The 55,969-nt window shown below is 71.1% G+C and carries 50 protein-coding genes and 1 pseudogene (1 of these 51 running past the window's edge); 28 read left to right on the top strand and 23 right to left on the bottom strand.

What is annotated here, in order from left to right; all coding sequences use genetic code 11:
- The 3 genes from AC0HS0_RS13635 to AC0HS0_RS13625 form a co-directional block, all read left to right on the top strand.
- Positions 1–826, top strand: the 3' portion of a protein-coding gene (locus AC0HS0_RS13635; RefSeq protein ID WP_472964583.1) for a zinc-dependent alcohol dehydrogenase family protein. It extends 209 nt beyond the left edge of the window; the window shows 826 of its 1,035 coding nt (coding positions 210–1,035); its start codon lies off the left edge, out of view; it ends in the stop codon at positions 824–826.
- Between the two features lie 152 nt (positions 827–978).
- Positions 979–1,584 carry an HD domain-containing protein gene (locus tag AC0HS0_RS13630; RefSeq protein ID WP_472964582.1) on the top strand — a complete coding sequence of 202 codons (606 nt, stop codon included), beginning with the start codon at positions 979–981 and terminating at the stop codon, positions 1,582–1,584.
- Positions 1,585–1,604: 20 nt separating this feature from the next.
- Positions 1,605–2,528 carry a 3-methyladenine DNA glycosylase gene (locus AC0HS0_RS13625; RefSeq protein ID WP_472964581.1) on the top strand — a complete coding sequence of 308 codons (924 nt, stop codon included), beginning with the start codon at positions 1,605–1,607 and terminating at the stop codon, positions 2,526–2,528.
- On the opposite strand, the gene AC0HS0_RS13620 is transcribed toward AC0HS0_RS13625, so the two are convergent.
- Both AC0HS0_RS13620 and AC0HS0_RS13615 read right to left on the bottom strand, forming a co-directional pair.
- The gene (locus AC0HS0_RS13620) at positions 2,525–5,068 is read right to left on the bottom strand and encodes a penicillin-binding protein (RefSeq protein WP_472964580.1); all 2,544 of its coding nucleotides are present in this window, start codon (positions 5,066–5,068) and stop codon (positions 2,525–2,527) included. The genes AC0HS0_RS13625 and AC0HS0_RS13620 overlap by 4 nt on opposite strands.
- 220 nt (positions 5,069–5,288) lie before the next feature.
- Complete coding sequence (locus tag AC0HS0_RS13615) at positions 5,289–7,844, bottom strand: ATP-dependent Clp protease ATP-binding subunit (RefSeq protein WP_472964579.1); 2,556 nt, start codon at positions 7,842–7,844, stop codon at positions 5,289–5,291.
- Positions 7,845–7,960: 116 nt separating this feature from the next.
- Between AC0HS0_RS13615 and AC0HS0_RS13610 the strand changes: the two genes are divergently transcribed.
- From AC0HS0_RS13610 to AC0HS0_RS13595, 4 genes are all read left to right on the top strand, one after another.
- The gene (locus tag AC0HS0_RS13610; protein ID WP_472964578.1) at positions 7,961–9,022 is read left to right on the top strand and encodes an NAD(P)/FAD-dependent oxidoreductase; all 1,062 of its coding nucleotides are present in this window, start codon (positions 7,961–7,963) and stop codon (positions 9,020–9,022) included.
- Between the two features lie 132 nt (positions 9,023–9,154).
- On the top strand, positions 9,155–10,723 hold the full coding sequence (locus AC0HS0_RS13605; RefSeq protein WP_472964577.1) for a glycosyltransferase family 39 protein: 1,569 nt from the start codon (positions 9,155–9,157) through the stop codon (positions 10,721–10,723).
- Entirely contained in the window at positions 10,720–11,400 is a 681-nt protein-coding gene (locus AC0HS0_RS13600; protein WP_472964576.1) for a DedA family protein, read from the top strand. Before AC0HS0_RS13605 ends, AC0HS0_RS13600 begins: the two co-directional genes overlap by 4 nt.
- Positions 11,401–11,425: 25 nt before the next feature.
- On the top strand, positions 11,426–12,514 hold the full coding sequence (locus AC0HS0_RS13595; protein ID WP_472964575.1) for a DNA glycosylase AlkZ-like family protein: 1,089 nt from the start codon (positions 11,426–11,428) through the stop codon (positions 12,512–12,514).
- 10 nt (positions 12,515–12,524) lie between these two features.
- Here AC0HS0_RS13595 and AC0HS0_RS13590 read toward each other — a convergent pair whose 3' ends face one another.
- A complete protein-coding gene (locus tag AC0HS0_RS13590; RefSeq protein WP_472964574.1) occupies positions 12,525–13,301 on the bottom strand; it encodes an SDR family oxidoreductase in 777 nt (258 codons plus the stop codon).
- Between the two features lie 102 nt (positions 13,302–13,403).
- Between AC0HS0_RS13590 and AC0HS0_RS13585 the strand changes: the two genes are divergently transcribed.
- The 4 genes from AC0HS0_RS13585 to AC0HS0_RS13570 are packed head-to-tail and all read left to right on the top strand — an operon-like array spanning position 13,404 to position 16,720.
- Positions 13,404–14,240, top strand: coding sequence for a helix-turn-helix transcriptional regulator (locus AC0HS0_RS13585; RefSeq protein ID WP_472964573.1), 837 nt, complete (start codon positions 13,404–13,406; stop codon positions 14,238–14,240).
- Between the two features lie 35 nt (positions 14,241–14,275).
- The gene (locus AC0HS0_RS13580) at positions 14,276–15,175 is read left to right on the top strand and encodes a prenyltransferase/squalene oxidase repeat-containing protein (protein ID WP_472964599.1); all 900 of its coding nucleotides are present in this window, start codon (positions 14,276–14,278) and stop codon (positions 15,173–15,175) included.
- A complete protein-coding gene (locus AC0HS0_RS13575; protein WP_472964572.1) occupies positions 15,172–15,879 on the top strand; it encodes a histidine phosphatase family protein in 708 nt (235 codons plus the stop codon). Before AC0HS0_RS13580 ends, AC0HS0_RS13575 begins: the two co-directional genes overlap by 4 nt.
- The gene (locus tag AC0HS0_RS13570; RefSeq protein ID WP_472964571.1) at positions 15,866–16,720 is read left to right on the top strand and encodes an NAD(P)H-hydrate dehydratase; all 855 of its coding nucleotides are present in this window, start codon (positions 15,866–15,868) and stop codon (positions 16,718–16,720) included. The genes AC0HS0_RS13575 and AC0HS0_RS13570 overlap by 14 nt, the downstream gene beginning before the upstream one ends.
- Here AC0HS0_RS13570 and AC0HS0_RS13565 read toward each other — a convergent pair.
- From AC0HS0_RS13565 to AC0HS0_RS13550, 4 genes are all read right to left on the bottom strand, one after another.
- On the bottom strand, positions 16,717–17,067 hold the full coding sequence (locus AC0HS0_RS13565) for an ArsR/SmtB family transcription factor (protein WP_472964570.1): 351 nt from the start codon (positions 17,065–17,067) through the stop codon (positions 16,717–16,719). The genes AC0HS0_RS13570 and AC0HS0_RS13565 overlap by 4 nt on opposite strands.
- A complete protein-coding gene (locus tag AC0HS0_RS13560) occupies positions 17,064–17,537 on the bottom strand; it encodes an SRPBCC domain-containing protein (protein WP_472964569.1) in 474 nt (157 codons plus the stop codon). Before AC0HS0_RS13560 ends, AC0HS0_RS13565 begins: the two co-directional genes overlap by 4 nt.
- Before the next feature lie 78 nt (positions 17,538–17,615).
- A complete protein-coding gene (locus tag AC0HS0_RS13555; RefSeq protein ID WP_472964567.1) occupies positions 17,616–19,217 on the bottom strand; it encodes a SulP family inorganic anion transporter in 1,602 nt (533 codons plus the stop codon).
- Between the two features lie 4 nt (positions 19,218–19,221).
- Positions 19,222–21,567 carry an arylsulfatase gene (locus AC0HS0_RS13550; RefSeq protein ID WP_472964566.1) on the bottom strand — a complete coding sequence of 782 codons (2,346 nt, stop codon included), beginning with the start codon at positions 21,565–21,567 and terminating at the stop codon, positions 19,222–19,224.
- A 406-nt stretch (positions 21,568–21,973) separates the two neighbouring features.
- Between AC0HS0_RS13550 and AC0HS0_RS13545 the strand changes: the two genes are divergently transcribed.
- From AC0HS0_RS13545 to AC0HS0_RS13530, 4 genes are read left to right on the top strand one after another with little or no spacing between them, the layout of a single operon-like run.
- Positions 21,974–22,453 (top strand): SHOCT domain-containing protein, encoded by a 480-nt coding sequence (locus tag AC0HS0_RS13545; RefSeq protein WP_472964565.1) that lies wholly within the window; start codon positions 21,974–21,976, stop codon positions 22,451–22,453.
- Positions 22,454–22,475: 22 nt separating this feature from the next.
- Positions 22,476–24,197 (top strand): SulP family inorganic anion transporter, encoded by a 1,722-nt coding sequence (locus tag AC0HS0_RS13540; protein ID WP_472964564.1) that lies wholly within the window; start codon positions 22,476–22,478, stop codon positions 24,195–24,197.
- Positions 24,184–25,428, top strand: a complete 1,245-nt coding sequence (locus AC0HS0_RS13535) for an AI-2E family transporter (protein ID WP_472964563.1) — start codon at positions 24,184–24,186, stop codon at positions 25,426–25,428. Before AC0HS0_RS13540 ends, AC0HS0_RS13535 begins: the two co-directional genes overlap by 14 nt.
- Positions 25,429–26,100, top strand: coding sequence for a GAP family protein (locus tag AC0HS0_RS13530; protein WP_472964561.1), 672 nt, complete (start codon positions 25,429–25,431; stop codon positions 26,098–26,100).
- Between the two features lie 245 nt (positions 26,101–26,345).
- Here AC0HS0_RS13530 and AC0HS0_RS13525 read toward each other — a convergent pair whose 3' ends face one another.
- The 6 genes from AC0HS0_RS13525 to AC0HS0_RS13500 all read right to left on the bottom strand — a co-directional run bounded on the left by AC0HS0_RS13525 (position 26,346) and on the right by AC0HS0_RS13500 (position 33,206).
- Positions 26,346–26,909 (bottom strand): hypothetical protein, encoded by a 564-nt coding sequence (locus AC0HS0_RS13525; protein WP_472964559.1) that lies wholly within the window; start codon positions 26,907–26,909, stop codon positions 26,346–26,348.
- Positions 26,910–26,916: 7 nt separating this feature from the next.
- Positions 26,917–27,693 (bottom strand): glycoside hydrolase family 16 protein, encoded by a 777-nt coding sequence (locus AC0HS0_RS13520; protein ID WP_472964558.1) that lies wholly within the window; start codon positions 27,691–27,693, stop codon positions 26,917–26,919.
- A 2-nt stretch (positions 27,694–27,695) separates the two neighbouring features.
- Entirely contained in the window at positions 27,696–28,568 is an 873-nt protein-coding gene (locus tag AC0HS0_RS13515) for an MIP/aquaporin family protein (RefSeq protein WP_472964557.1), read from the bottom strand.
- 14 nt (positions 28,569–28,582) lie between these two features.
- Positions 28,583–29,680 (bottom strand): ATP-binding protein, encoded by a 1,098-nt coding sequence (locus AC0HS0_RS13510; protein ID WP_472964556.1) that lies wholly within the window; start codon positions 29,678–29,680, stop codon positions 28,583–28,585.
- Complete coding sequence (locus AC0HS0_RS13505; RefSeq protein ID WP_472964555.1) at positions 29,677–31,509, bottom strand: glycoside hydrolase family 15 protein; 1,833 nt, start codon at positions 31,507–31,509, stop codon at positions 29,677–29,679. The genes AC0HS0_RS13510 and AC0HS0_RS13505 overlap by 4 nt, the downstream gene beginning before the upstream one ends.
- Positions 31,510–31,595: 86 nt before the next feature.
- The gene (locus AC0HS0_RS13500) at positions 31,596–33,206 is read right to left on the bottom strand and encodes an MFS transporter (protein WP_472964554.1); all 1,611 of its coding nucleotides are present in this window, start codon (positions 33,204–33,206) and stop codon (positions 31,596–31,598) included.
- Between the two features lie 172 nt (positions 33,207–33,378).
- Here AC0HS0_RS13500 and AC0HS0_RS13495 point away from each other — a divergent pair, with 172 nt between their 5' ends.
- Complete coding sequence (locus AC0HS0_RS13495; RefSeq protein WP_472964553.1) at positions 33,379–34,737, top strand: DUF2252 domain-containing protein; 1,359 nt, start codon at positions 33,379–33,381, stop codon at positions 34,735–34,737.
- Positions 34,738–34,840: 103 nt separating this feature from the next.
- Here AC0HS0_RS13495 and AC0HS0_RS13490 read toward each other — a convergent pair whose 3' ends face one another.
- Positions 34,841–36,220: an FAD-binding oxidoreductase gene (locus AC0HS0_RS13490; protein ID WP_472964552.1), complete on the bottom strand. Its 1,380-nt coding sequence runs from the start codon at positions 36,218–36,220 to the stop codon at positions 34,841–34,843.
- Positions 36,221–36,398: 178 nt separating this feature from the next.
- Positions 36,399–37,175: an alpha/beta fold hydrolase gene (locus AC0HS0_RS13485; protein WP_472964551.1), complete on the bottom strand. Its 777-nt coding sequence runs from the start codon at positions 37,173–37,175 to the stop codon at positions 36,399–36,401.
- Positions 37,176–37,217: 42 nt separating this feature from the next.
- Between AC0HS0_RS13485 and AC0HS0_RS13480 the strand changes: the two genes are divergently transcribed.
- Positions 37,218–37,688 carry a GNAT family N-acetyltransferase gene (locus tag AC0HS0_RS13480; protein WP_472964550.1) on the top strand — a complete coding sequence of 157 codons (471 nt, stop codon included), beginning with the start codon at positions 37,218–37,220 and terminating at the stop codon, positions 37,686–37,688.
- A gap of 8 nt (positions 37,689–37,696) precedes the next feature.
- Here AC0HS0_RS13480 and AC0HS0_RS13475 read toward each other — a convergent pair whose 3' ends face one another.
- A complete protein-coding gene (locus tag AC0HS0_RS13475) occupies positions 37,697–38,497 on the bottom strand; it encodes an ABC transporter ATP-binding protein (RefSeq protein ID WP_472964549.1) in 801 nt (266 codons plus the stop codon).
- Positions 38,498–38,618: 121 nt separating this feature from the next.
- On the opposite strand from AC0HS0_RS13475, the gene AC0HS0_RS13470 reads away from it, so the two are divergent.
- The 5 genes from AC0HS0_RS13470 (at position 38,619) to AC0HS0_RS13450 (ending at position 44,662) form a co-directional block, all read left to right on the top strand.
- Entirely contained in the window at positions 38,619–39,332 is a 714-nt protein-coding gene (locus tag AC0HS0_RS13470; RefSeq protein WP_472964548.1) for a hypothetical protein, read from the top strand.
- Positions 39,319–39,672, top strand: a complete 354-nt coding sequence (locus AC0HS0_RS13465) for a hypothetical protein (RefSeq protein WP_472964547.1) — start codon at positions 39,319–39,321, stop codon at positions 39,670–39,672. The genes AC0HS0_RS13470 and AC0HS0_RS13465 overlap by 14 nt, the downstream gene beginning before the upstream one ends.
- A 10-nt stretch (positions 39,673–39,682) precedes the next feature.
- The gene (locus tag AC0HS0_RS13460) at positions 39,683–40,636 is read left to right on the top strand and encodes a hypothetical protein (protein ID WP_472964546.1); all 954 of its coding nucleotides are present in this window, start codon (positions 39,683–39,685) and stop codon (positions 40,634–40,636) included.
- Entirely contained in the window at positions 40,633–41,847 is a 1,215-nt protein-coding gene (locus AC0HS0_RS13455; RefSeq protein ID WP_472964545.1) for an OmpA family protein, read from the top strand. Before AC0HS0_RS13460 ends, AC0HS0_RS13455 begins: the two co-directional genes overlap by 4 nt.
- A gap of 148 nt (positions 41,848–41,995) precedes the next feature.
- Positions 41,996–44,662, top strand: a complete 2,667-nt coding sequence (locus AC0HS0_RS13450; RefSeq protein WP_472964544.1) for a DUF4062 domain-containing protein — start codon at positions 41,996–41,998, stop codon at positions 44,660–44,662.
- Positions 44,663–44,679: 17 nt separating this feature from the next.
- On the opposite strand, the gene AC0HS0_RS13445 is transcribed toward AC0HS0_RS13450, so the two are convergent.
- The 3 genes from AC0HS0_RS13445 to AC0HS0_RS13435 all read right to left on the bottom strand — a co-directional run bounded on the left by AC0HS0_RS13445 (position 44,680) and on the right by AC0HS0_RS13435 (position 48,165).
- A complete protein-coding gene (locus tag AC0HS0_RS13445) occupies positions 44,680–46,551 on the bottom strand; it encodes an alkyl/aryl-sulfatase (protein WP_472964543.1) in 1,872 nt (623 codons plus the stop codon).
- A gap of 90 nt (positions 46,552–46,641) precedes the next feature.
- Entirely contained in the window at positions 46,642–47,262 is a 621-nt protein-coding gene (locus tag AC0HS0_RS13440) for a GNAT family N-acetyltransferase (RefSeq protein ID WP_472964542.1), read from the bottom strand.
- Between the two features lie 45 nt (positions 47,263–47,307).
- Complete coding sequence (locus tag AC0HS0_RS13435) at positions 47,308–48,165, bottom strand: SDR family NAD(P)-dependent oxidoreductase (protein WP_472964541.1); 858 nt, start codon at positions 48,163–48,165, stop codon at positions 47,308–47,310.
- 59 nt (positions 48,166–48,224) lie between these two features.
- Between AC0HS0_RS13435 and AC0HS0_RS13430 the strand changes: the two genes are divergently transcribed.
- A complete protein-coding gene (locus tag AC0HS0_RS13430) occupies positions 48,225–48,896 on the top strand; it encodes a TetR/AcrR family transcriptional regulator (RefSeq protein WP_472964540.1) in 672 nt (223 codons plus the stop codon).
- Positions 48,897–48,914: 18 nt separating this feature from the next.
- Here the strand turns inward: AC0HS0_RS13430 and AC0HS0_RS13425 are convergent, their stop codons facing one another.
- The gene (locus AC0HS0_RS13425) at positions 48,915–49,496 is read right to left on the bottom strand and encodes a YdeI/OmpD-associated family protein (protein WP_472964539.1); all 582 of its coding nucleotides are present in this window, start codon (positions 49,494–49,496) and stop codon (positions 48,915–48,917) included.
- Positions 49,497–49,537: 41 nt separating this feature from the next.
- Complete coding sequence (locus AC0HS0_RS13420; RefSeq protein ID WP_472964538.1) at positions 49,538–49,738, bottom strand: hypothetical protein; 201 nt, start codon at positions 49,736–49,738, stop codon at positions 49,538–49,540.
- Between the two features lie 157 nt (positions 49,739–49,895).
- Between AC0HS0_RS13420 and AC0HS0_RS13415 the strand changes: the two genes are divergently transcribed.
- The 5 genes from AC0HS0_RS13415 (at position 49,896) to AC0HS0_RS13395 (ending at position 54,439) form a co-directional block, all read left to right on the top strand.
- Entirely contained in the window at positions 49,896–51,059 is a 1,164-nt protein-coding gene (locus AC0HS0_RS13415) for a hypothetical protein (protein WP_472964537.1), read from the top strand.
- Between the two features lie 88 nt (positions 51,060–51,147).
- On the top strand, positions 51,148–52,080 hold the full coding sequence (locus tag AC0HS0_RS13410) for an NAD-dependent epimerase/dehydratase family protein (RefSeq protein WP_472964536.1): 933 nt from the start codon (positions 51,148–51,150) through the stop codon (positions 52,078–52,080).
- Positions 52,077–53,054 carry an RNA polymerase sigma-70 factor gene (locus AC0HS0_RS13405; protein ID WP_472964535.1) on the top strand — a complete coding sequence of 326 codons (978 nt, stop codon included), beginning with the start codon at positions 52,077–52,079 and terminating at the stop codon, positions 53,052–53,054. The genes AC0HS0_RS13410 and AC0HS0_RS13405 overlap by 4 nt, the downstream gene beginning before the upstream one ends.
- A gap of 42 nt (positions 53,055–53,096) precedes the next feature.
- Positions 53,097–53,939, top strand: coding sequence for a hypothetical protein (locus AC0HS0_RS13400; protein WP_472964534.1), 843 nt, complete (start codon positions 53,097–53,099; stop codon positions 53,937–53,939).
- Positions 53,940–54,004: 65 nt separating this feature from the next.
- Positions 54,005–54,439 (top strand): Rho termination factor N-terminal domain-containing protein, encoded by a 435-nt coding sequence (locus AC0HS0_RS13395; protein WP_472964533.1) that lies wholly within the window; start codon positions 54,005–54,007, stop codon positions 54,437–54,439.
- A gap of 76 nt (positions 54,440–54,515) precedes the next feature.
- On the opposite strand, the gene AC0HS0_RS13390 is transcribed toward AC0HS0_RS13395, so the two are convergent.
- The gene (locus tag AC0HS0_RS13390) at positions 54,516–55,463 is read right to left on the bottom strand and encodes a PrsW family intramembrane metalloprotease (RefSeq protein ID WP_472964531.1); all 948 of its coding nucleotides are present in this window, start codon (positions 55,461–55,463) and stop codon (positions 54,516–54,518) included.
- Positions 55,464–55,472: 9 nt separating this feature from the next.
- A pseudogene (locus tag AC0HS0_RS13385) lies at positions 55,473–55,969 on the bottom strand (hypothetical protein); the annotation flags it as partial.

Here is a 55,969-nt window from a genome sequence, read left to right as displayed (position 1 = left end):
CGCCGGCGTCGAGCACTGGCGCCCGGGCGACCGCGTGACCGCGCCGTTCGTGAACGGGTGCGGGCGCTGCGAGTGGTGCCGCAGCGGTCAGGCCCAGGTGTGCCCGGACCAGACGCAGCCGGGCTTCACGCACTGGGGCTCGCACGCCGAGCTCGTCGCCGTGCGCGCCGCCGACCTCAATCTCGTGGCGCTGCCCGAGGGGCTCCCCGACGGCGCTGCGGCCGCGCTCGGCTGCCGGTTCGCCACCGCGTACCGTGCGCTGACGGCTCGCGCCCGCCTCCGGCCCGGCGAGTGGGTCGCGGTCTACGGCGCGGGCGGCGTCGGCCTGAGCGCCATCGCGATCGCGCGCGCTCTCGGCGCCCGGCCGATCGCGGTCGACCGCTCTCCTGCGGCTCTGAAGGCCGCGGCCCGGGTCGGGGCGGAGCACACCCTCCTGGCCGGGCCCGACGTCGCCGACGCCGTCGCCGAGCTGACGGCGGGCGGCGCCCAGGTCGCCGTCGACGCGGTCGGCTCGGCGTCGACCGCCGTGGCGGGGGTGCGATCGTTGCGCAGGCGCGGCCGCCACGTGCAGATCGGCTTGCTCGCCGGCGGGCTGCCCGTGCTGCCGCTCGACCGCGTGATCGCGTGGGAGCTCGACGTGCTCGGCAGCCACGGGATGGCCGCCGCCGACTACCCGGGGATGCTCGCGCTCGTCGCCTCAGGAGACCTGCGCCCCGACGAGCTCGTCGGCCGCACCGTCGGCCTGGCGGAGGCGGCGCGCCTCCTCCCGGCGACCGAGTCGGCGCCCTCCACCGGCATCACCGTGCTCGACCCGACCCTCCCGTAGCCGGCGAGATTTGCCGCAAATGTGGCGACAGTGCGCCTCTATCGCCGCATTTGCCGCAAATGCCGCTAATCCCGCGAGAGCGCGGGCCAAGTCGGCCGGAATTCGGCGGCGGGAGGCCGGATCTGCGCGGCGTGAGGCGTCAGGATGGTCGCATGCGCCTCGCCGACATCACCGCTCCCGACACCGCCGCCGCCCGCGCCGCGCTCGAGCTGGCCACCGAGTACCACACGCCGTCGCTCCTCAACCACGTGCTGCGGTCGTGGCTGTGGGCGGAGGGGTTCGCGACGCTCGAGGGCCTCCACGGCATCGACCGCGAGCTGCTGTACGTGTCCGCCGTGCTGCACGACATCGGCATCGTGCCCGCGTTCGACAACCACACCCTCGCCTACGAGGACGCCGGAGGTCACGTCGCCAAGGCGCTCACCGCCGGAGCAGGGTGGGGGCCCGAGCGGCGCACGCGAGCGCACGAGGTGATCGTGCGGCACAACTGGCCGGAGGTCGATCCCGCCCTCGACCCGGAGGGCCACCTCCTGGAGATCGCGACGGCGCTCGACATCTCCGGCGTGCGCCCCGACGCGCTGCCGCGGGAGTTCCTGCGAGAGGTCGTCACCGCCTTGCCACGACTCGACCTGGCCGCCGAGTTCACCGCCTGCGTCACCGACCAGGCGGAGCGCAAGCCCGACACGGCCGCGCAGCGCATCGTGGCGCGCGGCGTCGCCGGGAAGCTGCGCCGCAACCCGCTGGAGTCGCTCGGCTGACGGCCACGTATCGTCGACTGGTGACGATCTCCGCTCCCCGCGATCAGGCGCTGCCCGCCGAGGTGTGGCGCGCCCGCGCCGCGGCGCACGCCGAGCGCGCCGACGCACTCACGGCCGGGCACCGCGCCCGCGCGTCGCGTGGTGAGAAGCACCCGGTCGAGGACTTCCTCTTCACCTACTACTCGTACGCGCCCGCCGTGCTGCGGCGCTGGCACCCCGGTCCCGGCGTCGAGCTGCTGGAGGCGGCCGACGACCCACGCGCGTCCTGGCGCTGGTACACCGAAGGGTCGTCGCCCGGCTCCCTCGTCGTCGACCGCGCCGCGATGGAGGCCGAGAAAGCGCCCCTGCTGGCGACGATCGAACGCATCCTGCGATCGACCGCGGCGCGGCCGGGCCGGTTCGGGTGCTTCGGCCTCCACGAGTGGGCGATGGTGTACCGGCAGGGCGAGCACCGCCACGACGTGCCGCTGCGACTCGGCCAGGCGGCGACCGACGCCGTGGTGGAGGCCGGCGAGCTGCGCTGCACCCACATCGACGCGTTCCGGTTCTTCACGCCGGACGCCGTGCCGCTCAACCGGTTCGCGCCCACGCGCGAGACGCAGCCGGAACTGGAGCAGCCGGGCTGCCTCCACGCCGGCATGGACGTCTACAAGTGGGCGATGAAGCTCGGGCCGCTCGTTCCCGGCGAGCTGCTGCTCGATGCGTTCGTGCTCGCCCGCGACATCCGGCTGCTCGACATGCAGGCCTCCCCGTACGACATGCGTCCGTGGGGCGCGGAGCCGGTGCGCATCGAGACGGCAGAGGGCAAAGCCGAGTACGTGCGGCGCCAGCGCGCGTTCGCCGAGCGGTCGAACGCGCTGCGGGCGCAGGTGCTCGACGCCTGGCTGGGCGCGGCGGCCGAGGCTGCGCACGGCGGCACGGCCTCCAGGCGGGCTACTGCCTAGCCGCCGTTGCCCCCGCCGCCGGCACCGCCTCCGGTGCCGCCGCCTCCGGTGCCCCCACCTCCGGTTCCGCCCGTGCCGCCGCCCTTGCCGTTGCCGTTCGTCGGCTGCGGCGTCGGCGTGCTCGTCGACGGCCCCTGCGACGCTTGACCCGAGCTGACCTGAATGGTCACGCTCGATCCTCCGTCGACCGATGATCCGGCCGACGGGTCGGTGCCGGCGACGGTGCCCGCGGGCTGGTCGCTCGCGACCGGCGTCGGGTCGACGGTGACGGTGAGGCCGAGCGCCTGCAGCAGCTGGGTCGCCTGGTCCGGGGTCTTGCCCGAGACGTCAGGGACGGACACCTGGCTGCCGTACAGCACCGAGTCGTCCGGCTTCGGGAACGAGTCGCCGCCGTAGACGGCGTCGAGCGCCTTCAGGATCGGCTTGGCGATCGAGAACTTGACGTTGCCGCCGCCGATCCCGTCGAACTCGAGGCTGCGCAGGGGGGTCTGCCCGGACACGTTGCCCACCCAGGTCGCCTGCGCGACCTTCGTGGTGGAGGTGATCATCCAGTTCTGCAGCGAGTCGTCGGTCGTGCCGGTCTTGCCCATGATCGGGGTGCCGTCGTACGGGTTGGCGCTGGCCGCGGTGCCGCCTCCGCGCATGACGCCCTGGAGGGCGTAGGTGACGCCGGAGGCGATGTTCTTGGCCAGGCCCTGCGTGCAGGTCGAGGGGCTCACCTTGTGCGCGCTGCCGTCGGCGTTGATCACCTTGTCGATGGCGATCGGTGTGCAGACCGTGCCGCTGTCCGCGATGCCGGCGTACGCCGTGGCCATCGTCAGCGGCGCGATGTTGTTCGTGCCGAGGATCATCGACGGGTACGAGTTGAGCGTGCCTCCCGTCTTCGCCGTGTGGACGCCGAGGTTCTGCGCCGCCTTGAGGATCGAGCACAGGTCGGTCTTCGTCGCCATCATCGCGAACGCCGTGTTGACCGACTCCGCCGTCGCCGACATCACCGACAGCCTGCTTGCGGAGCCCTCGTCGTTGGACACCGGCCAGGGCGGCCCCGAGACGGGCCCGCAGCTGCTCGAGAAGTCCGACATCGGGAAGTTGTGCTGCGAGGCGTTGACGGTCTCGTAGAGACTGTGGCCGCCTTCGAGCCAACCGATCAGATCGAACGCCTTGAAGGTCGATCCGGTCTGGAAGCCCTCCGAGCCTCCGTACGCCTCGTCGGTGTTGTAGTTCACCGCCGTCGTGCCGTCCTGCGGCTGATCGGTGTTGTTGAAGGCGCGGTTCTGTACCATCGTGACGATCCGGCCGGTGCCGACCTCCACCGACACGTTGGAGGCGCCGAGGTCGATGTCGGTACGGGAGGCCGGGATGTACTTCGAGAGCGACTGCTGCGCCACGGTCTGGAGGTCGAGGTTGAGCGTCGTGTAGATCTTGAGCCCGCCGCGGTTCAGGGTGTCCCAGCGCTCGGTCGCGGTCTTGCCGTACGCGGCGTCGTTGAGGATGACGTCGCGGACGTAGTCGCAGAAGAACGCCGCGTTGTACTGGGAGGCGGAGGTGCACCCGGAGGTGGTCGGCGTGATCGCCGGCGTGATCGGGGTCTTCTTGGCGGCATCCCGGTCGGCCGCGGTGATCTTGTGGTTGACGTACATGCGGTCCAGCACGTAGTCGCGGCGAGCCTTGGTGAGCGCGTAGCCGTTGGCGGCGCCGTTGTCCTTGTTGTTCGGCTCGTCGATGCGCAGGTTGGACGGGTTGTTGACGATCGCGATGAGCGTCGCGGCCTGCGGCAGCGTGAGCTTGGCCGCGGTGTTGTTGAAGTAGTACTCGGAGGCGGCTTCGATGCCGTACACCTGGCCGCCGAAGCCGACGACGTTCAGGTAGCCGAGCAGGATGTCCTGCTTGCTGTACTTCTTCTCCAGCCCGACCGCGTAGCGCATCTCCTGCACCTTGCGCTGCAGCGTCACGCCCGCCGCGTCGTCGTAGCACGCCTGGATCTTCTTCTGGTCGGTCAGCACGGAGCACTTCTCGACCTCGACGTTCTTCACGTACTGCTGGGTGATCGACGATCCGCCCTGCACGTTGCCGCCGACCACGGTGGAGAGCGCGCCGCGCACGGTTCCGAAGACGTCGACCGCACCCTCCGAGTAGAAGCGCGGGTCCTCCGCGGAGGTGGTGGCGTCCTTGGCGACCTGTGCGACGTCGTTCCAGCCGACGTCGCGCCGGTTCTGCGCGTAGAACTGCGCGATCGGGATGTCGTTGCCGCCCTGCTTGGCGTACACCGTCGAGTTCTGCGCGAACTGCTGGATGTTCAGATCGGCGGGCAGCTTGTTGAAGTCGCTGACGCCTGCAGCCGCCGCGATGCCGGCTCCCAGGAAACCCGGAAGAAAGAACACGGCTGCGAGCACCGCGGCGACGACGGCGAGTGCGACGAACTGGAGGATCGCCCCGTTACGGGTGCGCGGAGTGCGCAGCTCGAAGCGCTTCAACGGCTCGAGACGCTCGTCGATCGCATGAAGGCGCGGGGAATTCTGGAATCTGTCCGGGATGGGCACGGGTCCACGCTTCCAGGGTCTGCTGTGCGGGCGGTTGGGACAAGGACAGTACCCCTTTGTGGATTTTCAGGAAGCGCGGCCGCCTTTCGATCGGTTGGTCCCGACGCGCCGTCTCGCGCGCGGCAGCGACGGCGTGTTGGGACGAACCGTTCCGCGGGTAAATGCTTGCTGAACAAGCAGGAAGGCGCCGGCCCTCACGGACCGGCGCCTTTCGTCGCGTTTACGCGGCGGCGGCGAAGACCGCGCGGGGGCGCACGGTGAGGGCGTCGGCTGTCGCGTCGACGACGACGGTGCCGCCGTCGGCGACGTCGCCGGCCACCAGGAGTTCGGCGATGCGGTCGTCGACCTCGCGCTGGATGACGCGGCGGAGCGGACGGGCTCCGTACTCCGGCTCGTAGCCGGCGTCGGCGATCCACTGCACGGCGGCGTCGGTGACCTCGAAGCCGATGCTCCGGTGGGCCAGTCGGCCCGCCGTCGCCTGTAGCAGGAGGCGGACGATGTCGCGCAGCTGCTCGGCGTCCAGCTTGCGGAACAGCACGATCTCGTCGATGCGGTTCAGGAACTCGGGACGCATGGCCTCCCGCAGCTTGCCCATCACCCGGTCGCGGATGTCCTTGTCGGACGCGAACCCGTCGGAGCCCATCGGGACGAAGCCGAGCGCTCCGCTGCGGGACGCCAGGAACTCCGAACCGAGGTTGGAGGTCATGATGACGACCGTATTGCGGAAGTCGACCGTGCGGCCCTGGCCGTCGGTCAGGCGCCCGTCGTCGAGCACCTGCAGCAGCAGGTTGAACACGTCCGGGTGCGCCTTCTCGATCTCGTCGAACAGCACCACCGAGTACGGGTTGCGACGAACGCGCTCGGTCAGCTGGCCGGCCTCGTCGTAGCCGACGTATCCGGGAGGGGCGCCGACCAGGCGGGCGACCGTGTGGCGCTCGCCGAACTCGCTCATGTCGAACCGGATCATCGCCTTGTCGTCACCGAACAGCGACGACGCCAGCGACTTGGCCAGCTCGGTCTTGCCGACACCGGTCGGGCCGAGGAACAGGAACGAGCCGACGGGCCGGCGCTCGTCGCCGAGGCCGGTGCGGTTGCGGCGCACCGCCTTCGCGACGGCTGTCACCGCGTCCTCCTGACCGATCACGCGCTCGTGCAGCTCCGACTCGAGCGCGGCGAGGCGCTCGCGGTCGGCGTCGCCGATGCGCGACACCGGGATGCCGGTCGCACGCGAGATGATCGCGGCGATCTCCGCCTCGTCGACGATCGCGTCCACCGCAGCAGCAGCGGAGTGCCGGGCCGAGCCGAGCTCGTCGATCGAGCGCTGCACGGCCTCCATCTCGTCGCGGAGGCGCGAAGCCTCCTCGTAGTGCTCGCTCGCGACGGCGGAGTTCTTCTCGGACTCCAGGTTCGCCAGCTTCTGCATCAGCTCGGACGCATCGACACGCTTGCCCAGCGACAGGCGCAGACGGGCGCCCGCCTGGTCGATCAGGTCGATCGCCTTGTCGGGCAGGAAGCGGTCGGAGACGTAGCGGTTCGACAGCTCCACGGCCGCGCGGATCGCGTCGGGCGTGTAGCTGACGCCGTGGTGCTCCTCGTAGGCGGCGCGCAGGCCGTCGAGGATGAGCACCGCGTCCTCCACGCTCGGCTCGCCGACCGTCACCGGCTGGAAGCGGCGCTCCAACGCCGGGTCCTTCTCGATGCGGCGGTACTCCTTGAGCGTGGTGGCCCCCACCAGGTGGAGGTCGCCGCGCGCCAGCCGGGGCTTCAGGATGTTCCCCGCGTCCATCCCGCCGGACTCGCCGGACCCTCCGGCGCCGACCACGGTGTGCAGCTCGTCGATGAACACGATCAGCTCGTCTTTGCCTGCGCTGATCTCGTCCATGAGCTTGGTGAGCCGCTCTTCGAAGTCGCCACGGTACCGGGTGCCGGCCACCATCCCTGCGAGGTCGAGCGCGACGACCTTCTTGTCGCGCAGCTGCTCGGGCACGTCGCCGGCGACGATCGCGCGGGCCAGGCCCTCCACGATCGCGGTCTTGCCGACGCCGGCCTCGCCGACCAGCACGGGGTTGTTCTTCGTCCGGCGGGAGAGGATCTCGACGGTCTGCTCGATCTCGTCGAGTCGGCCGATGACCGGGTCCAGCCCGCCGTCGCGCGCGAGCGCGGTGAGGTCGGTGCCGAACTGATCGAGCATCGGGGTGGTGGAGTCGCTCGCGGCATCAGCGGAGGCGGTCTCGCCGCCGCCGACCGTCGCGGCCTGACGCATCGCGTTGGTGAGCGAGTCGGGAGTGACGCCGGCGGCCTGCAGGACCTGCCCGGCGGGCGCGTCCTGACCGATCACGAGCGCGAAGAAGAGGTGCTCGGGGTCGATGTAGGTCGAGCCGGAGGCGCGGGCGACCTGGTAGGCGTGGAACAGCGCGCGCTGAGCGGAGGCGGTGATCGAAGCGCCGTCGGCGTCGATGGCCTCGCCGGAGGCCGGGAGGCGCTGCTCGGCGGCAGCGGCGACCCCCGTCGGGTCCACGCCGATACGGCGCATGGCGTCGGACGCCGGCTCCTGCGCCGCCATCACGCGGAGGATGTGCAGGGAGTCGAGCTCGCGGTGGCCGTGCTCGAGGGCGTAACGGCCCGCCTCGGCGAGGAGCTCCTGGGTGCGGCGGCTGAGGAAGCGGCTGATGTCGATGGAGCGCGCGGCGCGGGCGCGCTCGCCCGCGAGGTAGCGCGAGAGGAACTCGTCGAACGAGTTCTCGCCACTGCCGTCGGGGGTGAAGTTCTCGGGCACTTGATCTCCAGTTTCTCAAAGTTGAGCTATGTGCACTCAAGTTCAACGCTGGGGTGGAAAGGTTATTCCCGCGGGCCGGAATCGGTGCCGTGCCGCCCCGGTGTACGGTCGGCCGTATGGAGAAGCCCCGCATCGTCGTCGTCGGAGACGGCGTCGCCGGCGCCGCGACCGCGTTCGCGCTGGCACGCCGGGGCGCGGCCGTCACGATCGTCGACGCCGGGCTGGTCGGTCGCGCGACCGACGCCGGGGCCGGGATCGTCCAGCCGTGGAGCACGTCTTCGGGCGGGGCGTTCTACGAGCTGTACTCGGCAGCGGCCGACTTCTACCCCGAGCTGATCGAGCGGCTGGCGGAGGCCGGTGTGCGCGAGATCGGCTACCGGCGCTCCGGAGCCCTCGTCGTCAACCGTGACGCGGCGGTGATCGACGACGTCGAGCAGCGCGTACGCGAGCGTGCGGCGGCCTCCCGCACGGCCGGCGATGTGCGCCGGATCGGCCCGGTCGCCACGCGGGAGCTGTTTCCGCCGCTCGCAGACGGTCTGCACGGCCTCCACATCGCCGGCGGCGCCCGTATCGACGGACGCGCACTGCGCACCGGGCTGCTCGACGCCGCGGCGGCGCTCGGCGCGACGCACCTGGAGGCGAGGGCCGACCTGACCGACGACGGCGCCGTCACCGTCGATGGCACCCGGCAGGCCGCCGACGCGATCGTCGTCGCGGCCGGGGCGTGGACCGACCGGGTCCTCCGGCCGCTCGGCGTGCGCACACGGGTGGAGCCGCAACGCGGACAACTCGTGCATCTGCGCGTCGACGCCGACACCCGCTCATGGCCTTCTGTCCATCCCGTGGCGCCGCACTACCTGGTCGCGTTCGACGCCGGCCGCATCGTGGCGGGAGCGACCAGGGAGACCGGCTCCGGCTTCGACGCGCGGGTCACCGCCGCGGGCGAACGGCAGGTGCTGGACGACGCCCTCGCGATCGCGCCCGGGCTGGCCGGAGCGAGCGTGATCGAGACCAGGGTCGGCCTGCGCCCGCTGCCGGAGGGCGACCTCCCGACCGTCGGGCCGGTGACCGGCCGGCCGGGGCTCTACGTCAACGCCGGGTTCGGGGCGGGCGGGCTGACGATGGGTCCGCTGGTGGGCGACCTGCTCGCCGAGCGCGTGCTCGCAGAGCGCGGCTGAGCTCTCCCGCCGAGCAGGCGGCGCCGTGGACTACGAGAGTCCATCCCCTGTTCACCGGCGTCTTGGACCTTTCTGGGGATCGGTGGGCTTGACTGGCGGCACGACGCTGATTCGAGAGGACGGTGCCGACCCATGTCTGTCACGATGCTGCGGCCGGCCCCCACCCGCAGGGCCGTGCGCGCGACCAGCCCCGCGGTGCTCGCGGCGACCTTCGGCGCGCTCGCCACCCTCCTGTCGGCCGTCGGCTCGTGGATCCCGTCGCTCTGGGGGGACGAAGCCACCAGCATCATGTCGGCCCAGCGCCCGGTGACATCGCTGTTCGCGATGCTGGCGCACGTCGATGCCGTCCACGGCACCTACTACCTCGGCCTCCACGTGTGGGGGCACTTCTTCGGTTTCTCGCCGTTCGCGGTGCGACTGCCGAGCGCGTTCGCGGTCGGGCTGGCGACGGCCGCGGTCGTCCTGCTGGCGATCCGGCTGCGCGACACGCGCACGGCGGTCGTCGCCGGCCTGGTCTGCGTGCTCCTCCCACGCGTCACGTACACGGGCGAGGAGGCCCGGTCGTTCGCCTTCTCGGCGGCGATCGTCGCCTGGCTGACCGTCCTCCTGCTCGCCGCGCTCCGCCGCGAGGATCCGCGCGCGGCGTGGTGGGTCGGCTATGGGGCACTGCTGGCGATCGGCACGTACGTGTTCCTCTACACGCTGCTCTTCGTCGTGGTGCACGGCGTGGTGATCGCGGCCTCCCGTGCCTCCCGGCGCGTGGTCCGCGCGTGGCTGGTCGCGGTGGGAGGCGCGGTGGTCGCCGCTGCCCCGCTGCTGATCACTGCCATCGGACAGCATCACCAGATCGCGTACCTCGGAGTCATCCCGCAGCTCGCGCCGCCGACGCTGTTCAGCGGGCTCTGGTTCGGCGGAGGCTGGCCGCTGGCGATCGCCGGCTGGGCGCTCATCGCTCTGGCGGTCGTGGAGGAGGCGCACCGGAGGGTGCTGGCCCGCCGGGCGCTGCCGATCGGCGGCCCGCGGTCGTCGCTGTTCCTGCCCGCGTCGCCTTCCGGGCCGTCGCTCGTGTTCGTCGGCCTCGTCTGGCTGCTGCTCCCGACGCTGATCCTGATCGCCCTGCAGCCGATCGTGCCCGACTTCACCGCACGGTACGTGTCGTTCTGCGCGCCCGCCGTCGCCCTCCTGATCGCGTGCGGCATCGACGACCTGCTGCGCTGGAGGCGGTGGGCCGGGGTCGTCGCGGGTGTGATGGTCCTCGCGCTCAGCGTTCCGCTCTACGTGGGCCAGCGCACGCTGTACGCCAAGAACGGCAGTGATTGGGCGGAGGTCTCGGCCGCCGTCGGCGCGAACGCGCACCCCGGAGACGCCGTCGTCTTCGACGAGAGCGCCCAGCCGTCGAAGCTGCCACGACTCGCGCTCCACGCCTACCCCGCCGGCTTCGCCCACACGGCCGACGTCACGCTCGCCGTGCCCTTCGCGAAGAACACGACGTGGCGGGACAGCGCGTACTCTGTGCGGCACGCGGCCGCGCTCGGCCGGTTCGAGGGCGTCGAGCGGGTCTGGCTGATCGAGTACGCCGCCACCTCGTCCACGCCGGACGGCTACGGCGTCGCCGACCTCACGGCGCTCGGCTTCCACAAGACGAGCACACGCATCACCACCCACCACGCAGTGGTGGCGCTCTATGAAAGGACCCGATGATCGTCCCGTCCCTCCTCCACACCGGCAGCGGGCTCGCCTACACCGGCCTGCTCGACCCGCAGGGCCTCATCCAGGCCGCGGGGCCGTGGGCGCTGCTCGGCGTCTGCGCGATCGTGTTCGCCGAGACCGGCCTCCTGCTCGGCTTCTTCCTGCCCGGCGACACCCTGCTCTTCTTCGCCGGGGTGCTCACCCTCACCGGGCGCATCCCGCAGCCGCTCTGGCTCGTCATCGTCGCCGTCGCGATCGCCGCGATCGCCGGAGGCGAGGTGGGTTACCTGATAGGCCGCAAGACCGGGCCAGCAGTGTTCGAGCGGAGGGAGTCGGGACTGTTCAGCCGCGCGAGCGTCGCGCGCACGCAGGGCTTCTTCGACCGGTGGGGCTCCGGAGCCGTCGTCGTGGCGCGGTTCGTGCCGGTGGTGCGGACGTTCGCGCCGGTCGCCGCCGGCGTCGGCCGGATGCGGTGGGCCGTCTTCAGCGCCTTCAACGTGATCGGGGCCGCGGTGTGGGCGGCCGCCGTCGTGCTCATCGGGTACGGCCTCGGCCACATCCCGGGCGTCGCGGACTTCGTGTCGAAGTATCTCGACCTCGTGCTCATCGCGATCGTGGTGCTCTCGGTCGGCCCCGTGCTCGTACGCGCCATCGCAGTGCGGCGGCGCCGCGCACGCGTCGACTCCTGACGGGGGTCACGGCTACCGTGGGGGCATGACCGTCACCCTCGATCGCGACGAAGCGCGGAGGATCGCCGTGCGGGCTCAGCGGCTCTCAGCCGATCGGCCGACGTCGCTCGTCCCGCTGGCGGAAGATCTCACGTTCCTGCAGCTCGACCCGACGGCGGCGATCGCGCCGAGCGCCGATCTGATCGCCTACTCGCGGCTCGGATCGGCGTACCGCCCCGAGCACCTGGCGGATGCGCTGGAGTCCGACCGGCTGCTCTACGAGGTCAAGGCGATGGACGACCCGGTGACCGCTCCGTTCGCGATGGTGCGGCCGGTCTCCGACCTCGGCCTCCACCTCGACCGGATGTCGCGCTGGCCGGAGGGGATGCCGCGCGCGGCCGCGTGGCTGGAGGCGAACGCCGACTTCCGCCGTGACGTGCTCGGGCTGCTGCGCGACAACGGCCCGACCCTCTCGAAAGACATCCCGGACACTGCCGCGGTGCCGTGGAGCTCGACCGGCTGGACGCACAACCAGAACGTCACCCGGCTGCTCGAGCTGCTGCAGGGCCGCGGGGAGGTCGCGGTCGCGGGCCGCGCGGGGCGCCAGCGCACGTGGGACCTGGGCGAGCGCGTCTACCCGTCGGGCATCGAGATCGTCCCGGAGGCCGAGGCCGGGCCGCTGCGCGACGAGCGGAGGCTGCGCGCGCTCGGGATCGCCCGCCGTGCGTTCGTCGGCGACGCCGGCGAGCCCGCGAAGGTCGACGGCAGCACGCGGGAGTGGCGCGTGGCCCCCGGGGGCGTCGGGCTCCCGTTCACCGGGCGCACCGCCCTGCTCTCGCCGTTCGACCGCCTCGTGCACGACCGGGTGCGCTCGCAGGAGGTGTTCGGGTTCGAGTACGTGCTCGAGATGTACAAGCCGGCTGCGAAGCGCCGCTGGGGCTACTTCGCGCTGCCGATCCTGCACGACGACCGGCTGATCGGCAAGCTCGACGCCGCCGCCGACCGCAAGGCGGGCGTGCTGCGGGTCGCGGCGCTGCACGAAGACGAGCCGTTCGCACCCGATGTGCGCGACGCCGTCCGCGCCGAGATCGACGCGCTCGCCGCCTGGCTCTCGCTCACGCCCGAGTACGCATGATCGAGGGGTGCTACGCGGCCGACTCGCCGCCGTGCGGGTCGGAGGCGTTGAGGACCTCGACCACCCGGTCGTAGTCGCCGCGGGCCTCCCCGTAGCGCAGGAACTTGACGCGCTCGACGTGCAGCTCGGTCGAGTTCGGCTGGGTCTCGATCAGCTGCATCACCTCGGCGACGAACTCGTCGAGCGGCATCGCGAATTCGCTCTCCTCTTGCCCGGGCAGCAGGCCCGTGCGCACCGCCGGCGGCACGAGCTCGACGACGCTCACCGACGTGTCGGCGAGCTGCAGCCGGATGCTCTCACTGAGCATGTGGATGGCCGCCTTGCTCGCGTTGTAGCTCGGCGTGACCTTGAGCGGTGTGAACGCCAGCCCGGACGAGACCGTGACGATAGTCGCATCGGGCTGCGTCTGCAGGTGCTCGACGAACGCCGCGATGAGGCGGATCGGCCCGAGCACGTTCGTGGTGACGACCGACTCGGCGGAGGCGAGGAAGCCATCGCGGCTGTGCCAGTCCTCCACGCGCATGATGCCGGCCATGGCGACCAGCACGTTCAGGTCGGGGTGCGCGACGAGCACGGCGCCCGCGGCCTCCCGGATGCTCTCGGCGTCGGCGGTATCGATGCGTACAGTGTCGATGCCCGGGTGCTCGGTGGCGATGCGCTCGAGCAGCTCGGCGCGACGGCCTCCGACGATGACGGTGTTGCCGCGCTCGTGCAGGGCGACGGCGAGGGCGAGGCCGATGCCACTGGTCGCGCCGGGGATGAAGACGGTGTTCCCTGTGATGTCCATGGCCTCCACTGTGCGGGCGTTCGCGCCCCGGCGGGAGCGGAGCGCTCATCGGGGGATCCGTGATCCCTGGCTCGACTGGGGGCGAGAGCGGATGATGGAGGAATGGATCGTGACGCCCTCGCCGACTTCCTCCGCCGCCACCGCGAGGCGCTGCGTCCGGAGGACGTCGGGTTGCCGTCCGGCCCGCGGCGCCGGGCCCCCGGTTTGCGCCGCGAGGAGGTCGCCCTCCTCGCGGCGATGTCGAACGACTACTACACCCGCCTCGAGCAGCGCCGCGGACCGCAGCCGAGCGACTCGATGCTGGCCTCCCTGGCGCGTGCGCTCCGGTTGACCGCCGACGAGCGCGACTACCTGTATCGCATCGCCGGCCACAACACCCCCGACCGGATCGGCGGCGCGCACGTGCCTCCGGCGCTGCAGCGGGTGCTCGACCGGCTCGACGACACGCCGGCCCTCGTGCTGTCCAACGTCGGCGAGACCCTGCTGCAGAATCGGATGGCGGTCGCCCTGCTCGGCGACCGCTCCGGCTACTCCGGGCTGGAGCGCAGCGAGTACTACCGCTGGTTCACCGATCCGGCCGCCGCCCGGGCGATGTACCCGGAGGCCGACCGCGACCGGCAGAGCCGTGCCCAGGTCGCCTCGCTGCGCGACGCGTACGGAGCGCTCGGCCCGCAGTCGCGCGCCGGCGAGCTGGTCCGGGCGCTGTTGGAGCGCAGCCCCGAGTTCGCGGCGCTGTGGGAGCGCCACGAGGTCGCGCGCCGGTTCGAGGACCACAAGACGCTCCTCCACCCCGAGCTCGGCGCGATCGAGCTCGACTGCCAGGCCCTGTTCACCGAAGACCAGTCGCAGTGCCTGCTCGTGCTCACCGCGCCGCCGCGCACCGAGGCGGCGGAGAAGCTGGCGCTGCTCGCGGTGCTGGGCACGCAGTCCTTCGCCTGAGCGTCGTCGAGAGTACCGTGGCCGCCGTGGATGTCATGGACTGGCTTCTGGACGGCGACCCGGCGATCCGCTGGCAGGTGCGGCGCGACCTGCTCCACGATCCGGACGACGTCGTCGCAGCGGAGCGGGCGAAAGTGGAGACCGAAGGCTGGGGCGCGGAGCTGCTCGACCTCCAGCGGGAGGACGGCACGTGGGGCGAGGGCGTGTGGACGCAGCAGGACCGGCTCGGCGTCGACGACGCGATGCTGCTGCTCGCTCTGCTCGGGCCTCCGGAGGGCGGCGAGCGCACCCGCATCGCGGTCGACCGGGTGGTGCGCCAGGTGGACTGGGGCGAGGAGTGGTGGAATCATCCGTTCTTCGACGGCGAGGTGGAGCCGTGCATCAACGGTCGCGTGCTCGTCGCCGGCGCGCGGTTCGGGCATCCCAGCGAGCTCATCGTCGAACGACTGCTGAACGAGCAGCAGACCGACGGCGGCTGGAACTGCTACGCCGAGACCCGCACCGACCCCGGCTCGTTCCACAGCACGATCTGCGCGCTGGAGGGTCTGGTCGCCTACCGAGACGCAGGAGGCCCCACCGACGTGAGCGGCGCGATCGAACGCGGCCATGACTACCTGCTGTCCCGCGGCCTGATGCGCCGCCGCAGCGACCACTCGCTGATCAAGGAGAGCTGGCTCGAGTTCAGCTTCCCGTACTACTGGTCGTTCGACGTGCTGCGCGGCCTCGACCATCTGCGGGCGGCCGGGGTGCCGGCCGATGGGCGCGTGGCGGAGGCCGTCGACGTCGTCGCCTCGCGCCGGCAGCCCGACGGGCGGTGGCTGCTCGACCACGAGCACTCGGGGCGTGCGTTGCTCGACATGGAGGCCGTGGGCGAGCCGAGCCGGTGGAACACGCTGCGCGCCCTGCGCGTGCTGGAGTGGGCGGGCCGCTCGTGACGGCTCGGCTCCTGCTCATCCGTCATGGCGAGAGCACCGCGAACGTGGCGGCGGCCGCTGCCGAGGCCGGCGGGGCCGAGGCGATCGCCGTGGAGGCGCGCGACGCGGACGTGCCGCTGTCGGCGCTGGGCGAACGCCAGGCGTCGACGCTCGGGCAGGCACTGCACGACCACGCGGTCTCCGCTGCCGAGTGCTTCAGCTCGCCGTACCTCCGCGCCGTGCAGACCGCGCACGCCGCCGGCGTCGATCGGCCGGCGCTCCGGCTGGACGAGCGGCTGCGCGACCGGGAGCTCGGCGTCATCGACGCGCTGACCGCGCTCGGCGTCGAGCGTCGGCTGCCGCTGGAGGCCGAGCGTCGGCGCTGGCTCGGCAAGTTCTACTACCGGCCTCCGGGCGGGGAGTCGTGGGCGGACGTCGCACTGCGCGTGCGGTCGTTCCTGCGCGACCTCCCGGCCGGTGACGGCACGGCGGTGATCTTCACGCACGACGCCGTCGTGAGCGTGTTCCTCTTCGTGCTGCTCGGGATGACCGAGGACGAGCTGACCGACTTCTTGCGCACGCGCCCGGTGACGAACGCGTCGGTGACCGTGCTGACGCGCGGCGCCGACGGCTGGCGGGTCGACGCGTTCGCCGACGACACGCACCTCGCCGAGGTCGGAGTGCCGGCGACCGAGCACCCGGGGAACGCACGTGCCGACGCCTGAGCGCATCACCGCCGGCTTCCTCCGCGCGTGGCCGCTGCCCGACCCCGGCGGGTCGAAGTACGCACGCGGCCAGGTGCTGGTCGTCGGAGGCTCGCGCCGCTCCCCCGGCGCCGCCCTCCTCTCCGGCCGGGCGGCCCTGCGGGTCGGAGCCGGACGGCTGACGCTGGCGGTCGGCGAGAGCACGGCCGTCGCCACGGCGGTGGCGCTGCCCGAGAGCGGCGTGGTGCCGCTCCCGGAGTCGCACGGCGGCAGCGTGCGCGGTTCCGGCCTCCGGACCGCCGCAGCGGACCTGGCCGGCGCTGACGCCGTTCTCGCCGGCCCGGGCCTGGACGACGCGGGTGAGACGGCGAAGATGCTCCGCCTCCTCGCACGCACCACCTCGCCCGAAGCCACCCTCGTGCTCGACGCCTACGCGCTGGGCGCGCTGGCCGGACACCCGCGGCTCGCGGGACACCGCCGTCGCATCCTCACGCCCAACACCGAGGAGGCGGAACGGCTGCTGGGCCGGCGCCTGCGCGACCGCGACGCCGACACCCTGGCCATCGCCCACCGCTACGGCGCCGTCGTGAGCTGCTTCGGCCTGATCGCCTCCCCCGACGGCCGCCTGCTCACCGTCGGCGACGGCGTCCCCGGCCTCGGCACCTCGGGCAGCGGCGACGCGCTGTCGGGCGCCATCGCCGGCCTCGCCGCCCGCGGCTGCGAGCCGCTGCAGGCCGCGGCATGGGGGACGTACCTCCACGTCGCGGCCGGCGTCTCGCTGTCGAAGAGCGTCGCCCCGCTGGGGTTCCTGGCGTCGGAGATCGTGGACCGGCTGGCGCACGAGCTGGCCGAGGTGGGCTAGGCGCCCGAGCCCTCGGGTCCGGACTCCCCCTCCGGCCGCTCCGCGATCTCGCGGATGACGGCCAGGCGGCGATCCCACGCGGCCCCGATGGCGTCGAGCCGGCTCGCGGTGTCGCGCAGGTGCGCGCCGAGCACGCGGTATTGCACCTCGCGGCCCGACCGCACGGGCTCCACCAGCCCGGCCTCGCGCAGCACGCCGAGGTGCTTGGCGATCGCCTGGCGGCTGATCGGGAGGCTTCCGGCGAGGGCGGACGCCGACGCGTCCCCCTCCCCGAGCGCCTCCAGCACCCGCCAGCGGCTCTCGTCGCCGAGCGCCGCGAGCACCGGCACCAGGTCGGTCGTCGTCACGCGCCGGCCTCGGCCAGCGCCACGAGCTTGTCGAGCTCGAACGTCCATCCCGCGCTGTGGCTCGTCATGTTGGCGGCCGCATCCGAGGTGCGCTCGAAGCCGGTCTCGACGACCGTCAGCCGCGTGCCTCCCGGCACGGCCTCGAGAGTGAAGGTGAAGGAGGTCGCGGTGCCGTCGTCGAACTCGGCGGGAGGATCGCCCAGCGCGTCGTCGTTGTTCCACAGATACGTGACGCTGCGCGGCTCGTCGATGGCCTCGACGCGCAGCGGCAGCCGGCGCCCGGGGAAGGTCATCGACCCCTCGGCGCCTCGCCCTGTTCCGTCGAGTTCGACCCGGCCGAACCATTCGGAGATGTGCTCCGGCTCGGTGACCGCCGCCCACACCCGCGGCACCGGGGCCGCGATGTGGATCGTGCGGCGGACGGCGAAGGACTCGTCGTCGATGACCGCTGACTCGTTCGCAATGCTCATGATCTCTCCTGTCGTCGGTTCATGTGCAATGCAATGGTTGCAGATTGCTCAGCGTATTGCAACCTTTTGGTTGCATTTTCAGAGAACTCGGCCCTCCGCCTCCAGCCCCTGGAACCACTTGGTGCGCGCGGCGACCGCGTGCGCAGCAGAGGGGAGGCCGCGCACGCGGAGTCGCACGCCGCGACCGGCGAGCTCCTGGTCGAGGTTCTGGAGGGCGAGGATGACCGTCACCGAGATGTCCTGCAGCGTGGAGCAATCGAGGGTCAGCTCGGTGACCTCGCCGACGGCGCGGGCGGCGTCGACCGCGTCGAGGATGGTCTGCTCGGTCGCGAGGACGTTGGCGGTGTAGAGCGGGCCGAGCAGGCTGACCGCCATGCGGCCTCCCGCGGTCTCGTCGACCCGGACGCGCGGCTTGTTGAGCGCGGCGAGCAGCAGCACCAGCGTGAACAGCACCCCGACCGCGACGGCGGCGAGCAGCCCGGCGGTCAGGCCGATGACCGTGGTCACCAGGCAGATGGCGAAATCGCGTCTGCTCACCCGCCAGAGCAGCACGAGATCTTTCACGTCGATCAGCCCGAACACCGCGACGAAGACGAGCGCGGCCAGCGTCGCCTGCGGCAGCAGGCTGATCACCGGCCCGAGGAAGAGCCCGATCAGCAGCGCGAGCACGACGGTGACGAGCGCGGCGAGCTGCGAGCGCGCGCCCGCCGCCTTGTTCACCGCACTCTGCGAGAAGCCGCCGGCGGCGGGCAGCGTCTGGAACCAGCCGCCCAGCAGGTTCGCCATGGCGGTCGCGAACAGCTCCCGGTTGCTGTCGATACGTGGGTCGTCCAGTTCGCGGATACCGCGCGCCACGGCTGCGGACTCCAGGAACGCCATCACGGCGATCGCGAGCGCACCGGGGACCAGCTGGAAGACGTGATCGAGACTCGGCAGGGCCGGCAGCGGGAACGCCCGCGTGACCGGCGTGATGAGCGCCACATCGGCCGAGCGGAGGCCGCCGAACGCGACCAGCAGGATCCCTGCCGCCACGACGATCAGCGGTCCGGGTACGCGCGGAAGGAAACGCTTGAACAGGAACAGCGCGGCGACCGACACGGCCGAGAGCACGGTCGTCACCGGGTTGGCGTGCGGGATCGCCGCGATGACCGCGTTGACGCTGTGGATGAAGCCGTTGCCCGTCGGCGCGTCGGTCTCCCCCAGCAGCTTGGGCAGCTGCCCCACCGCCACCGTGGCGCCGACCCCGATCTGGATGCCGAGCAGTGTCGGCTTGTTGATGATCTCGACCAGAGTGCCGAGCCGCAGCAGCCGCGCCAGCAGCAGGGCGACGCCGACGAGCAGCGTCAGCGTGATCAGGTCGCGCGGGATGGCGTGCGAGTTCGCCACCACCCCCGCCGAGACGAACGTCGTCGCCGTGAGCGTGGCGATGGTGGAGGTCGTGGAGACGCTCATCGCGCGCGAGCCGCCGAGGAACGCGTACACGGCCATCGGCACCGTGGCCGTGTAGAGGCCGGCCTCCACCGGCAGGTCGGCGATGGTCGCGTACGCCATCGCCTGCGGCACGACCACGGCGCCCGCCGACACGCCCGCCAGGATGTCGCGGCCGAGCCACTCCCGGCGGTAGCCCGCCAGGGTCGGCAGCAGCCACGACCGCCGGGCGGTCGCGGGCGCGCTGGTCATCGCTTCAGTCTCGCGCCATGGCGGCGGCCAGGTGCGCCTCCACATCCACGTAGGCGTCGTCGGCGATGTCGAAGACGACCTTGACGATCTCGCCGCCGGTGTATTCGAAGCGCGAGCCCTCGTACAGCTTCGATACGGCGTCGCCGGAGTCGTAGCCGATGCAGAGCCCCTCGCCGCACAGCGAGAAGTGGCCGAGGACCGTGTGGATCTCCTGCTCCGCGACCTTCTCGTCGTCGATGTACAGGGCGAGCGGCCCGATCGCCTCCCGGTACTCGCCTGTGCGCTCCTTCGTGAACGAGACGCCCAGGACGTGCTTGCCGGCGGGCGGCACCGGGGCCGACACCACGTTCTCCGGAGGGATGCCGAGGAAGTTGTAGACGTAGTACACCTGACCGTCCTTGACGAACAGGCTGTGACCACCGAAGCGCGAGCCCTGGGCGAAGATGACGCCCTCCGTGTCGGCCGTGGTCTCGACCTCGGCGAGCACCTTGTACGAGACGCCGTGCGTATTCGCCGACGAACGCTCGGGAACCTCGCTGGTCCCCGGGTAGTACGTGTACTGGCCGCTCGGAGGCACGGGGATCTTGAACTCCATGTTGATGAAGGTCTCGAAGTCCTTCGGGTTGCCGATGATCTGGAGGTCGTTGAGCGGCAGCACGTCGTTCCGCTTCGCCTCCGCCATCCACAGGGCCTTCAACTCCTCCACCTTGTCGGGGTGCTCGGCGGCGACGTCGTGCGCCTCCGACCGGTCGACGTCGGTGTGGAACAGCTGCCAGGTGTCGCTCGGGAAGTCCCCACGACCGCTCACCGGGCCGTGCTCGGTGACCGCCTTCCAGCCTTCGTGCCAGATGCCGCGGTTGCCGAACATCTCGAAGTACTGCGTCTGCTTCGTGGTGGCGCCGTCGGCCGCCGCGTCGAAGCTGTACGTCATCGGGATGCCGTCGAGCGGACGCTGCTCGACCCCGTTGTAGGTCGCGGGCAGCTCCACGCCGCAGACGTCGAGGATGGTCGCGACGATGTCGGTCGAGTGGTGGTACTGGTTGCGCACCTCGCCGCGCGCCTGGATGCCCTTCGGCCAGGAGATCACCAACGGGTCGCACACGCCGCCCTGGTAGACGTACCGCTTGAACATCCGGTACGGCGTCGAGAACGCCGCCGCCCAGCCGGTCGGGTAGTGGTTGTACGTATCGGGCGAGCCGAGCTTGTCGACCATGCGGAGGTTCTCCTGCAGGTCGTCGGGATAGCCTCCGAAGATCTTGCCCTCGTTGACCGAGCCGTTCGGGCTGCCCTCACCGGAGGCGCCGTTGTCGGCGCAGTAGATGATGAGCGTGTCGTCGAGCTGACCCGACTCCTCCAGGTAGTCGACGATGCGACCGACCTGCGCGTCGGTGTACTCCGAGAACCCGGCGTAGACCTCCGCCATCCGCGAGAACATCGCGCGCTCCTCGGCGTTCAGCTCGCCCCAGGGGCGCACTTCGTCGCTCTCGGAGAACGTCCCCGGAGGCATCGGGTTGAGCTCGGTCAGCTCGGTGCCCTCGGGCAGGAGGCCCTTCTCGATCATCCGCGGCAGCACCCACTCGCGGTAGGCCTCGTAGCCGTCGTCGAAGACACCCTTGTACTTGTCGATGTACTCCTGCGGCGCATGGTGCGGGGCGTGGTTCGCCCCGGGGCAGAACCAGAGGTACCAGGGCTTGTCCGGTTCGGTCTGCTTGACGTCGCGCAGCATCCGCAGCGCCTGGTCGGCGAGGTCCTTCGACAGGTGGTAGCCCTGCTCCGGCAGGTACGGCTGGTCGATGTAATGGTTGTCCTCCGCCAGCGACGGATACCAGTTGTTCGTCTCGCCGCCGACGAAGCCGTAGAAGCGGTCGAAGCCCTGCGCCAGCGGCCAGTTCTTCTTGCTCGCCCCCGCGGTCCACTCGTCGATCGGGACGTTGTGGTTCTTGCCGACCCAGAAGGTGGCCCAGCCGGCGTCGCGCAGCAGGCTCGCCATCGGCACGTTGCTCGGCGGGATGTGCGAGTTGTAGCCGGGGAAGCCGGTCGACGACTCCGAGATCGTGGCGAAGCCGTTGGAGTGATGGTTGCGCCCGGTGAGCAGGGTCGACCGGGTCGGCGAGCACAGCGCGGTCGTGTGCCATTGCGTGTAGGTCAGACCGTTCGCCGCCAGTCGCTCCATCGTCGGCATCTGGATGCGCCCCCCGTACGTCGACCAGGCCGCCTGACCGGTGTCGTCGTAGAGCACCAGCAGGACGTTCGGCGAGCCCTCCCTCGCCTTCGGCGGGAGGAAGGCGTCCCAATCCGACACCGAGTCCCGCACGTCGAGTTCGATCTTTCCCTGGAATTCTCTGGTCACTGCGCAACCCCCTCGTTGCGCGACACGTTAACGAAGACGGTCCCATGGCGTCTAGACCGGTATGGACGAGGAAGCGAACGGCGAGCGGGCGCCGTCACGCCGCGCGGTGCTCGCCGCCGCCGCAGGCTGGTCGCGTTCGGCGGAGCCTTCCTGGAGTCGCCCGCGTTCGCGGCCGGCATGCCGAGTCTGGGGCGGGTGAACAGCCTCGAGGAAGCGGTGTTCTCCGGCGGCCCCTCGATGGCCGACGAGCAGAAGTCGATCGGCGAGTCGCTCGCCGAGATCCGGTCGGCGGTGACCCGGAAGCACTGACACCGGGCCCGGAAACTCCTCTAGACGCGATTCCCTCCTCCGCGTTACTCTCAGCCCACATCCAGGCTCGATCGAGCCCGGCAGGAGGGGTAACGACATGGACTGGAACAATTTCTGGAACGTCATCTGGCTGTTCTTCTGGAGCTTCGCGTTCATCGCGTACCTGTTCGCGCTGTTCGCCATCATCAGTGACCTGTTCCGCGACCACAAGCTCAATGGATGGTGGAAGGCGCTCTGGATCATCTTCCTGATCTTCGTGCCGTTCCTCACCGCGCTGGTCTACCTGATCGCGCGCGGACCGGGGATGGCGGAACGCAGCCAGAAGGAGGCGCGCCAGGTGCAGCAGAGCACCGACGCGTACATCCGGCAGGTGGCCTCCAGCAGCCCTGCCGACGAGATCGCCAAGGCGAAGGCGCTCCTGGACGCCGGGACCATCACCCCCGAGGAGTTCGCCCACCTGAAGAGCGTCGCCCTCGGCCACCAGGCCGCCGCCGGAGCGCACGCGGCGCCCGCTGCGCCCGCTGCTCCTGCCGCGCCGTCGGCTCCGACACCGCCGCCGGCAGCGCCCACGGCGTGACCGAACGGGCTCGGTGACTGACGTGACCGACCCGACCGCAGCGGCGCCGGGGTCCTTCAGGGCTCCGGCGCCGCGGCGCACCCGCATCCGGCCGCTCGCCGGCCTGACGCCTCAGAACGCCGTCCGCGAAGTGCTCGCGGGCGTCACCCTGCTCGCCATCGCGATCCCGCTGAACATCGGCTACGCGCAGATCGCGGGCCTCCCAGCCACCGCCGGTCTGTACTCGCTGGTGGTGCCGGCCGTGTTCTATGCCCTGACGGTGTCGTCGCGCCAGCTCGTCGCGTCGCCGGATGCCGCCGCAGCCGCTCTCGTGGCGTCCTCCCTCGGCGGCCTCGCCGTCGCGGGCCACGAAGACTACATAACGCTCGCCCTCGCCCAGGCCCTCATCTGCGGCGTCCTCTTCCTGCTGTGCTCGTTCTTCAAGCTCGGCTTCCTGGCGAACTTCCTGTCCAAGCCGATCCTGGTGGGCTTCGTCGGAGGCCTCGCGCTCGACATCCTGGTCTCGCAGGTGGCCAAGATGCTCGGTGTGAAGATCGACTCCGGCGGCGAGTTCGTCGAGAAGCTCGGCGGCTTGGTCGCCGGACTGCCGACGATCAACGTCTGGTCCCTGCTGATCTCGCTCGGCTCGCTCATCGTGCTCCTCGTCGGGCGGCGGATCGCCGCAGCGGTGCCGTGGGCGCTCGTCGTGCTCATCGTCGCGACCATCGTCGTCGTGCTCTCCGGGGCGGAGAAGGCCGGCGTCGACGTTCTGGGCACGGTGCAAGCCGGGCCTCCCACCCTCACCTGGCCGGTGATCGAGTGGACCCAGTGGCTGGCCCTCATCCCGTCAGCCATCGCCCTCACCGTCGTCACCATGGGCGAGGGCCTCCTCGTCTCCCGCTCCTACGGCGAGAAGCGCAACTACCCCACCCGCCCCGACCGCGACCTCTTCGCGTTCGGCGTCGCCAACCTCGGCGCCGGCGTCAGCGGAGGCTTCACCGTCGGATCGTCGACCTCGCGCACCGCGGCGATGGACCAGGCCGGCTCGCGCACGCAACTGCCGTCGCTCGTCACCGCCCTCGGCACACTCATCCTGCTGCTCTTCGGCACGGCGCTCCTGGAGGACATCCCCTCCCCCGCCATCGGCACCATCGTCGCTGTGGCGGTCGTCCCGCTGCTCGGGATCCCCGACTTCGTCCGGCTGTGGAGGCTCGACCGGTTCGAGTTCGCGATCGGCGCCGCGTGCTTCCTCGGCGCGCTGTTCATCGGGCCGATCGCGGGCATCGTCATCGCGTTCGTGCTCGCCGTGATCAACGTCACGCGACGGGCCGCGAACCCGCCGATCGACACGCTCGCCGCCGACGGCGACCCCGAGCACTCCCTCCTGGATGCCGCACCCGCCGGCGCGGCGACCGTGCCGGGCGTCGTGGTCGTGCGGCTCGCCGCTCCGCTGTTCTTCGCGAACTCGACCTCTTTCGAGAAGGCTGTGGAGCGGGCGGTGCGCGACACCGGAGCGACCCACGTCGTCCTCGACATGGAGGCCGTCACCGACGTCGACGTGACCGGCGCCGAGTCGTGGGAGACGGTTCACGCCTTCCTCACCGCCCACGGTGCCGACCTCGCGCTCAGCCGCGTGCGTCCCGGCATCCGCGAGCGTCTCCAGCACCTCGAGCTGCTCGACGGGGTGCGCTTCTTCGACACCAACCGGGAGGCCATCATGGCGCTCCAAGCACATCCCGAAGGCTCAGATCATGGCCGCCGTTAGCGGTGTCTGGCCGTTCCGCCGCCGCACCCGGGCTCCGGAGGCGGCGCCGCCGTCCGGTCCGGATCCCGATCAGGAGGCGAACGCCGCCGACGGACGCGCGGTGCGCATCCTGCTCGGCGTCGCGGGCGGGGTGGTCATCGCGATCGGGATGCACGCCATCGCCGGCATCCTCGCTCCCACGCTGCTCGCCCTCATCCTCGTCATCTGCGCGCAGCCCGTGCGTGTCTGGCTGGAACGCCACGGAACGCCGTCCGGGGTCGCCACCGGGGCCGTCGCGCTCACGACGTTCGCACTGCTCGCCGGGTTCGTCGCCCTGCTGATCATCGCGATGGCGCAGTTCGTCGGAATGCTCCCCCAGTACAAGGCACAGTTCGAGCAGCTCGGCAAGCAGATCGCGGATTGGCTCGCGAGCGTCGGCGTCAGCACGCAGGACCTCCAGACCCTGACGCACGGTTTCGACCCGAGCAAGATCCTGAACGTGTTCAGCGGTCTGCTCGGTGGCGCCTTCGGCCTGGTCACGTTCGGCGTGATCGTGCTGACCATGCTCATCCTGATGCCCGCCGATGCCGCCTACACGCCCACCCTCCTCCGTCAGTTGAAGCCCACCAAGCCGAACCTCGTGTACGCGATGTCGGGCTTCGCGCACAGCGTGCGCCGCTACATGGTGGTGACCACCGTGCTCGGCATCGTGCAGGGCGTGATCAACGGCATCGCACTGTGGATCCTCGGGGTGCCTGCCGCGCTGCTCTGGGCGATCCTGTCGTTCCTGTGCAGCTTCATCCCCAACGTCGGCTACTTCCTGGCGCTCGTGCCTCCGCTGGTGTTCGGCTACCTCATCGGCGGCTGGGGCACCGTGATCGCGATCATCGTCATCTACGGCATCGTCAACGCGGTCGTCCAGTCGATCGTGCAGCCTAAGGTTGTCGGCAACGCAGTCTCGCTCAGCCAGACGCTCACCTTCTTCTCGGTGCTGCTCTGGGCCGTCGTCCTCGGCGCGATCGGCGCCATCCTCGCCATCCCGCTGACGCTGCTGTTCCGGGCGATCCTGGTGGACTCCGATCCGCGCGCACGCATCTGGCGCGGCGCCCTCGGCGACCTGCGAGAGACCAAGGACCTGATGAAGGAGGATGCCGCAGCGGCGAAGGCCGAGCGGAAGTCCGCGAAGCTCGCCAAGCATGGAGGACCAGGGAGCATCGACGACGGGCGCACCGACCACAGGATCGAGGGCTGAATGGGAGGCGCGATCGGCGACACCCTGCCGCTCGCACTGGGCATAGCGATCAGCCCGGTGCCGATCATCGCGGCGATCCTGATGCTGCTGTCGCCCCAGGCGCGCGGCACGAGCGTGGGCTTCCTGATCGGCTGGGTGCTGGGCATCGTCGTCGCGGTCGTCGTCTTCACGTTGCTCTCCGGACTCATCCCGGCGAGCGACCCGGACGCCGCCAAGCCGATCGCCGGCACGATCAAGATCATCCTGGGAGCGCTGCTCCTGCTTCTGGCCCTCCGGCAGTGGAGGTCGCGCCCGAGAGCGGGTGAGGCGGCCGCCCTCCCGAAATGGATGGGCGCCATCGACTCGATGACCGCCGGCCGCGGGTTCCTGCTCGCCTTCCTCCTGGCGGCGGTGAACCCGAAGAACCTGCTGCTCGCCGCGGGCGCCGGCGTCGCCATCGGCACGGCCGGCCTGTCGGTGGGGTCGGCCGCCGTCGTCATCCTGGTGTTCGTGCTCATCGCCTGCTGTTCGGTCGCGATCCCGGTGATCGGCTACCTGGTGGCCGCGGACGCCCTGCGCGGTCCGCTCGACTCGCTGCGCGGCTGGCTCGTGCAGAACAACGCGACCGTGATGGCGGTGCTGCTGCTGGTGATCGGGGTCGTGCTTGTGGGCAAGGGGATCGCGAGCTTCTGAGGCTGGGCTGCGGCGACAGGAGGAGGTCCGCCGGCGCGATGCCCGGATCGCAGCCAACGGAGGAGGCGCGGACTCGCGCGCGACGAATCTCCTCCCGTTGCCTCCGACACCACTCCGGACCGTATCGGCCTGCGTCGTCGATAACAGAGGACATCCGACCCCGGACAGCCTCACGATCCTCCGTTAGTGGCCATTCCGGGCATCGCGCGGTCCGATCTCCTCCGTTACCTGCAGCGCCTCCTCCCTCAGTGCTGCAGCGTCGTCTTCAACAGGATCACGACCACCCCGAACAGCCCTGTGATCACCGCGCCCGTGAGGCAGAACAGCACCCGCCTCCCGCGCATATGGAAGACCAGGTAGCCCAGCAGCGCCAGCAGCAGCACCGTCAGCCACAGTGACAGCCACACGCCGAGTTCGCCCGGGAGGATGCCGATCGCCGCGAGCAGCAGCGGGATGCTCGGAACGACGGCGGCCTCCAGCATGCCGCTGGACTCGAAGAGCGCGTGGCCCAGCGCGTCGCGCACCCGCGCTCCCACCCGCTCGTCGGCGCCGTGGAAGCCGAGCGCCGTGGAGTAGACGTGCGCCATCCAGAAGACCACGATGCTCACCAGGCTGAACACCAGAACGTGGAGGGCGTCCGCCTGGGTCTGGTCCCCCGCGCCTCCCGAACTGGCGGCCACGACGCTCGCGTAGACGATGGTGCCGTAGATGCCCGCCGGCGTTCCCCAGTGCCGCCAGAGCGCGCGCTGAACACGGATGCCACCGTCACCGCGCAGATCCGCCGACTCGTTCAGATCCATCGAGTCCATGAGGCAATCATGGCCCCTGCCATGCCCGAACACGATGGATCGTGGCGGACTTGGGGTAGGCCCCGCTGCGCCCTCCGATCTCGAAGAGATCGATCATCAGGAAGAGCGGATACGTGGGTGCCTGCGCGATGCGTCGCAGCACGCGGCCGTCGCACCCGATCACGGTCGAGCCGTCGCCCCAGATCACCGCGTACGTGTGCGGTTCCGACGCGTCGACGGGGATGGCGACCTCTGCCATGTCTGTGCTGATCCGCGGATCGTGATGGGCCTTGACGCCGCAACGCACCCGGGTGGTATCGCCGATCGCGTCGGCATCGATCTCGAAGAGGCAGATCTCGCCTGACTCGTCGGGCGACCGATGCTCGGTGCCGATCAGCCACGCGGCCAGCATGCAGTTCTCGTCGCGGCTGGCGGATGCCGTCACCTCCACGCGCCCGCGCGACGGCGCGAACAGCAGCGACTGAGGAGTCTCTGTGCGCACGTGGAGGCCGTGGCGATGGCGATGCGTTCCGAGCGTGGACCCGACCGGACCCGAGTAGGCACCGGTCTGGAGGTTCGAAACGCGCAGAGGTGCGTCCTCCGGTCGCCAGTCGGGCTGATCGGCGTCGATCTGCAGCGCGATCCCGTCCGGAACCAACCGATAGCGGGCGCACGCGCGCTCCGGCGTGGTCCAGTGGGGCAGATAGCTCGGCACCCAGCGTCGCTCGCTCAGCCCCTCGCCGAAGTCGTCATCGAAGTCGGGCGCACGGGTCGGCGCGGGAGGGAGGGACTCTGGAGAGGACACTGCTAATCCTGTTCCGGGAACCGCGCCTCCGTCATCAGTCCCCCCTGCGCGGCCGCCGATCCGGCGAGTCCGCCGCCGCGGCCGCGCAGCACGAAGGCGGCTCCGACCGCGATGACCGCGCCCGCGAGCGGGCCGACGATGTACACCCAGTACGCGTCCCAGTGCCCGCTCACCAGGTCGGGGCCGAAGGTACGCGCCGGGTTCATCGAGGCGCCGGAGATCGGGCTGCCCCAGAGGCCGGCGAGGGCGATGTAGGCGCCGACGCCGAAAGCGCCGATGATGCCGAGGTTCTGGGCTCCGGAGGCCGTGCCCAGGATCACGCTCACCAGGCCGAATGTCAGCACGGTCTCCATCAGCAGCGCGTCCCACGAGCTGAAGCCGGAGGCCGGGTAGTTCGAGCCGTAGCGGGACGACACGTGGGTCACCCCCTCCAGGAACCACGCCGCGAGCGAGGCGCCCACCAGCTGCACGATGATGTAGCCGGGCACGCGCGCCCAGGGGAAGTCGCCGCGGAGCGCGAACGCGACGCTGACCGCCGGGTTGAGGTGAGCGCCCGAGATCTTGCCCATGAAGAGGATGATCGCGAACACCATCAGTGCCGGGGCCGTCACCGCGGCAGTGCGCGAGATCGTGTTCGGGAACGCCTGCCCCATCATCCCGCCGCCGGCCGCGACGAGCACCAGGAAGAACGTGCCGAGCAGTTCCGAGAACAGCCGCCTCCACTCCTGCGACGAGTCGTGGAAGTCCTCGATCGACTGCGCGATCGTGGCCGGCACGTGCATGAGCCGGCCGTGGACGATGTCCGACATGATCCCCCGGGCCGCTTCCGCGTCCTCCGCCGCCCGCTGCTGCGTCGGCTCCGGTGCCTCGCTCATGGTGACTCCTTCGGCTAGACGACCTCCACCGCGCGCGGCTCGACCGACAGGTCGCTGCCGCCCTCGACGGTGATCCGCCGGCCGACCCGCACCAGCTGCGGCTCGTCCGAGAAGGCGCCGGCGAACAGCGCCTCGCCCTTGCGGAAGGTCGGTGACTGCTCCAGCAGGTGCTGGGGCACGAACCCGAAGACCTCGCCGATCTCGGCGAGGTCCCGCGGTGCGTTCATGCGCATGAGCCCGAGGTTGTCGCACTGGGACAGCACGTTCGGGTGGATCTTCGTGGGCCGCTGCGTCGAGAGGAACAGCCAGAGCCCGAATTTGCGGCCTTCGGCGGCGATCTGGATGAGTTGCTCGGTGAGCTGGGCCTCCACGCTGTTGCGCGGCACGGGAGGGCAGAAGTTGTGCGCCTCGTCGAGCACGATCAGCAGCGGGTTGCGGTCCATGCGGTGCTCCCAGAGGTGCTCCAGCACGCAGAGCGCCGCAGTCTGCGGCTCGGCCTGGTGCGCGAAGCCGCCGACGTCGAGCACGGTGACCCGCGGGCGCTCGTCGATCGCATCGACGGCGGAGGAGCCGCCGAACGACCAGAGCGGCCACTCCAGGATCTGCAGGTTGTCGATGCGCATGCCGAGTCGCCGCCGCGCCGGGTCGTCGGAGGCCGCGAGCGCCCCGAGGAAGCGCTGCTTGTCGAAGTGGTCGGTCGACTTGTCCAGGTGCAGGAGGGCGTTGTACTCCTCCTCGTCGGCGATCGGATCGAGCCTCCCGACCGCGGCCTGCGATCGCACGCTCAGGTCGATGTAGCGGGCGTGCAGCTGCGGCTCCTCGTGCGTGCTCGAGTGGAAGACCCGGATGTCGAAGTCCGCGAAGCGATCGCGCTCCTGCGCGGTGACGTCGTCGCGGGTGCGCGACACCCGCACGAAGTCGGCGTTCGGGTCGAGCACGGCGATCGGCAGCTCGGTCTCCAGCAGCAGCTGCTCCAGCACCACCCCGAGCGCGTACGTCTTGCCCGACCCGCTCTGGCCGCACCAGAAGGTGTGCCGGTTGAACCGCGATCCGTCGATCACGGCGGGGCGTTCGGGGGCGCCGACGGTGGTTCCGATGGTGAGCGGGATCATCGAGGGGCCTTCCGGGTCGTTGCGGTCTGGGAGGTGAGTGCGGCGTCGAGGCTGATCGCCGCGCGGATCAGCGCCAGGTGCGTGAACGCCTGCGGAAAGTTGCCGAGCTGGAGGCCGGCCGGGTCGATCTCCTCGGCGAACAGCCCCAGGTGGTTGCCGTAGGTGAGCATCTTCTCGAACGCGTACTGCGCCTCGTCGAGCCGGCCGGCGTCGGTCAGGGCGCAGACGTAGAAGAACGAGCAGAGCGAGAACGTGCCCTCCGCGCCCGGGAGGCCGTCCGGCGACGCGTCCGGGTTGTAGCGGTACACGAGGCTGTCGGTCACCAGCTCCTCCCCGATCGCGTCGAGCGTCGACAGCCACATCGGGTCCTGCGGCGAGATCATCCCGACCAGCGGCATGAGCAGCGTGATGGCATCGACGACATCGGTCCCGGGGTACTGGGTGAACGCCTTGCGGTCGGGGTTCCAGCAGCGGGTGAAGACCTGCTCGTAGATCGCGTCGCGCGTGCTGATCCAGCGCTCCAGCGGCGCGGGACGGCTGCGCTCGCGCGCGATCGTGATGGCGCGGTCGAAGGCGACCCAGCACATGATGCGGCCGTAGGTGAAGTCCTTGCGACCTCCCCGGGTCTCCCAGACGCCTTCGTCGGGCTGGTCCCAGTTGTCGGCCAGCCAGTCGAGGATGCCGACCAGCTTCATCCAGCCCGGATGCCCGATCGGGCGGTGGTCCTCGGCGATCGAGAGGGCGTCCAGCGCCTCCCCGTAGATGTCGAGCTGGAGCTGGTCGGCCGCGCCGTTGCCGATGTGCACCGGCTGCGACCCCGCGTAGCCCTCGAAGTGGTCGAGGGTGAGCTCCTCCAGGTCGGACGACCCGTCGATCCGGTACATGATCTTGAGCGGCCCGGAGTCGGCCCCGGCCTGTTCGGTGACGCGGTCGGCGGTCCACAGGGCGAAGGCGATGGCCTCCTCCTCGTAACCGAGGGCGAGCAGCGAGTACACCGAGAAGGAGGCGTCGCGGATCCAGGTGTAGCGGTAGTCCCAGTTGCGCACGCCGCCCAACTGCTCGGGGAGGGCCGCCGTCGGAGCGGCGACGAGCGCACCGGTCGGCGCGTACTGCAGCAGCTTGAGCACCATCGCCGAGCGCTCGACGTCTTCGCGCCAGCGCCCGGAGTAGGTGCTGCGGCCGATCCAGTCGCGCCAGAAGGCCACCGTCTCGCGGAACAGCCGGTTGCCGCGGGCGCGGCCGATGTCACGGGGCTCACCGCGCGGCTCGGTCTCGAAGGCGAAGATGCGGAGGTCGCCGGCGGCGACGGTGAACTCCGTGACGACATCGCCGTCGACGAGAGCCTCTGGGCCGACCCCGTGCAGCGCGGCGCTCGTCGTGTCGTCGGCGAACAGCACGCCATGGTCGGCGGCCGTGGCGGTGTGCGCGCTGCGGCCGTAGTCGAACCGGGGCCGGCACTCCAGCCGGAAGGCCAACTCGCCGCGCACGACGCGCACCGCGCGCACGATGATCCGCCGCGCGGTCGCGATGTGCGGCTCGTCGGCGACGGGCATGAAGTCGATCACCTCGCCGACACCTTTCGACGACATGAACCGTGTGATGAGCACGGCGGTCTGCGGGAAGTACATCTGCCGGATCCGCACGTCGTCGGCGAGCGCGTGGATGCGGAAGTAGCCGCCCTTCTCGCGGTCGAGCAGCGAGGCGAACATCGTCGGGGAGTCGAACCGCGGAGCGCAGAACCAGTCGATCGATCCGGCGGTCGAGACCAGGGCGATCGTCTGCAAGTCGCCGATCATGCCGTGCTCCGCGATCTCGGGGAACGCGTCCATGCCGGTCTCCTCCCTGTGCGTGGCCAGGCCGCGTGCTCAGGCCCGGCCGCATGCTAGCTCCGGGCGCGAGTGCGGCACCAGACCTGTCAGCGGGAGGCGGATGCCTGCTCCTCGTCCTCGCTCTCCCGACCCAGCACCTGAGACGGGAGGTTCCGCGAGAAGAACAGCGCTCCCACCGAGACGAACGCCAGCGCCGCGAACGAGAGGCGCAGCGACTCGAGCTGCGACGCGCTGTAGATGGAGGCCAGCTGATCGCCCTGCTCGCTCGTCAGGCCGGCATCCTGGGCGATCTTCGGCACATCGGCGGCCGCCACCACTGCCACTCCGCCTTGCGTGCGCGACGAGATCTCCTGCTGCACGTCGCTCGGGAGCGTGCTGGCGGCCACAGCACCGGCGAACAGCGTGCTCAGGGTCGCGATCATGACGGAGCCGATCAGGGCGGTGCCGAGCGAGGAGCCCAGATTCTGGTACACCCCCTGCACTCCCCCTGCTTCGCTGAGTTCGTCGTCGCCGACTGACGACATCGTCACGTTGCCGAGCTGCGAGGCCAGGAGGCCGAGGGCCGCTCCCGACAGGAACATCCCCGCTCCGAAGATCCAGTTGTTCAGCTTCGGGTCGACGGAGCCCAGCAGCACGAGACTCGCGAAGACGAGACCCAGCTGGCCGATGCGGGCGATGATCTTCGGCGAGAGCCGTCGCGCGAGTGCCGTGCCGAGGATCGAGAACAGCACGAGCGCGACCGACAGCGGGAAGATCCGCAGCCCCGTCGAGAGCGCATCGTATCCGAGGGCGAGTTGGAGGTAGATCGGCACGATGAAGAACAGGCCGGCCGTGACGGTGTATTGGATGCCCAGGCTGCCCACCCCGGCCCGCAGCTGCCGCAGCCGGAGGATCGCCGTGTTCAGCAGCGGCGCCCTGCCCTGTCGGATCAGCACGCGCTGGCGCACGAAGAACAGCCAGAGCAGCACCGAGCCGACGGCGATGATGAACGGCACCGGCGAGAGCCCCAGCACGCTGATGTCCTGCTGCGTCGGCAGCACCCACCCCCAGGTCTTGGTCTGAAGCAGCCCGTAGACGATGAGGACGAGCCCGGCGGCCGAGAGCAGCACCGAGAGCACGTCGATCCGGATCCGCTTGCGCTCCCCGCTGTCGGAGACCACGCCCCGGAACAGCAGCACGATCGCCATGATGACGACCTCCCCTGCGAACACATACCTCCAACTGGCGTAGGTGGTCAGAAACCCGCCGATGAGGGGCCCGACCGCCACGGCGACACCGGATGATGCGCCGATCACCGCGAACGCGGTGACCCGCGCATGGCCCGTGTAGTTGTCGGCGATGAGCGCCGCGATCGCCGGGATCACGAGCACCGCGCCGAGACCCTCCACCACCGACCAGCCGAGGAACAGCACGACGATGTTGGGCGCGAGTGCAGTCGTGCCCGACCCGATCGCGTACACGATCGACCCGACGACGAGTGCGCGCCGACGGCCCCACACATCGCCGAGCTTCGCGCCGAGCAGCATGAATGCGGCCATCGTGAGCGTGTAGAAGGTGATGGTCGCCTGCATCGCGGCGATCGTCGTGTGGAGGTCTTTGACGACGGTCGAGATCGACACGTTCATGACGGTGCTGTCGAGCGTCATCACGAACTGGGCGGACGCGAGAACCGTGACCGCACCCCACCGTCCCGCCATGGCAGCTCCTTCCCGGATTCTGGCCGGATGCTAGCCTGCGGCGTGAACGGCGCACCAGACCCGCGCTGCCGCGGTCAGCACTGCAGCGGGCGCAGCTCCTCGAGTGCACCGGTGACGTCTACCCAGGCCCGCATGCACGGAGCTAGCATGAGCGCCACCCAGGAGGTGCGTCATGACGACCATCGCGACCCCACTCAACGAAGAAGAGCTCTACGACGCAGGGCGGGCGGCCCGCTCCGAGGTGCCGCGTTCCAGCCAGGCCGACTACACTCCTCCGCCCGGCCGCGACCCGCTCGGGATCCTCCGCCGGCAGCACGAGAACCGGCTGCCGTACCTGGTTAAGCTGCGGGTCGAGCGGATGAGCACGTCGGCATTCGCGTTCTACCGCGGCACCGCCGCCATCCAGGCCGCCGACCTCGCTGCCCAGCCGAACGCGGGAGGCGACGTCGTGATCTGCGGCGACGCCCACATCACCAACTTCGGCATCTATCGCTCCCCCGAGCGCTCGATGGTGTTCGACATCAACGACTTCGACGAGGCGGCCGTCGGGCCGTTCGAATGGGACGTCAAACGGATGCTGACGAGCGTCGTCCTGGCCGGCCGCTCGCTCGGGCTCGGCGGCTCGACGCTGCGTTCGATCGTCCTGTCGTCGGCGGCGATGTACCGCAACTCGCTGCGCAACGCCCTCCAGTCCTCGCTGTACGGACGCTACTTCCGGGTGACCAGCCTCGTCGAGCGGCAGATCCTCAGCCCGGACAGCGAGCGCATGATCAAACGGACGCTCAAGGAATCGGAGAAGCGCACCAGCGAGCGTGTCGCCAAACGCACGCTGACCGAGGGCGGCGAGGGACTCCAATTCGTCGAGGACCCGCCGATCCTGACCCGGCTCGAGCCGGAGATCCGGGTGCTGGTCGACCAGGTGCTCGAGACGTACCGGCGGACCGTCCCGACCAACATCGCTCTGATGCTCTCGCAGTACCGGGTGCTCGACGTCGCCCGACGTGTCGTCGGGGTCGGCAGCGTCGGGACGCGGTGCTTCATCATCGCGCTCGGCGACCCGACCGGCGACGTGCTGATCCTCCAGCTGAAGGAGGCCAACGAATCGGTCGTGCAGGAGTTCGGCGGCATCGCCCCGGTGGTCGGCTACCTCGACCCGGAGATCCTCGCCGAGCACCAGGGCTATCGCGTCGTGGGCTGCCAGCGCATCCTCCAGGCGGTCTCCGACCCGTTCCTCGGCTACCTGTCGCTGGAGCATCACAGCTTCTACATGCGCATCTTCCGCAACCGCAACGCCTCATTCGAGATCGCCGACATGAACACGACGCAGTTCTCCGAGTACTCGCAGGCCTGCGCGATCGTGCTCGGACGCGCGCACGCGCGGTCGCCGAAGGCGCCGTTCGTCGCGGGGTACATCGGCACGGGCGGCGGGTTCGTGCGCGCGGCCGCCGAGTGGGCGCACCAGTACGCGGCGCAGGCGGAGGCCGACTACGCGACCTTCGTCGACGCTGCCCGCGAGGGCCACTTCGAGTAGCGCGTCCGCGTCTCGCTGCCCTTCGACCACCGAAGGGCACGTCGTCGTCACTTCTCCTCGCGAAAAGCGACAACGACGTGCCCCTCGGGCCCGCGGTCGGGTGCTAGTCGAGCTCGTGCGCGGTGCGGATGGTGCGCTCCGGGTCGTAAGCCTGCTTGATCTCACGGAGGCGCTCCAGCGTCGCGTCGTCCCAGAACCGGCCAGGAGCCGCGTCGGCCTCCCGGAAGTTGGAGTAGTCGCGCTCGCTCATCCACGGTGCGAGCGCCGCGCGCACCGCGGCGACCTCGGCCGTCAGGACGGGCACCAGGGCAGGATCGGCCACGACGCCGACCGCGTAGACGACGAACTTGCCCGGCAGGTGGTCGACCGCGCCGCCGTTCTCGGCCGGACGCCCGGCCGCTCCGCCCAAATGCCGCATGTCGACGGCCAGCAGCGCACTGTCGGCGTCGGGACCGACCACCGCGAGCAACGCCTCGATCGCATCCTCCGGGAGGTCGTCGATGATGAGTCCGTCACCGAGGGCGGGCACCGGGTCCGGCGGGTCCATGTGCACGAGACCGAGCTGGGAGGCCGGCATGACCCCGAACGTGTCGATGGCCGGGTCGAGAGCGCGCAGCGGTTCGAGGACCGCCTCAGCCTCCACCTCCGGGAGGTCGATGGCGCCGTCGACGCCGACGAACGCCTGGCCGCGCAGGAAGTCCGGAAGGTCGGGCAGCGGCGGGACGCGGAGCAGCCGCACGCACGTCGTCGCATCCTCGGTCACGTCGCGGGTCCACGCCTCGTACGCCCGCAGGACCTCCCGGGCTCGCGCCAGCGGGAAGAGCAGCATCCCCGCGTAGATGGTGGCGACGGGGAACACGCGGAACGTGAAGGCGGTCACGATGGCGGTGTTGCCTCCGCCGCCGCGCAGCGCCCAGAACAGGTCGGAGTCGCTCTCGGCGGTGACGTGACGCTGGCGGCCGTCCGCGGTGACGACGTCGAACGCCGTGACCGCCGAGCAGCCGAGGCCGCGCTTGCGCGCCATCCAGCTGAACCCGGCGCCGAGGAGATAGCCGGCGACGCCGACGTCGGGTGACGAGCCGGCCAGCGCGGCCAGACCGTACGGTTCGAGGGCGGAGGTGACCTCGCCCCACACGACGCCCGCCCCGACGCGGACGGTTCGGCCTTCGGCGTCCACGTCCACACCGCGCAGGCGCGACGTGTGCAGCAGGATCGAGCCGCTGAGGTCGCCGAGCGGCGCGGCGAGGTGGCCGGTGCTCTGCGGCACGACGCGGAGGCCGTTGTCGCGGGCGAAGCCGACCACGACAGCGATGTCGGAGGCGTCGGCCGGCACGACGACGGCCTCCGGGCGCTGGTCGATGGCGAGGTTCCACGCCAGCCGCTCGGTGTCCCAGTCGGGATCGGCGAGGGTGACGACACGGCCGGTGAGGCGGCCGGCGAGGTCTCGGAAGCGCTCCGGGACGGCGGTCTCGACGAGAGACATGGTGATGCTCCTGTTCGGGTTCTCTGGTGTTGTGTGGTGTGCCGCCGGGCCTCCGGCACGCAGCGACGCAGAAAGGATGCTCCCGCGAATCGAGCGCGCACCAGCCTTTGGTGAATATTGCTCACTTGAGCAGAGGCGGGTGCGCTTCCGCAACCCCTCGCCTCCCGAACGACCTGCGCTAGGGCATCGCGAGGAACGCGCCGACCGCCTCGCGAACCGCGGGCGTGTCGAGGTGGAGGCCGTGCCGGGCGTCGAACTCGAGCAGCCGCGCGCGCGGGATCGCCGCGGCCAGCAGCCGGGCGTGCGCGACCGGCGTCAGTGCGTCCCCGCGGCCGTGGATCACCAGCGTCTCCGCCCGGATCTGGGCGAGCACCTCCCGCGCGTCGTGGTCGCGGCTCGCGGCGAAATGCCCGCGGAGGGCCGGCCGCGAGGCCACCCGGTCGAAGAAGCCGGCCACGGCCTCCGGATTCACCTCGGCCCATTCGGCGTCGAAGAACAGCGGCACCATGCGCTCCCGGTCGCCGCTGAGCAGGTCGGCGATCACTGCGGGATCGCGACGGTCGTCCGTGCCTCCCGCGCGATCGGTCGACGTGGTGCCGATGAGCACCAGCCGGCGCACCCGGGCGGGATGCTCAGCTGCCAGCCACTGCGCCACGCGACCGCCCATCGAGTGCCCGACCACGTGCGCCGCGGACACTCCGGCCGCGTCGAGCACGGCCAGGGCATCGTCGGCGAAGAGCCGGGTGCCGTAGCGGGCGGGATCCCCCAGTCCGCTGTCGCCGATGCCGCGGTGGTCGAACACGATCACACGATGGCGTGCGGCGAGTGCACGGGCGAACGGCCCCCAGCCGTGCATCCCGGTCGCCTGCCCGGCGATCAGCAGGAGCGGCACGCCCGTCCCGTGCTCCTCGAACGCGATGGGCACGCCGTCGTCAGCGGTCGCGAGAGGGGGCACGGCGTGTGAGTCTAGCGGGTGGGCGCGCGCTACCATCGCGGCATGCACGTGCGACTCCGCCCGGCCACGGATGCCGACGCCGACGCCGCCTTCGAGATGATGCGCGACCCGGAGGCCGTGCAGATGGCCGCCTTCACCGCGGCCGACCCCGACGACCGGGAGGCCTTCGACGCCCGCTGGAGCCGGCACCTCGCCGACCCGGGCATCCGGATGCGCGCCGTGGAGGCCGACGGGGCGTTCGCCGGGACCGTCGCAGCGTTCACGCTCGACGGCGACCGCGAGGTCACCTACTGGATCCGCCGCGCGCTCTGGGGCCGCGGGATCGCGACGGCGGCCCTGATGCTGCTCGTCGCGGCGGAGCCGACGCGTCCGCTGCACGCGCACGTCGCCCAGGCCAACCTCGGGTCACGCCGGGTACTCGACCGGGCCGGCTTCGTACAGACCGGCAGCGAGACCTCCTACGCCGCCGGAGCGGGGAAGCCGGTCGTCGAGCTGCTGCTCGAGCTGCCCTGACGCTCCCGCTAGCGCGTCGCCACACGCTCCTTGACGGCCCGCGCGCTCCAGCGCCCCTCCGCACGCTCCACCCGGATCGGGTGCTCGAACGCCGCGGTGACGGTCCCGGTGGTGACGGCCTCCTCGATCGGCCCGGACGCGACGATCCGGCCGTGCGAGAGCAGCAGGGCGTGGGAGGTGGTCTCCGGCAGCTCCTCCAAGCGGTGCGTCACGAGCACGCTCGCGAGATCGGGCACCGCCACCGAGAGCCCATCGATCGTCTCCAGCAGCTGCTCGCGCGCCGCGACGTCGAGACCGGTGGTGGGCTCGTCGAGCAGCAGCAGGCGCGGCTCGGAGATGAGCGCCCGCGCGATCAGCGCCCGGCCGCGCTCGCCCTGCGAGAGCGTCGGCCACCGGGCGTCGCTGCGGTCGTCGAGGCCGATCGTGCCGATCAGTTCGCGGGCGCGCGCCCGCTCCTGCGACGTCGCCTCCCAGCGCATGGGCGGCTCGATCGAACCGGTCAGACCGGTGAGCACCACCTCGGTGACCGTGAGCGGCGAGCGCACGGGATGCCGCGGATTGACGTGTCCGATGTGCCGCCGGAGCTCCTGCAGCTCCACCCGGCCGAGCCTGCGGCCGAGCACGTCGACGGTGCCGGAGGTCGGGAACGCGACGGCTCCGCAGAACCCCAGCACGGTGCTCTTTCCCGCGCCGTTCGGTCCGAGCAGTGCCCAGTGCTCCCCCGCCCGCACCTCGAAGCGGATGTTCTCCAGGATGTGCCGCCCCTCGCGCCGGAACGTCACGTCACGCAGTTCGAGCACCGTCTCCATCACTCCATCCTGGCAGGGCGAGTGTCCCGACCGGCACCGGAGGTCACGGTTGCGTCTCGCACGGCACTTAGTCACCGGATGCCGAGGAACCGCTCAGGCTCGCTTCGTACGCTCCCCAGCTATGGGGACCCAGCCGCTGAGAATAGGGCCGTTCGCCCGTCGCCTGCTGGAGCGTCGAGCCCGGCAGGACGCCGAGGCGGCACGGCCGCCGCGCGACGCACCGTCGGCACCTGCGTCGACCGACGGCACTCCCACCGTTGCCACCCCCACCATCACCGCCCTGCAGGCCCGCGCGAACGCCTACGCGCGCCGCGAGGAGCAGCGCTTCTTCTCCCGCTGCCGCCGCGACCTCGCCGAGCAGCGCGGCCTCGCCCAGGCGCTCGCCGCCGATCTGGACGCCTACGACGACCGGCTGGAGGCGCTCGCGCCCGCCGAGCGCGCGGCCTCCCGTATCGCCGAGGGCGACGGCGTCGCGTTCGAGGAGCTGCGCCGACTGCGGCGCCGGATCGCGCAGCGCAACGCCCGCGCCGAACAGCTCGGCGCGAGCATCAACGCCCGGTTCACCGCCGCGCGGCTGCGGGCGAGCAGGCACTTCGACCGCTCCGACGAGAAGATCGCCGTCTACTGGGGCGCGTATCTGCGCGCGCTGACGCCGCCACCCGGAGCGCTGCGCGCCCCCGCACTGCACCGTGCGGACTCGCTCGCCGGGCGCGAGACCTCCGTGGACATCTGGCGTCCCGTCGAGCCCGTCGGCATCGGCCGGCCCACAGGAATCGTCTCGTCAGCACAATCCGCACCGTCCGTCGAACCAGGGAGCTCCGATGCGCGAACGTGACAGGATCACCGACTACAAAGTGCCATCGACCCGCGGGCTCAAGCGCCGCGTGCTCTGGCGGCTGAGGCGCATGCGCGGCGCGGTCGACGTCGAGACGCTGGAGGTCTTCGAGCACGAGCTCGCGGCCTTCGAGCGCGCTGGCGTCGCCGAGCTCGAGCGCCAGCGCACCCTCAACGTCGCCGCCTGCTCCGCACACCTCGCCGAGGCGCAGGCGCGCCAGGAGCTCATCAGCCGCTCCCTCGAGCGCACGGAGGCCGACATCCGCCGCGCCGAGCAGGACGCCGCCCGCCTCGACGCCAAGCTCACGGGCGCCGACCCCGAACTGCACAGTTACGCCTAGGAGGACCCGCATGCCGAGGGACATCGTCATGAAGCCGCGCCGGGTCCGCCCGACCGTCGGCCACCTGTCGCCGCTGGCGCACGTTCTCGTCTACGTGCTGCTCGTGGCGATGCTCGCCGTCGACTACATCCTGCTCGCGCAGGCGCTCACGCTGCTGCTGCGCAATGACAGCCAGTACGGCTCGATCGGCCTGCAGATGTACGTCATCACGCTCGGCATCTCGCTCGCCGTGGTGTCGCTGCCGCATGTCGCCGCCATCCTGCTCCGGCGGGTGCAGGCGCGCGTGATGCACAAGGGCTGGATCCCCGTCGCGGTGGCTCTGCTGCTGCTCTGGGGCGCGCTGCTGGCGGCGATCACGGTCGCCCGGATCAAGGCGGGCATCGACGCGTCGGCGGCGGGAGGCCTCACCGGGCTCGTCGGCGGGTCGACCTCCACGACGCCGACGTTCTCGTGGTCGGCGCCCGACACGATCATGGCGTTCCTGATGCTGGGCGTGCTCGCGACCTCCGGAACCATCAGCTTCGTCGTCGCCTGGCTGACCACGCGCCCGCTGCTGGTCGCCGCCGAGAAGGCGCACGCCCAGGTCGCCCGGCTGCGGACGCACCGCGACCGGCTGCTCGCCGAGGCGGTGAAGGCCGAGGAGGCCGCTCACCACGCGGCGAACCTCGACGCCCACGACGCGGTGCGCTACGCCGGCGCCTACACGACCTTCCACGCGCGGCTCGACGTCATCCGCGCCCGCATCGCCACCCGCCTGGCCCAGCGGGCGCGAGACCCCGAGAGCACCAGCCAGATCATCCGCGAGCTGCGCGCCCGGCGGGTCGTGGAGGCGTCGGAGCCGACGCCGGCCGTACCCGGGTATCCGGCGGCTGCCGCTGTCGAGTCCACCGCCGGGGCGCCGGCCGCTGCTGCGGAGGCTCCCGCCGTCGACGGGCCGCCCACGACCTGGGGGTACGAGCGTTGACCGGCGTCGCGAGACCGCGACGCGCGACCCCCGCCCTGGTGCGCACGGTGACCGCTGCCGCGGCCGTGCTGGTCGCCGCGGTCGGGCTGACCGCGTGCACCTCGGCGACGGCCGGCGGCCAGGCCTGCGACCAGTCGCACAAACGCAACCTCGGCGTCGTCGCGGGCAGCACGGCGAACGCGCCCGCGGTCACCATCCCCGCGAGCGCCACCGCCCAGCTGAAGACGGCCGGCGAGAGCAACGGCAGCGTGACAGTCGTCATCCCGTCGGGATCCCCGCAGACCATGGGCACGACCTCCATCGGGTCGAGCGCGCAGGACGCCATCGTCTGCCAGAACGACCAGCGCACCAAGCTCACCCAGATCACGTCGTACCTCTCCGGCCTCAAGGCGGCGTCGCCGCAGGTGGACTTCCTCGGCGCCATCGACCAGGCCGCCCGCGACCTCGGCTCGAACCCACTGGGTGTGCTCGTGTTCGGAAGCGGCCTCCAGACCGCCGACCCGCTCGACTTCGCGGGCAGCGGCCTGCTCTACGCCGACCCGGCGCAGGTGGTCTCCGACCTGCAGTCGCGCGGCCTCCTGCCGACCGATCTGAAGGGCGTCACCGTCTACTGGTCGGGCATGGGCGACACCGCGGGCGCGCAGGCGCCGCTGACGGTGCCGGCGCGCAGCAACCTCACCGCGATCTGGACCGCCGTCATCAAGGCGGCGGGAGGGACGCTGTCGCTGCTGCCCGAGCCGGCCTCCGGAGGCGCGGAGACAGGGCTCCCCGCCGTGACGCCGGTGCCGGTGGAGGCCGTGAGCACCAAGACGGACTGGTCGCATCCCGTGGTCATCCGCAACAGCGACCTGCGCTTCGTGAAGGACACGGCTACCTTCGCCGACGCCTCCGCAGCGCAGCAACTGCTCGCGACGCTCGCGCCGTCGATCGAGCAGAACAGCGGTGTCATCACGATCACGGGCACGGCTTCCAAAGACCAGGCGACGAACAACACCGCGGACACTGCGCTGTCGCTCCGCCGCGCGAACGCGGTGAAGGCCGCACTCGTGGCGCTCGGCGTGCCCGACGCGAAGCTCGCGACTGCGGGTGTCGGCTACGAGTGGTGCGGCTGGAAGAGCGAGACCGACGCCTCCGGCGCCTACTCCGACGCGGTCGCCGAGCAGAACCGCTCGGTGGTGCTCACGTCCGCCGGCGTCTCCCTCTGCGGCTGACGCTGCGCTCCGCGCCCTCGCCGAGGGGCACGTTGTTGTCGCTTTCGGGGCCCTAAAGCGACAACAACGTGCCCTTCGACTGAGGATGCAGCCCTCGGGCGGGCGCGGGTCTGTACATTTCCATACGAACGCAACACAATGACATAACATGAGCCACCCTCATGTAATCCGGACTCCCGATCAACGATTACGCATCTTCGTCTCTTCGACGCTGCAGGAGCTCGCCCCCGAACGCCGCGCCGCCCAGACGGCGATCGAGCGCCTCCACCTCGCCCCGGTGATGTTCGAGCTCGGCGCGCGCCCGCACCCGCCGCGCGAGCTCTACCGCGCCTACCTCCAGCAGTCCGACGTCTTCCTCGGCCTCTACTGGGAGCGCTACGGCTGGGTCGCCCCAGACGAGGAGGTCTCGGGTCTCGAAGACGAGTACAACCTCTGCCCCGACGATGTCCCTCGCCTGCTCTACGTCAAAGCGCCAGGCGACCGCGACGACCGCCTCACCCAGCTGCTGAACCGCATCCGCGACGACGACCGCGCCGCCTACAAGTACTTCGAGACGCCCAAGGAGCTCGCGAAGCTCGTGGAGGCCGACCTCGCCACCCTCCTCGCCGAGCGGTTCGACCAGAGCAGGACCGACCTCCTCGCCGCGGTCGGGGTCGACGACGCGGCCGCCTCGCTCGTCGTGCCGCGCTCGGAGCCCGATCCCGCGGTCGCCGACCCGGTACGACTGCCCACGCCGCTCACCGACCTGGTGGGCCGGGAGGCCGACATCGCCGAGCTGCGGCGGCTCCTGGTCTCCGGCGCGCGCTTCGTGACCCTCGTCGGCCCCGGCGGTATCGGCAAGAGCCGTCTCGCGATCGCGGCGGCGCGGGCGTCCGCGCCCGACTTCGACGACGGCTCGGTGTTCGTCGACCTCTCGGCGGTGCACGACGCGGAGGGTGTGCCCAGCCGCATCGCCCAAGCGCTCGGCGTGCGCGACACCGGCGACGCGCCCATCATGGAGAACCTCGCGACGGCGTTGCGCGACCGCAGCATCCTGCTCGTGCTCGACAACTTCGAGCAGGTGCTCGACGCGGCGCCCGCGCTGACCGCCCTGCTCGCCGCCTCGCCGCAGCTGTCCATCCTCGTCACCAGCCGCGTGGTGTTGCGCATCAGCGCCGAGCAGAGCTACGACGTCGGCCCGCTCGCCGACGAGCAGGCCGTCCACCTGTTCGTCGAGCGCGCCCACGCGGTCAAGCCCGACTTCGAGATCACGCCGGACAACCGGCGCGCCGTCGACCGGGTGTGCGCGGCGCTCGACGGCGTGCCCCTCGCGATCGAGCTCGCCGCCGCGCGGGTCCGCGTGCTCTCCCCCGCCGAACTGCTCGACCGCCTCGACCGACGGCTGTCCGTGCTCGTCGGCGGCCCGCGCGACCTCCCGCCCCGCCAGCAGACCATCCGCAAGACCATCGAGTGGAGCACGCAGCTGCTCGACGACGACCAGCGTCAGCTGCTCGCCCGGTTGAGCGTGTTCGAGGGCGGGTTCACGCTGGAGGCCGCGGAGTACGTCGGCGCGGCGGAGGCCGACGACGGCGACCCCGCGACACAGGACTACCCGAGCAGCGACGTGCTCAGCAGCCTGGCCGCCCTGGTCGACAGCAGCCTCGTCGGCCAGCACGACGCCGACGACCGGCCGCGGTTCTCGATGCAGGCGATCGTGCGCGAGTACGCGCGCGAGCAGCTCGCGCGCAGCGGAGCACAACCGGCCGTACGGGAGGCCCACGCCCGCTACTTCCTGGCGATGGGCGACGACGCAGAGGACGACCTCCGCGGGTCGGGCCAGCGCCTGTGGATGCAGAGGCTCGGCGACGAGCGCGACAACCTGCGGGCGGCCGAGCGGTTCCTGCTCGACAACGACGATTGGGACCGCGCGGCCCGACTCGCCTTCGGCCTGTATCTCTACTGGTGGGTCACCGGCCTCCTCGGCGAGGTGCGCACGTGGATGGAGGAGGCCCTGGCCTCCGGCGACACGCTTTCGGACCACACGCGCGCCATCGCGCTCTACTTCACGCGCACGATCATGTTCTGGAAGGACCCCGACGGCGCCGTCGCCGCCGACCTCACGAACAGTGTCGAGCTGTTCCGCCAGACCGGCGATGCCAACGGCGAGGGGCTTGCGAGCATCTCGCTCGCCCTGGCGCTGCTCGCCGGCAACTCCGCCGACTCGGCCGGCTCGGCGAAGCCGGACACCATGCGGGCGCGACAGGTGATGGAGCACGCTCTTCAGCTCTACCGCGAGAACGGCAGCGTGTGGGGCGAGTCGATGGCGCTCGTGCTGCTGGGCCGTGTCGCCCTGCGCGAGGGCGCGCTCCAGGAGGCGCAGGACCACTTCGCGCAGAGCCTCGCCCTGACGCAGGGTGCCGACGACCGGGTCGGCGCCCGGATCGCCTCCTACCACCTCGGCTGGACCGAGCTGATGCTCGGCGATGTGACCGCAGCGCGCGCCGACTTCGCACTCAGCGTCACCATCTCGGCCGCGGTCGGCCACCCCGAGGGGATCGCCTACGGGCTCGAAGGGATGGTGGCGGTGGCCGCGCTCAGCGGCGACAGTATGCGCGCAGGGCGGCTCGCCGGGGCCGCGCAGGCGCTTCGGGAGCGCAGCGGCCTCCACAACGGCCCCACCTTCACGTTCCACCGGCGATACCTCGACGACCTCCTCGCCGGCCCGGAGGCGGCGACCGTCACCGCGGCCATCGCGGCGGGCCGCGAACTCACCGTCGAGCAGGCCGTCGCCGAGGCGCTCTCGGAGGCCCGCAGCGAGCCCGACATCGTGATCTGACGGCCGGGCTCACGGCGTCACGGCGTCACGATCGCGAAGTCCGGGTCGCCCTCGTCGAGCACATCGACGAGGGCCGTCAGCACGCCGAGGTCGCCCTCCACCGTCAGCCCGTCGGAGGTCGTGTCGCCGCCTACGAGCGTCAGGAGGCGCGGCTTCGACAGCGTGAGGTGCAGGGGCGCGTCGCCCGACGGCTCGCGCTCGACGTAGATGAACACGCCGTTGCGCAGGGTCAGGTGGAAGCTGCGGCCGAGGTCGGTGAGGGTGAGGTCGAACGCGAGGTCCAGGTCCCAGGCCTTCGGCCCGTTCACCCGGATCGCGACGGCGTCGAACAGCTGCTCCGGGGAGAGCTGGATGAGGATCGCCGGCGCGTTCGCTGTCGTCGGGGTGCCGAAATTGCCCTCTCGCAGCTCGGTCGCCCCCGACAGGAAGAAGTTGCGCCACGTGCCGTTCTCGGCGCCGTAGGCGAGCTGTTCGAGCGTGTCGGCGTAGAGCGACGTGGCCGCAGCGTTCTGCTGATCGGCGAACACGGCGTGGTCGAGCAGCGTCGCCGCCCACCGGAAGTCGGCGTCGTCGTACGCCTGCTGCGCGAGCTCGATGACCCGCTCCACACCGCCGATCGCGGCCACATACCGCTCGGCCTGCTCCTTCGGCGGGTGCGGCCAGAGCCGGGCCGGGTTGCCGTCGAACCAGCCCATGTAGCGCTGGTAGATCGCCTTGACGTTGTGGGAGACCGAGCCGTAGTACCCGTGGGTCGACCATTGGGCGACCAGCGCGGGCGGCAACTCGAAGACCTCCGCGATCTCGGCGCCTGTGTAGCCCTGATTGATGTAGCGCAGGGTCTGGTCGTGCAGGTATCCGTAGAGGTCGCGCTGCACCTCCAGGAAGCGCCGGATGCGCTCGGCGCCCCAGGTGGGCCAGTGGTGGGAGGCGAACAGAACCTCGGAGGAGTCGCCGTAGCGTTCGATCGCCTCCGTGAGGTACTGCGACCAGACGTGCGGGTCGCGCACCAGCGCTCCGCGCAGCGTCAGCAGGTTGTGGAGGTTGTGGGTCGCGTTCTCGGCCATGCACAGCGCGCGGTAGCGCGGGATGTGGAAGTGCATCTCCGACGGCGCCTCGGTGCCCGGCGCGAGCTGGAACTCGATCTCGACGCCGTCGAAGGTGTGCCGCTCGCCGGTCTCTTTGACGTCGATCGTCGGCACCAGGATGCCCGCCTCGCCGGTCGACGTGGTCTGTCCGAGGCCGGCGCCGACCTGCCCTTGCGGGCCGCGGTCGAGCGCTGCGCCGTACATGTAGCCGGCGCGCCGGGACATCGCCGTGCCCGCGTAGACGTTCTCGGCGATCGAGTGCTCGAGGAAGCCGTGCGGCGCCACGATCTGCACGCGCCGCGCCTCCAGATCGGCGCTCTCCACGACGCCGAGCACGCCGCCGAAGTGGTCGATGTGGCTGTGGCTGAAGATGACGGCGACCACCGGGCGGTCGCCGCGGTGCTCACGGTAGAGGGCGAGCGCGGCGGCGCCGGTCTCGCGCGAGATGAGCGGGTCGACGACGATCACGCCGTTGTCGGTCTCGATGAACGACATCACCGAGAGATCGAGACCGCGCGCCTGGTAGACGCCCTCCACGACCTCGAAGAGCCCGTGCTTGGCCACCAGCTTCGACTGCCGCCACAGGCTCGGGTTGACGGAGGCGGGTGCATCTCCGTCGACGAACGCATACGCGTCGGCGTCCCAGACCGCGTTGCCGTCGGCGTCGCGGATCACCGGGTCGGCGAGCGTGCCGACGAAGCCGCGGTCGGCGTCGTCGAAGTCGGCGGTGTCGTCGAACGGCAGGGCAGCCAGCAGTGCGGCGTTGGCGTCGGCGACCGACGGGGTCGGGTCGTTCTGGTTCATGACGTGGTCTCCTCCGTCCGCACGGCCTCCAGCCGCACTGCTACCGCCGAGATTTCCTCAGCGAGGAGGTGCTCGTCAAGACCCGACAAATCACGCCCCGCCGGGCTCGCGCCACATCGTGGTGACGACGGCGTCGTCGAGCACGGCGTGGAAGCCGCCCACCGGGCGGAAGCCCGCGCGCTCGTAGCGGTGGTCGTTCGCCGGGTTGGTCGACTCGAGGTACGCGGGGAGGCCGGCGGCGTCGAACCGCGCGAGGTTCTGCGCGAGCAGCTGCTGCCCGATCCCGCGGCCCCGGTGGTCGGGGTGCGTCGCGAGCAGGCTCAGGTACATGTGCGGCGTCTCGCGCGGGTGCGCGCCCTCGAACAGCGCCCACAGCCGCTCGTACGCGTCGTACCGATCGGGCGCCAGCGCGGCCTGCATGAGCGCGTCCAGGTCCTGCTCCTGCTCGGGTGACAGCTCGTCGACCCCCGGAGGCAGCCAGACCGCCACGGTCGCGGCCTCCCCCGCCGGGCCATCGCTCACGAACACCGTGTCGTGGCCGACGGCGCCCTCAACGAAGGCACGCCAGAACGGCCGCAGGTGGTCGGTGCGGCCGTCGGCGGAGACCAGGGCCGGTCCCCAGACCGGGTCGTCGCGGAAGGCCAGCGCGAGGGTCTCGGTGACGGCCTCCACGTCGGCCCACGTCGCCGTGCGCACCTCCAGATCGGGCATACCGGAACTGTAGCCGCGCACCACCGCCGAGGGGATGCCGAGGGATCAGGCCGGGAACGGCACCGGGTAGGTCTCGGCGAAGTCGGCCGAGCGGCCGACGGCCGCCCAGCGCTCGTCGTCGGAGAGCAGGCGGCGGTCCTGCGCGAGCGACATCTCGACGGCGTTCACGCCGAGCGGCAGGTGCTCGGGGAGGTCGTCGCGGCCGGCCAGTTCCACGAGGATCTCGGCGGCGCGGCGCGGGTCGCCGGCCGGGCCCTCCGGGTTCTGGCGGAGGCGCGTGTTGACGGCGCCGATGGTCTGTTCGTACCCGGCCGGGATGTCGTGCACGGTCATCGACGAGCCGGCCCAGTCGGTGCGGAACCCGCTCGGCTCGACCACGAGGACACGGATGCCGAACGGCGCCGTCTCGGCGCGCAGCACCCGGCTGAACCCGTCGATCGCGAACTTCGCGGCCTGGTACGACGCGATGCCCGGCGAACCGCCGACGCGGCCGCCGACCGACGAGAACTGCACGATGAGGCCGCCGCCCTGCTCGCGCAGCAGCGGGATGGCCGCCTTCGACACGGTGTACACGCCCCAGAAGTTGGTCTCGAACTGGGCGCGCACGTCTGCGTCGTCGGCTGTCTCGATGGGGGCGACGTTGGCGTAGCCGGCGTTGTTCACGATGACGTCGAGCCGGCCGAAGGCGGCGCGTGCCTCGTCGAGGGCGCTGCGGACGCGCTCGGGGTCGGTGACGTCGAGGGCGAGCGGGAGGAGGCGGTCGCCGTACTGCGCGGCCAGATCGTCGAGCTGCTCGGGGCGGCGCGCCGTGGCGGCGACGCGATCGCCGGCCTCCAGCGCGGCGACGACGAGCTCGCGGCCGAGGCCGCGGGAGGAACCGGTGATGAACCATGTCTTCTGCATGTCGTTAATGAAACACCGTTTCATTAGTTTGTGCAACACCGTTGCGGTAAACTCCCGGCATGACGACCGTCGACCCGCAGCCCGCCGCCTTTCAGCGCGCCCGCTCCCCCGAGGCCAAGCACGCCCGTGAGACCGCGATTCTGGAGGCCGCGCGCACGCTCGCCGCGCGCGACGGCATCCGCCAGGTGACGCTCACCGACATCGCCGTCGAGACGGGGATGCACAAGTCGGCGATGCTGCGCTACTTCGAGACGCGGGAGGAGATCTTCCTGCGGCTCACCGCCGACGGCTGGCGGGAGTGGACGCCGGCGCTCTGCGACAGGATCGCCGCGGCCCAGCCGGCCACGGCCTCCACCGTCGCCGCCGCATTCGCGAGCACGCTCGCCGCGCGCGGCTCATTCTGCGACCTCCTCGCTCAGGCGCCGCTCAACCTCGAGCGGAATGTCTCGCTCGAGGCGGTGCGGACGTTCAAGCTCACCACCCGCGAGTCCCTCGACCGCATCGTCGCCGCGGTGCGCGCCGCCCTGCCCGGGCTGACCGACCAGCACGGCGTCGACCTCGTCGCGACGGCGACCTCCCTCGCCGGCACCTTCTGGCAGATCGCGACACCGTCGGAGGAGGTCGCGACCCTGTACCGGTCCGATCCGCGGATGTCGCACGCGCTGATCGACGTGGAGCCGCGGCTGGAGCGCATCCTCACGGCCCTGTTGCGGGGCCAGCTCGTGCCCTGACCAGCACCGAGGAGCGCGCTACTGCGGGTGCGGCGTCTCGCCGCGCTCGAGCATCGCGACGAGTTTGGCGAGGCGGTTGCCACGGCTCGCCGCACTCGGCGCGGTCATCAGGCGGTGCAGCACCGAGTAGCGGTTCGCCGCGTTCAAGGTCGCGAAGGTGGCCGCGGCCGCCTCCGACACCTCGAGCGCGGCGAGGAAGTCCTCCGGAACCTCGGCCGTGCGCGAGCTCGCGTACGCCCGCTCCCAGCGCCCGTCGGCCTGGGCACGCTCGATCTCGGCGTGCCCGCGCTCGCGCATCCGGCCCTCCGCGATCAGCCCCTCCACGAGGCCGATGTTGCGCTGCGACCACAGCGACGACGCCCGTCGCGGCGTGAACCGCTCCACGAACGTGGTCTCGTCGCGACTGCGCTTCTGCCCGTCGATCCACCCGCTGCACAGTGACTCGTCGACCGCCTCGGCGTAGGTGAGGGAGGTCGGATCGGTCGTGCCCTTCTTGGCGAGCACCAGCCACACCCCGTCGGAGACACCCTCGTTGACGTCCAGCCAGGCGCGCCAGGCGGCGGCGTCGGCCACGATCAGTTCGTCCGCGTCGATCCCCATGCCGAAACCCTAGCGGCGGGCGCCGACACCGGCCGACCGCGTCACACGTGCAGCAGCACCAGCACGTGGTACACGACGAACGCCGGCCAGACGATCGCCTGCAGCAGCCCCCAGACCACGCCCCAGAACGAGCCGTCGGACACCGACACGAAGTACACCGCCGCACCGATGTAGGCGATGAAGAAGAAGAACCCCCACTGCGCCGACTGCACGTACACCCTGCCCCGGCCGTTGTCGCTCATGCTCCGCCTCCCGCTCCTTGCCGCCAGGGTAGCGATGGGAGGCCGCACCGGCCACACCCTCCGTGCCGGCACCGATGCACCGCGGCGGTGTGCAGCGGTACCGTTCCCGGGTCAACGCCGACGACCGCCGACGCTGCATTCGACGAATGGAGCTCTCATGGGCTGGACAACACGCAACATCACTCAGCGCTACGGCGCACCCGCCGCCGCGGGCCGCCCGACCGCCTACGTGCTGGCGACGGACGGCACCCGCCACGTCGTCTACCGGGAGGCCGGGCCCGGCCTGTTCCCGACCGGCCACCTCATCGAGCTGTACTGCGGCTCCGACGATGTGTGGCATCCCAAAGACATCACCGCCGAAGCCTCCGGGCCGGCCGCATCCTCCGACCCGTCGGGCTACGCGTTCGACGCCGAAGGCAGCCAGCACGTCGTCTACCTGAGCGGCGACGATGGTCACATCCACGAGCTGTACCAGTCCGACGGCTGGCACGCGAACGACCTGATGGACGCCTCCGGCGCGGTCACCAAGGCCGTCGACCCGCCGATGGGGTGGGCGTCGACGACGCACGCCATGCAGCAGGTCGCCTTCCGCGGTGACGACCCGCGCGGCGTGCATCTGCTCAGCCGCGGCACCGGCGACGGCGCCGCCTGGAAGCACCAGATCCTCACCCGGCTGGGAGGCCCGACCTCCGCGTCGGCGCCGGGAGGGTTCGCGTTCGACGCCGTGGGAACCCAGCACGTGCACTACGTGGGCGACGACCAGCTCATCCACGAGTACACGATGGACGGCTCCGGCTGGCACTACAGCGGTGACCTCGGCGTGAATGTCGGGGCGGCGCACGACTCGATCCCGCAGCCGACCGGCTACGGATTCGCCGCCGACGGCTCGCGGCACGTGCCGTGGACGGGCGACGACGTCGATACGCACGAGGCCTCCAACGACGGCACCGGCTGGGTGACGATCAACCTGACCGTGGACCGCGGCGCGGTCGTTCCTGCGCAGGGGCTCCCGCCCTCCGGCTATGCGTACGAGGCGAATCCGGAGGCACCCGTCGCGACGCGGCACGTCGTCTACACCGGCCCCGACCACATCGTGTACGAGTTCTGGAAGGACCCGAGCGGTTGGCACGTCAACCCGCTGACCGGCGGCGAGGGATCGTTCCCCGCCGGGTCGGGGCCGGTCGGCTATGCGAACCCGGCGCTCGGCACGCAGAACGTGTTCTACCGCTCCACGACCGGAGACATCGTGGAGCTGCGTTACACGCCCGGCCGGCTCGGCACCGTCACCGCGCACCCGGTGCACCTTCGATCGGAAATGTGACGGGGTTGCCGCGCGCCGCCTCCCGATGTCACACCTCGCCTCCCGGTCTCGTCTGAGGGGTGTAGGCAGACGACCGAAGGGTGAGACGATGCGGGTGTTCGTAGCGGGCGGAAGCGGTGTGCTCGGGAGGCGGCTGGTGCCGCAGCTGGTGGAGCACGGCCACACGGTGACGGCGTCGACGACGACCTCCACCAAGCTCGAGCTGATCGAGGCGATGGGCGCGGAGGCCGTCGTCATGGACGGCCTGGACGCGGCCTCCGTCGGCCGAGCGGTCGCGTCGGCCGAGCCGGACGCGATCATCCACCAGATGACGGCGATCAATCCGGCCCACGCCGGCAAGCCGGACATCAAGCACCCCGACCAGTGGTTCGCCATCACCAACCGCTTGCGGGTGGAGGGCACCGACCACCTGCTCGCCGCCGCGCAGGCGCAGGGCGTCACGCGATTCCTCGCCCAGGGGTACGCGAGCTGGAACGGCCTCCGCGAGGGCGGCTGGGTGAAGACCGAGGAGGATCCGCTCGACACGTTCGATGGCACCCCGACCGCGACGGTGATGGCGGCGATGAAGCATGTCGAGGACGCAGTGACGGCTGCCGGTGGCACCGTCCTCCGCTACGGCGCGCTTTACGGCCCCGGCGCGACCGACGACCAGGTGGAGATGATCCGCAAGCGGCAGTATCCGCTTGTCGGGCGCGCCCAGGGCTACAGCTCGTGGATCCACCTGGACGACGCCGCCTCCGCCACCGTCCTCGCGCTCGAGAAGGGAGCGACCGGTGTCTTCGACATCGTCGACGACGACCCGGCGCCCGCCGGCGAGTGGCTGCCATACCTGGCGAAGGTCGCCGGGGCCAAGCCTCCCCGGCGCGTCCCGGTCTGGCTGGCCCGTATCGCCGCGGGCGATCAGGCCGTCATGATGATGACGGAGGGCCGCGGCTTCTCCAACGCCAAGGCGAAGCGTGAGCTGGGCTGGACGCTGCGATACCCGTCGTGGCGGCAGGGTTTCGAGGAGGGACTGCAATGACCGGAGATGCGCACGACGACGAGACGTTCGAGGACCTGCGGCCGCTGCTGTTCTCGATCGCGTACCGCATTCTCGGCAGCGTCACGGAGGCGGAGGATGCGGTGCAGGAGACCTGGTTGCGCTTCGAGGCGGCCGACGTGCAGCCGCGATCGCTCAAGGCCTACCTCTCGACGGTCGTGACCCGCGTCTCGATCGACGTCCTCGGCTCCGCCCGGGTGCGCCGGGAGGCGTACGTCGGCCCGTGGTTCCCCGAGCCGCTGCTGTCGGACCCGTACCAGGACCCGGAGCGGGCGGCGGAGCTCTCCGACTCGCTGTCGATGGCCGCCCTCCTGCTGCTGGAGCGGCTCTCGCCGCTCGAGCGGGCCGTGTTCGTGCTGCGCGAGGTGTTCGCGTTCGACTTCCCCGAGATCGCCGCGGCCGTCGGCCGCTCGGAGGCCGCCTGCCGGCAGCTGGCCGTGCGCGCCCGCCGGCACATGGACGAGGGCAGGCCGCGGTTCGACGCCGACCGCGCCGAGCGGGAGGCCCTGGCCGATCGGTTCTTCGACGCATTCCGCGCGGGCGACGTCGACGCGTTGCGCGCCCTGCTGGTCGCCGACGTCGACATGGTGGGTGACGGCGGAGGCAAGGCCCCGCAGTGGGCGCAGCGGATCGTCGGTCTGGAGAATGTCGCGCACGTGCTCGTGGCGATGTCGGCGCCGTTCCTGGCGATCGGCGGCACGGTCGAGCCGCGCGAGATCAACGGCCAGCCTGGCGCGGTGTTCCGCGACCGCGACGGCGGCGTGGTGAACACGATGGTCCTCGAGATCGTGCCGGGCGGCATCCAGACGATCCGGAGCGTCATCAACCCCGACAAGCTCGGTCACGTGGGGCCGGTCGGAGACGCCTGGTCGGTGGTGCGGGAGGCCAACCGGGCCCGCCTCGCCGCCGGAGGCGACCCGCTGCCTCCGCTGGCCAAGCGCCGCCCGCCGGAGTAGCAGCCGTTCCGTCCGAGCCGCCGTCGCCGCTACTCTCGGCTCATGGCCTCCCTCCCGCTCACCGACGCGCAGGTGCGCGAGCTGCGCGAGAAGTACGCCGCGGGCGCCCGCCAGGTGCAGCTCGCCGACGAGTACGGCGTGCGGCAGAACACCGTGTCGAGCCTGGTCACCGGCCGGTCGAGGCTGGAGGCGGGCGGACCGATCCTGCCGGGGAAGAGCCGCAAGGTCACGAGCGAGGAGGTCGTCGCGATCCGGGAGGCCGTGGCGGCGGGGGCCCCGCGCGCCGACATCGCGACACGCTACGGGATCTCGCACCAGATGGTCTCGAACATCGCTTCCGGCCGCGCCTTCGCCGACGTCGGCGGCCCGCTCACCAGCGCCGCTGCGACTCGGGCGCGGCCGTTGACGGTGGAACAGGTCGAGCGCATCCACGAGCGGCTCGCGGCGGGTGACGACCGCGCGGCGGTGGCGGAGGCCTTCGGCGTCTCGCACTGGACCATCGCGTCCGTTGTGCGCGGCACCACGACCGGCGTCGTCGAGACCTCCGGAGACGACGACGAGGTCGTGCAGATGCGCCGGCTGCACAGCGAGGGCGTCTCGCAGACCGAGATCGCACGCAGGTTCGGTACGAGTCAGCAGCGGGTCAGCCTTATAGTCCGCGGCAGCAGTCACGCGGCGCACGGCGGCCCGATCGCCGAGCCGCATCGGCGGCGGCTCGGCGACGACGAGGTCCGCGGTATCCGGGAGGCCTATGCGGCCGGCGCCCCGCTGGCCGAGTTGGCCGAGCAGCACGATGTCGCCGCGTCGCTGCTGCGCCTGGTCGTGACCGGCCGCACCTACGCCGACCGCCCCGGCCCGATCGCGCCTGCCGACCACCACGACTGACGCCGCGGTGCGCCGAAGACCGCAAGGAGGTTGAGGTTCGCGGCGGAGCGTGGAACGGTCGAGTCATGGGCAAGCGAAAGAAGCTCGAGAAGGCAGCGAAGAACGCGTACAAGCGCGCGCAGAAGGCGGTCGACGAGGCCGTGCGCACGGCCGAGAAGGCCGACGACGCGGCGCGCAAACGGGCCAGGAAGGTGGAGGACCGGCTGGCGATCGTGCCGAAGCGGCCAGAGGGTCGTGACGGCAAGCGCTCCGGTGCGCGTCCTCCGGCGGAGCCGCGCCGCAGCACACCCGCCGCGAACGCCGACGTCGACCTCACTCCCCCGCTCCCCACAGCGGTCGTCGAGGATGCGGATGCCGGTCGCACGCCCGGCACACCAGCGCACGATCCGCAGCTCGATCACCTGACCGTGGATGCGCTCCGGGACGTGGCGCGCAGCCGCGACCTCCGCAACGTGTCGCGCCTGACGAAGGCGCAGCTCATCGAGCGCCTCAGCGAGTGACCGGCGGCCGTCGCACCCCGGCCCCAACCGCGCCGAAGGGCACGTAAACGCCCCCAAAAGCCGGTTTTAGGGGCGTTTACGCGCCGCTCGGCGACCCCTCGACCGGCTCGGCGGCGGCCGCCTGTTCCACGCGGCGGTAATGCCGCAGCACCAGCCACAGTGTGATGACGCCGACGGCCGACACGAACGCCAGCCCGATGACGTAGAGGAGTGTCGCGAGAGCCTCCACCTGGTTCGCCGTGCTCTGCTGCAGCGTCCCGTTCTGCAGCTGCTCCAGTGCGCCGCCGGTGAACAGGACCGCCACGAACGACGCGATGTCGGCGGCCGAGTCCCATGCCGCGTGGAGGAGCGAGACGCACGCGTAGGTGAGCACGATCCACCACGACCAGCGGAACCGCCGCCCTCCACGCGCCGCACCGAAGATCACCGCGCCGAGGATGGCCGTCCACATGACGTGCCCGACCGGGGCGAGGATGGCGCGCACCAGCTCGGTCTGCAGCAGCGAGACCAGGTCGATGCCGCGGGAGGTGATGGCCGCGTTGAACGCGTAGCCCGCCGACTCGAACGCCGCGAACCCGGCGCCGATCGTCGCGCCGAGCAGCGCGCCCTGCTTCGCGGTCTTCGGCACCGTGCGCCAGCCGAAGATCAGCAGCAGCACGACCTTGACGAACTCCTCGATCAGCCCGACCAGTCCGTACACCCAGAAGCTCTCGTGGAGGTCGGCCTCCAGGAGCGACGCCCCCAGGACGCCGAAGATGCCGCCGACGAAGAAGGCGAGGATGAGCTGGAGGGTGCTGATCGACCCGGTCACCCGCTCGATCGCGAACAGGACGACGCAGAACGGCACCAGGAAGCTGCCCAGCAGGATGAGCGTCGGCACGAGGTTGCTGTTGCCCGTGAACGCCGTCACGACGATCGTGACGATCCACAACCCGAACCCCGCGAGCAGGGTCTTCCACCACCAGCCGTGATGGTGGTGCGGATGGTCCCGGTTCTCGACGTTCGGCACTTCGGCGGCGGTCATGCCGCGAGGCTACTCCGTCGGGAGGGCGTCGCGGTTGGTGATGGTGAAGGCCAGGCGCGCCGAGGGGCCGAACACCGGCAACGCTCGCGCGGCCTCCGGGAGCGGGAGCACCGCGTGGATGACGTTCCGGTTCTGCGGATCGGGCGTGAGAGTCAGCTCGTCCGTCATCTGCCCGAGCTGGTTGATCGCGCCGGGGACGGCGCTGTTCCAGCCCGTCCAGGCGCCGAACCGCCCGTCGGCGGAGCGGCCGATGTCGACGATCAGCACGTCCTGCCAGTCACCGACCTGCTCCAGGTTGCTGCTGAAGTCGAAGACGCCGTTGCGGGTGATGACCTGGTAGACGCGCAGGGTCAGCGCGTACCGGGAGAGGTCTTGGCTGAGCTCTTCGTAGCTGCCGGCCGGAGCGGTGGCGGAGGCCGACTGCGCCGCTCGCGTCGCCATATCGTGAGCCACCGACGCGACCGCCGCCGCCGCGACGGCCGGGAGTGTCGGGTCGAGCGGGTTGT

The sequence above is a fragment of the Leifsonia sp. PARNA 1/14 genome, from assembly GCF_055720965.1.
Note: the sequence above shows the minus strand (reverse complement) of the source record. Positions and strands in the feature narration are given on the sequence as shown.

Excerpts from the sequence above, each read along its gene's own strand:
- AC0HS0_RS13610 (WP_472964578.1), top strand. The coding sequence starts at position 7,961 with ATGGAGAAGCCCCGCATCGTCGTCGTCGGAGACGGCGTCGCCGGCGCC.
- AC0HS0_RS13495 (WP_472964553.1), top strand. The coding sequence starts at position 33,379 with ATGACGACCATCGCGACCCCACTCAACGAAGAAGAGCTCTACGACGCA.
- AC0HS0_RS13395 (WP_472964533.1), top strand. The coding sequence starts at position 54,005 with ATGGGCAAGCGAAAGAAGCTCGAGAAGGCAGCGAAGAACGCGTACAAG.
- AC0HS0_RS13605 (WP_472964577.1), top strand. The coding sequence starts at position 9,155 with ATGTCTGTCACGATGCTGCGGCCGGCCCCCACCCGCAGGGCCGTGCGC.
- AC0HS0_RS13535 (WP_472964563.1), top strand. The coding sequence starts at position 24,184 with ATGGCCGCCGTTAGCGGTGTCTGGCCGTTCCGCCGCCGCACCCGGGCT.
- AC0HS0_RS13450 (WP_472964544.1), top strand. The coding sequence starts at position 41,996 with ATGAGCCACCCTCATGTAATCCGGACTCCCGATCAACGATTACGCATC.
- AC0HS0_RS13475 (WP_472964549.1), bottom strand. The coding sequence starts at position 38,497 with ATGGAGACGGTGCTCGAACTGCGTGACGTGACGTTCCGGCGCGAGGGG.
- AC0HS0_RS13420 (WP_472964538.1), bottom strand. The coding sequence starts at position 49,738 with ATGAGCGACAACGGCCGGGGCAGGGTGTACGTGCAGTCGGCGCAGTGG.
- AC0HS0_RS13555 (WP_472964567.1), bottom strand. The coding sequence starts at position 19,217 with ATGACCAGCGCGCCCGCGACCGCCCGGCGGTCGTGGCTGCTGCCGACC.
- AC0HS0_RS13560 (WP_472964569.1), bottom strand. The coding sequence starts at position 17,537 with ATGAGCATTGCGAACGAGTCAGCGGTCATCGACGACGAGTCCTTCGCC.
- AC0HS0_RS13390 (WP_472964531.1), bottom strand. The coding sequence starts at position 55,463 with ATGACCGCCGCCGAAGTGCCGAACGTCGAGAACCGGGACCATCCGCAC.
- AC0HS0_RS13530 (WP_472964561.1), top strand. The coding sequence starts at position 25,429 with ATGGGAGGCGCGATCGGCGACACCCTGCCGCTCGCACTGGGCATAGCG.
- AC0HS0_RS13525 (WP_472964559.1), bottom strand. The coding sequence starts at position 26,909 with ATGGACTCGATGGATCTGAACGAGTCGGCGGATCTGCGCGGTGACGGT.
- AC0HS0_RS13435 (WP_472964541.1), bottom strand. The coding sequence starts at position 48,165 with ATGCAGAAGACATGGTTCATCACCGGTTCCTCCCGCGGCCTCGGCCGC.
- AC0HS0_RS13480 (WP_472964550.1), top strand. The coding sequence starts at position 37,218 with ATGCACGTGCGACTCCGCCCGGCCACGGATGCCGACGCCGACGCCGCC.
- AC0HS0_RS13425 (WP_472964539.1), bottom strand. The coding sequence starts at position 49,496 with ATGGGGATCGACGCGGACGAACTGATCGTGGCCGACGCCGCCGCCTGG.
- AC0HS0_RS13410 (WP_472964536.1), top strand. The coding sequence starts at position 51,148 with ATGCGGGTGTTCGTAGCGGGCGGAAGCGGTGTGCTCGGGAGGCGGCTG.
- AC0HS0_RS13500 (WP_472964554.1), bottom strand. The coding sequence starts at position 33,206 with ATGGCGGGACGGTGGGGTGCGGTCACGGTTCTCGCGTCCGCCCAGTTC.
- AC0HS0_RS13465 (WP_472964547.1), top strand. The coding sequence starts at position 39,319 with ATGCGCGAACGTGACAGGATCACCGACTACAAAGTGCCATCGACCCGC.
- AC0HS0_RS13405 (WP_472964535.1), top strand. The coding sequence starts at position 52,077 with ATGACCGGAGATGCGCACGACGACGAGACGTTCGAGGACCTGCGGCCG.
- AC0HS0_RS13600 (WP_472964576.1), top strand. The coding sequence starts at position 10,720 with ATGATCGTCCCGTCCCTCCTCCACACCGGCAGCGGGCTCGCCTACACC.
- AC0HS0_RS13630 (WP_472964582.1), top strand. The coding sequence starts at position 979 with ATGCGCCTCGCCGACATCACCGCTCCCGACACCGCCGCCGCCCGCGCC.
- AC0HS0_RS13590 (WP_472964574.1), bottom strand. The coding sequence starts at position 13,301 with ATGGACATCACAGGGAACACCGTCTTCATCCCCGGCGCGACCAGTGGC.
- AC0HS0_RS13490 (WP_472964552.1), bottom strand. The coding sequence starts at position 36,220 with ATGTCTCTCGTCGAGACCGCCGTCCCGGAGCGCTTCCGAGACCTCGCC.
- AC0HS0_RS13510 (WP_472964556.1), bottom strand. The coding sequence starts at position 29,680 with ATGATCCCGCTCACCATCGGAACCACCGTCGGCGCCCCCGAACGCCCC.
- AC0HS0_RS13580 (WP_472964599.1), top strand. The coding sequence starts at position 14,276 with ATGGACTGGCTTCTGGACGGCGACCCGGCGATCCGCTGGCAGGTGCGG.
- AC0HS0_RS13400 (WP_472964534.1), top strand. The coding sequence starts at position 53,097 with ATGGCCTCCCTCCCGCTCACCGACGCGCAGGTGCGCGAGCTGCGCGAG.
- AC0HS0_RS13515 (WP_472964557.1), bottom strand. The coding sequence starts at position 28,568 with ATGAGCGAGGCACCGGAGCCGACGCAGCAGCGGGCGGCGGAGGACGCG.
- AC0HS0_RS13595 (WP_472964575.1), top strand. The coding sequence starts at position 11,426 with ATGACCGTCACCCTCGATCGCGACGAAGCGCGGAGGATCGCCGTGCGG.
- AC0HS0_RS13545 (WP_472964565.1), top strand. The coding sequence starts at position 21,974 with ATGGACTGGAACAATTTCTGGAACGTCATCTGGCTGTTCTTCTGGAGC.
- AC0HS0_RS13430 (WP_472964540.1), top strand. The coding sequence starts at position 48,225 with ATGACGACCGTCGACCCGCAGCCCGCCGCCTTTCAGCGCGCCCGCTCC.
- AC0HS0_RS13440 (WP_472964542.1), bottom strand. The coding sequence starts at position 47,262 with ATGCCCGATCTGGAGGTGCGCACGGCGACGTGGGCCGACGTGGAGGCC.
- AC0HS0_RS13415 (WP_472964537.1), top strand. The coding sequence starts at position 49,896 with ATGGGCTGGACAACACGCAACATCACTCAGCGCTACGGCGCACCCGCC.
- AC0HS0_RS13445 (WP_472964543.1), bottom strand. The coding sequence starts at position 46,551 with ATGAACCAGAACGACCCGACCCCGTCGGTCGCCGACGCCAACGCCGCA.
- AC0HS0_RS13585 (WP_472964573.1), top strand. The coding sequence starts at position 13,404 with ATGGATCGTGACGCCCTCGCCGACTTCCTCCGCCGCCACCGCGAGGCG.
- AC0HS0_RS13470 (WP_472964548.1), top strand. The coding sequence starts at position 38,619 with ATGGGGACCCAGCCGCTGAGAATAGGGCCGTTCGCCCGTCGCCTGCTG.
- AC0HS0_RS13460 (WP_472964546.1), top strand. The coding sequence starts at position 39,683 with ATGCCGAGGGACATCGTCATGAAGCCGCGCCGGGTCCGCCCGACCGTC.
- AC0HS0_RS13505 (WP_472964555.1), bottom strand. The coding sequence starts at position 31,509 with ATGGACGCGTTCCCCGAGATCGCGGAGCACGGCATGATCGGCGACTTG.